The 57,671-nt window shown below is 48.3% G+C and carries 48 protein-coding genes (1 of these 48 running past the window's edge); 30 read left to right on the forward strand and 18 right to left on the reverse strand.

Annotation, left to right across the window (positions count from 1 at the left end; all coding sequences use genetic code 11):
* Window positions 1-178: 178 nt before the first annotated feature.
* A complete protein-coding gene (locus VIS94_00035) occupies window positions 179-1,117 on the forward strand; it encodes a transposase (protein HEY9159460.1) in 939 nt (312 codons plus the stop codon).
* A 5-nt stretch (window positions 1,118-1,122) separates the two neighbouring features.
* Here VIS94_00035 and VIS94_00040 read toward each other — a convergent pair whose 3' ends face one another.
* From VIS94_00040 to VIS94_00060, 5 genes are all read right to left on the reverse strand, one after another.
* Window positions 1,123-2,001, reverse strand: coding sequence for an alpha/beta hydrolase (locus tag VIS94_00040; protein ID HEY9159461.1), 879 nt, complete (start codon window positions 1,999-2,001; stop codon window positions 1,123-1,125).
* 29 nt (window positions 2,002-2,030) lie between these two features.
* On the reverse strand, window positions 2,031-2,321 hold the full coding sequence (locus VIS94_00045; GenBank protein ID HEY9159462.1) for a PG0541 family transporter-associated protein: 291 nt from the start codon (window positions 2,319-2,321) through the stop codon (window positions 2,031-2,033).
* Window positions 2,318-5,434, reverse strand: a complete 3,117-nt coding sequence (locus tag VIS94_00050; protein HEY9159463.1) for an efflux RND transporter permease subunit — start codon at window positions 5,432-5,434, stop codon at window positions 2,318-2,320. Before VIS94_00050 ends, VIS94_00045 begins: the two co-directional genes overlap by 4 nt.
* A 26-nt stretch (window positions 5,435-5,460) precedes the next feature.
* On the reverse strand, window positions 5,461-6,543 hold the full coding sequence (locus VIS94_00055) for an efflux RND transporter periplasmic adaptor subunit (GenBank protein HEY9159464.1): 1,083 nt from the start codon (window positions 6,541-6,543) through the stop codon (window positions 5,461-5,463).
* Window positions 6,544-6,611: 68 nt separating this feature from the next.
* A complete protein-coding gene (locus VIS94_00060; GenBank protein HEY9159465.1) occupies window positions 6,612-7,895 on the reverse strand; it encodes a TolC family protein in 1,284 nt (427 codons plus the stop codon).
* A gap of 249 nt (window positions 7,896-8,144) precedes the next feature.
* Here VIS94_00060 and VIS94_00065 point away from each other — a divergent pair, with 249 nt between their 5' ends.
* Window positions 8,145-8,579 carry a type IV pilin protein gene (locus VIS94_00065; protein HEY9159466.1) on the forward strand — a complete coding sequence of 145 codons (435 nt, stop codon included), beginning with the start codon at window positions 8,145-8,147 and terminating at the stop codon, window positions 8,577-8,579.
* A 360-nt stretch (window positions 8,580-8,939) separates the two neighbouring features.
* Here the strand turns inward: VIS94_00065 and VIS94_00070 are convergent, their stop codons facing one another.
* From VIS94_00070 to iorA, 9 genes are all read right to left on the reverse strand, one after another.
* Window positions 8,940-12,911, reverse strand: a complete 3,972-nt coding sequence (locus VIS94_00070) for a hypothetical protein (GenBank protein ID HEY9159467.1) — start codon at window positions 12,909-12,911, stop codon at window positions 8,940-8,942.
* 29 nt (window positions 12,912-12,940) lie between these two features.
* Window positions 12,941-13,417 (reverse strand): hypothetical protein, encoded by a 477-nt coding sequence (locus VIS94_00075; protein ID HEY9159468.1) that lies wholly within the window; start codon window positions 13,415-13,417, stop codon window positions 12,941-12,943.
* Complete coding sequence (locus tag VIS94_00080; protein ID HEY9159469.1) at window positions 13,414-13,842, reverse strand: type II secretion system protein; 429 nt, start codon at window positions 13,840-13,842, stop codon at window positions 13,414-13,416. The genes VIS94_00075 and VIS94_00080 overlap by 4 nt, the downstream gene beginning before the upstream one ends.
* Window positions 13,839-14,636 carry a prepilin-type N-terminal cleavage/methylation domain-containing protein gene (locus VIS94_00085; GenBank protein HEY9159470.1) on the reverse strand — a complete coding sequence of 266 codons (798 nt, stop codon included), beginning with the start codon at window positions 14,634-14,636 and terminating at the stop codon, window positions 13,839-13,841. The genes VIS94_00080 and VIS94_00085 overlap by 4 nt, the downstream gene beginning before the upstream one ends.
* A gap of 35 nt (window positions 14,637-14,671) precedes the next feature.
* On the reverse strand, window positions 14,672-15,187 hold the full coding sequence (locus tag VIS94_00090; protein ID HEY9159471.1) for a GspH/FimT family pseudopilin: 516 nt from the start codon (window positions 15,185-15,187) through the stop codon (window positions 14,672-14,674).
* Between the two features lie 251 nt (window positions 15,188-15,438).
* Window positions 15,439-15,870 (reverse strand): ACT domain-containing protein, encoded by a 432-nt coding sequence (locus tag VIS94_00095; GenBank protein HEY9159472.1) that lies wholly within the window; start codon window positions 15,868-15,870, stop codon window positions 15,439-15,441.
* 18 nt (window positions 15,871-15,888) lie between these two features.
* Entirely contained in the window at window positions 15,889-17,190 is a 1,302-nt protein-coding gene (locus VIS94_00100) for a phenylacetate--CoA ligase (GenBank protein ID HEY9159473.1), read from the reverse strand.
* Window positions 17,191-17,241: 51 nt separating this feature from the next.
* Window positions 17,242-17,802, reverse strand: a complete 561-nt coding sequence (locus VIS94_00105) for an indolepyruvate oxidoreductase subunit beta (protein ID HEY9159474.1) — start codon at window positions 17,800-17,802, stop codon at window positions 17,242-17,244.
* Window positions 17,799-19,526 carry an indolepyruvate ferredoxin oxidoreductase subunit alpha gene (gene iorA, locus VIS94_00110; GenBank protein HEY9159475.1) on the reverse strand — a complete coding sequence of 576 codons (1,728 nt, stop codon included), beginning with the start codon at window positions 19,524-19,526 and terminating at the stop codon, window positions 17,799-17,801. Before iorA ends, VIS94_00105 begins: the two co-directional genes overlap by 4 nt.
* Window positions 19,527-19,677: 151 nt before the next feature.
* Here iorA and VIS94_00115 point away from each other — a divergent pair, with 151 nt between their 5' ends.
* The 22 genes from VIS94_00115 (at window position 19,678) to rodA (ending at window position 45,894) form a co-directional block, all read left to right on the forward strand.
* Entirely contained in the window at window positions 19,678-20,484 is an 807-nt protein-coding gene (locus VIS94_00115) for an enoyl-CoA hydratase/isomerase family protein (GenBank protein HEY9159476.1), read from the forward strand.
* Complete coding sequence (locus VIS94_00120; protein HEY9159477.1) at window positions 20,485-21,942, forward strand: CoA-binding protein; 1,458 nt, start codon at window positions 20,485-20,487, stop codon at window positions 21,940-21,942.
* A complete protein-coding gene (locus tag VIS94_00125; protein HEY9159478.1) occupies window positions 21,932-22,840 on the forward strand; it encodes a radical SAM protein in 909 nt (302 codons plus the stop codon). Before VIS94_00120 ends, VIS94_00125 begins: the two co-directional genes overlap by 11 nt.
* A 272-nt stretch (window positions 22,841-23,112) precedes the next feature.
* Entirely contained in the window at window positions 23,113-23,547 is a 435-nt protein-coding gene (locus VIS94_00130; protein HEY9159479.1) for an SCP2 sterol-binding domain-containing protein, read from the forward strand.
* A gap of 17 nt (window positions 23,548-23,564) precedes the next feature.
* A complete protein-coding gene (locus tag VIS94_00135; GenBank protein HEY9159480.1) occupies window positions 23,565-25,832 on the forward strand; it encodes a Gfo/Idh/MocA family oxidoreductase in 2,268 nt (755 codons plus the stop codon).
* 69 nt (window positions 25,833-25,901) lie between these two features.
* The gene (locus VIS94_00140) at window positions 25,902-27,035 is read left to right on the forward strand and encodes a glycoside hydrolase family 172 protein (protein HEY9159481.1); all 1,134 of its coding nucleotides are present in this window, start codon (window positions 25,902-25,904) and stop codon (window positions 27,033-27,035) included.
* Between the two features lie 10 nt (window positions 27,036-27,045).
* Window positions 27,046-29,622 (forward strand): pyruvate formate lyase family protein, encoded by a 2,577-nt coding sequence (locus VIS94_00145; GenBank protein HEY9159482.1) that lies wholly within the window; start codon window positions 27,046-27,048, stop codon window positions 29,620-29,622.
* A 1-nt stretch (window position 29,623) separates the two neighbouring features.
* Window positions 29,624-30,325, forward strand: coding sequence for a hypothetical protein (locus tag VIS94_00150; protein HEY9159483.1), 702 nt, complete (start codon window positions 29,624-29,626; stop codon window positions 30,323-30,325).
* 144 nt (window positions 30,326-30,469) lie between these two features.
* Entirely contained in the window at window positions 30,470-31,027 is a 558-nt protein-coding gene (locus VIS94_00155; protein ID HEY9159484.1) for a PadR family transcriptional regulator, read from the forward strand.
* Between the two features lie 156 nt (window positions 31,028-31,183).
* On the forward strand, window positions 31,184-32,179 hold the full coding sequence (locus tag VIS94_00160) for an NAD-dependent epimerase/dehydratase family protein (GenBank protein ID HEY9159485.1): 996 nt from the start codon (window positions 31,184-31,186) through the stop codon (window positions 32,177-32,179).
* A 19-nt stretch (window positions 32,180-32,198) separates the two neighbouring features.
* Window positions 32,199-33,020: an SDR family NAD(P)-dependent oxidoreductase gene (locus tag VIS94_00165; GenBank protein ID HEY9159486.1), complete on the forward strand. Its 822-nt coding sequence runs from the start codon at window positions 32,199-32,201 to the stop codon at window positions 33,018-33,020.
* Between the two features lie 37 nt (window positions 33,021-33,057).
* Window positions 33,058-35,436, forward strand: coding sequence for a formate C-acetyltransferase/glycerol dehydratase family glycyl radical enzyme (locus VIS94_00170; protein HEY9159487.1), 2,379 nt, complete (start codon window positions 33,058-33,060; stop codon window positions 35,434-35,436).
* A gap of 18 nt (window positions 35,437-35,454) precedes the next feature.
* The gene (locus VIS94_00175) at window positions 35,455-36,390 is read left to right on the forward strand and encodes a CoA-transferase (protein ID HEY9159488.1); all 936 of its coding nucleotides are present in this window, start codon (window positions 35,455-35,457) and stop codon (window positions 36,388-36,390) included.
* Window positions 36,391-36,401: 11 nt separating this feature from the next.
* The gene (locus VIS94_00180; protein ID HEY9159489.1) at window positions 36,402-37,202 is read left to right on the forward strand and encodes a CoA-transferase; all 801 of its coding nucleotides are present in this window, start codon (window positions 36,402-36,404) and stop codon (window positions 37,200-37,202) included.
* A gap of 172 nt (window positions 37,203-37,374) precedes the next feature.
* The gene (locus tag VIS94_00185) at window positions 37,375-38,742 is read left to right on the forward strand and encodes an MmgE/PrpD family protein (GenBank protein HEY9159490.1); all 1,368 of its coding nucleotides are present in this window, start codon (window positions 37,375-37,377) and stop codon (window positions 38,740-38,742) included.
* A 19-nt stretch (window positions 38,743-38,761) separates the two neighbouring features.
* Window positions 38,762-39,928 carry an acyl-CoA dehydrogenase family protein gene (locus VIS94_00190; protein ID HEY9159491.1) on the forward strand — a complete coding sequence of 389 codons (1,167 nt, stop codon included), beginning with the start codon at window positions 38,762-38,764 and terminating at the stop codon, window positions 39,926-39,928.
* A gap of 181 nt (window positions 39,929-40,109) precedes the next feature.
* Window positions 40,110-40,547, forward strand: a complete 438-nt coding sequence (locus tag VIS94_00195) for a hypothetical protein (GenBank protein ID HEY9159492.1) — start codon at window positions 40,110-40,112, stop codon at window positions 40,545-40,547.
* 164 nt (window positions 40,548-40,711) lie between these two features.
* Window positions 40,712-41,749, forward strand: coding sequence for a rod shape-determining protein (locus tag VIS94_00200; GenBank protein HEY9159493.1), 1,038 nt, complete (start codon window positions 40,712-40,714; stop codon window positions 41,747-41,749).
* Window positions 41,749-42,564 (forward strand): rod shape-determining protein MreC, encoded by an 816-nt coding sequence (gene mreC / locus VIS94_00205; GenBank protein HEY9159494.1) that lies wholly within the window; start codon window positions 41,749-41,751, stop codon window positions 42,562-42,564. The genes VIS94_00200 and mreC overlap by 1 nt, the downstream gene beginning before the upstream one ends.
* Window positions 42,536-43,018, forward strand: a complete 483-nt coding sequence (locus tag VIS94_00210) for a hypothetical protein (GenBank protein HEY9159495.1) — start codon at window positions 42,536-42,538, stop codon at window positions 43,016-43,018. Before mreC ends, VIS94_00210 begins: the two co-directional genes overlap by 29 nt.
* Window positions 43,008-44,822: a penicillin-binding protein 2 gene (gene mrdA / locus VIS94_00215; GenBank protein ID HEY9159496.1), complete on the forward strand. Its 1,815-nt coding sequence runs from the start codon at window positions 43,008-43,010 to the stop codon at window positions 44,820-44,822. The genes VIS94_00210 and mrdA overlap by 11 nt, the downstream gene beginning before the upstream one ends.
* Window positions 44,800-45,894 carry a rod shape-determining protein RodA gene (gene rodA / locus VIS94_00220; GenBank protein ID HEY9159497.1) on the forward strand — a complete coding sequence of 365 codons (1,095 nt, stop codon included), beginning with the start codon at window positions 44,800-44,802 and terminating at the stop codon, window positions 45,892-45,894. Before mrdA ends, rodA begins: the two co-directional genes overlap by 23 nt.
* 9 nt (window positions 45,895-45,903) lie before the next feature.
* Here the strand turns inward: rodA and VIS94_00225 are convergent, their stop codons facing one another.
* From VIS94_00225 to VIS94_00240, 4 genes are read right to left on the reverse strand one after another with little or no spacing between them, the layout of a single operon-like run.
* A complete protein-coding gene (locus tag VIS94_00225; protein ID HEY9159498.1) occupies window positions 45,904-48,975 on the reverse strand; it encodes an efflux RND transporter permease subunit in 3,072 nt (1,023 codons plus the stop codon).
* A 13-nt stretch (window positions 48,976-48,988) separates the two neighbouring features.
* Window positions 48,989-50,116, reverse strand: a complete 1,128-nt coding sequence (locus tag VIS94_00230; protein HEY9159499.1) for an efflux RND transporter periplasmic adaptor subunit — start codon at window positions 50,114-50,116, stop codon at window positions 48,989-48,991.
* Window positions 50,113-51,645 carry an efflux transporter outer membrane subunit gene (locus VIS94_00235; protein ID HEY9159500.1) on the reverse strand — a complete coding sequence of 511 codons (1,533 nt, stop codon included), beginning with the start codon at window positions 51,643-51,645 and terminating at the stop codon, window positions 50,113-50,115. The genes VIS94_00230 and VIS94_00235 overlap by 4 nt, the downstream gene beginning before the upstream one ends.
* Before the next feature lie 15 nt (window positions 51,646-51,660).
* Entirely contained in the window at window positions 51,661-52,287 is a 627-nt protein-coding gene (locus tag VIS94_00240) for a TetR/AcrR family transcriptional regulator (protein HEY9159501.1), read from the reverse strand.
* Between the two features lie 329 nt (window positions 52,288-52,616).
* Between VIS94_00240 and VIS94_00245 the strand changes: the two genes are divergently transcribed.
* The 6 genes in view from VIS94_00245 to VIS94_00270 are tightly spaced (at most 46 nt apart) and all read left to right on the forward strand, a layout consistent with a single transcriptional unit that may run on beyond the window.
* Complete coding sequence (locus VIS94_00245; GenBank protein HEY9159502.1) at window positions 52,617-53,315, forward strand: TetR/AcrR family transcriptional regulator; 699 nt, start codon at window positions 52,617-52,619, stop codon at window positions 53,313-53,315.
* 46 nt (window positions 53,316-53,361) lie between these two features.
* Window positions 53,362-54,594, forward strand: a complete 1,233-nt coding sequence (locus VIS94_00250; GenBank protein HEY9159503.1) for an acyl-CoA dehydrogenase family protein — start codon at window positions 53,362-53,364, stop codon at window positions 54,592-54,594.
* Window positions 54,595-54,596: 2 nt separating this feature from the next.
* Entirely contained in the window at window positions 54,597-55,871 is a 1,275-nt protein-coding gene (locus VIS94_00255; protein ID HEY9159504.1) for an acyl-CoA dehydrogenase family protein, read from the forward strand.
* 25 nt (window positions 55,872-55,896) lie between these two features.
* Window positions 55,897-56,304: a hypothetical protein gene (locus VIS94_00260; GenBank protein ID HEY9159505.1), complete on the forward strand. Its 408-nt coding sequence runs from the start codon at window positions 55,897-55,899 to the stop codon at window positions 56,302-56,304.
* Window positions 56,301-56,918, forward strand: coding sequence for a hypothetical protein (locus tag VIS94_00265; GenBank protein HEY9159506.1), 618 nt, complete (start codon window positions 56,301-56,303; stop codon window positions 56,916-56,918). Before VIS94_00260 ends, VIS94_00265 begins: the two co-directional genes overlap by 4 nt.
* A 38-nt stretch (window positions 56,919-56,956) precedes the next feature.
* Window positions 56,957-57,671, forward strand: the 5' portion of a protein-coding gene (locus VIS94_00270; protein ID HEY9159507.1) for a hypothetical protein. It continues 584 nt past the right edge of the window; the window shows 715 of its 1,299 coding nt (coding positions 1-715); it begins with the start codon at window positions 56,957-56,959; its stop codon lies beyond the right edge, outside the window.

Genomic DNA, 57,671 nt, shown 5'->3' on the forward strand with positions numbered 1-57,671 from the left:
GGGCATTCCGCAAAAAGATAATCCGATGTTTTATCCCCTGGTAATTTTATCCCCAGGTAAATGAAAGGCAAACCTTATGGCTTCTGCTTGCCCCCCATTCCCAAAAACAGCCAATACCTATTTGGGCAACAGGCCGTTTAAGCTTGACATTTCCGTTGATTGGCTTTAGGATTTCAACATGGGCAGACCGCTGAGAATCGAATATCCCGGAGCACTGTATCATATCGTCAGCCGGGGCAACGAAAGGTCGGACATATTCAGGGATGACGCCGACAGGCTCATGTTTCTGGACATTCTCAAAGATTATCATGAAAGGTTCGGCATCCTGATTCATTGCTATGTGCTGATGGACAACCATTATCATCTTGTCGTTGAAACGCCTCAGGCTAATCTTTTAAAGGTAATGCACGGACTCAACAGCGGATACACGGGGTATTTCAACAGGAAATACAACCGGTCGGGACACCTCTTTCAGGGCAGGTACAAGGCTATCGTCATTGACAAGGAGAGCTATCTTATCGAATTATCCAGATATATCCACCTCAATCCTGTCAGGGCCGGGATGGTCGAACATCCAGAACAGTATGCCTGGAGCAGCTATAAGGGGTACCTGCTGAAGAGAAATTCATCGGACTGGGTGGATTATTCCTGGATTCTGGGGGCGTTAGGGAACAGTAATCAGCGCAGGCTTTACAAGGAATATGTATCCAGTGAAACACCGGAAAGCCAGATGCGTAAACTTTACGGACGTATCATACTTGGTTCCGATGAATTCATATCAAGCCTGAAAAAGGTGTTGCCTAAAGACAGCGGCGAAGGGATATTGAAGAAGAGGCTTCTAAATTCCGATTCCGACCCGCATACGATTCTTAAGATAACCGCCGAAGAGTTCGGCATGACACCTGACGAGTTGAAGACGAAAGGCGTTCACAGGGATACTGCGATATATCTTGTGAGGAGATATTCCGGGCTGGGCAACAGGGGAACCGGGGAACTGTTCGGCGGCATGCATTACACGGCGGTGAGCAGGCTGTGCACCAGTTTTTCAAAAGAACAGGAGAAGGACAGGAAGCTCAAAAGCCGGGTCGAGAATATTTTGTCAAGGTTAAAGGCCTGACACGGTCACACGGCTACCATGGCCTCTTCTATTACTTTTATCATTTCATCTGTCCTTACCTGCACGATCATATGCCCCGTATTTTTAAGAAGAGACAGCTTCGAGCCCGGGATATTCTTATGAGCATAAATCGAATGCGAAACAGGCACCAGGGTGTCATCCTCGCCATGAATCAGGAAGATTTTCTTTCTGACCGCCTGGTATTTCGATGCGATCTCACCCATGTCCTTAAGCGGCGTAATTATTTCATGAGAAAAGGATTTCAGGACCTTCACCTGACTCCACATTGAAATCTCGCTCTTTATATATTCTTCTGACAGATCCTTTTCGTTGGGATGAGCAGCATCCAGAATGCCTTTTCTTAACATGTCCGTGGCGCCGGACTTTATAAAAAGCCATATCAGCATCGTTCCTATAATCGGAGTTCTCAGCAGATAAAACAGCTTCTCCGGATTCCAGTCATGAGAATTTGTTACAGGACATGCTGCAACAATCGCCCTCACATTTGCCGGATTTTTCACGGCAAGGCCCATTGCGATGCAGCCACCGAACGATTCGCCCACTACCAGAGGATTTGAAAGGCCTAGTTCATCAATCAAAGAAATAACGAAACCGGCATTTTCATAAACGCTGTGGGTCAGGTTACGGCCGGAACTGAACCCCTGGCCGGGACGGTCAAAAAAAATGAGCCTGTATTTCAGGCTGAGCGGTTCCATGACCGGGTCCCATTCCTCAATCGAACCGGGCGAACCGTGGATGAACAGGATGTCGGGACCACTGCCTGTCTGGTAATATCGAACTCTTTGACCTGCAACCTGGATGAACTGTCCTTTGTATCCGTCCGGAACTGATGCAATTGCAGTTTTATTGATGCTTTGATTCATATCCCCTGAAGTTCTGTTGTCTTTGCCTGTCAGACCACCTCGGTCAAAGGCATCACGAATCCCCTTATTCCCGCCCGCACATGAATTTTTTTCAGTTCGCCAAGCACATTGATTATCGAGTTTGCATCCTCGTCACTGCTTGCGATAAGAAGCATATTGTTGTCTCCCGGCCATGTATGGGTGTTCAGTTTAGGCTCTGTCTCGGTACCCTCTCCGCATACCTTCTGAAGTTTCGTATATCCGCTGATACCATGTTCCTTCAGTTTGAACATGATATCATAATCGGCTGCGGCGGAATAGACGACCATGATCATTTTCATAAGGCCCCTCCCTGTTGTGTCCCGGGTTTCTTTTTCTTCTTATTCAAGAGTTTCTGTTTCCATTCATCGAAAAGGTCATAGGTTGCAGGCACAACGGCCAGTGTCAGGAAAAGCGAGGTAAGAAGCCCGCCGATAACAGCCACTCCCATGGGCGACCTTGATTCGGAACCCTCGCCCACTCCCAGTGCAACAGGAAGCATGCCGAATATCATCGCAAACGTGGTCATGAGAATAGGCCTCAGCCTCACAGGCCCTGCCGTCATTATCGCATCTCTCCTCGTCATACCGCGTTCGCGCAGCGTATTGGTATAGTCGATGAGGAGTATCGCGTTTTTCTTGACCAGTCCCATCAAGAGGATCAGTCCTATAAGGCTCATGATGCTTATGGTCTGTCTGAAAAGAAGGAGCGCCCCGAATGCGCCGATGAATGATAGCGGCAGCGACAATAACACAGTCACGGGGTGCAGGAAGCTTTCGAACTGCGCTGCTAGCACCATATAGGCTAGTATTATACCCAGCATAAGTGCGAACAACAGGAACCTGAATGACTCTCCCATAGTTTCAGCCATGCCCTTGTATTGAGCGGTCATGCCCGGCTGAAAGATTCTTGCCGAAATGGCATTCAGGTCTTTGATCGCATCCGCCAGGGGTTTGCCCTGTTCAAGATTGGCAAAAATCATCATGGAACGCTGGCGGTCAACACGCATGATGCTGCTCGGGCCGCCTGCCTGGGAAATAGACGCAATACTGGAGAGTTCAACGAGTTTGCCGTCTTTAGCCCTGATATAGATATTATTGAGGTCCTGCGGGTCATTCCTATCGCCGGGATAAAGGCGCATCCTCACGTCATAACGCCTACCTCTCTCATCGTCCTTGTATTTCGTGACGTCGACATCACCGCTTATAAGAAGATTCACTACTTCGGCAATCGAGGAAACGCTCACACCCAGGTCCGCCGCCCTGTCCCGGTCGATATACACGCTGAGCTCGGGTTTTCCTGCCTCGACAGAAGAATCGACGTCAACCACACCGGGCACTTTGGAAAGTTCAGCGACAACCTGTTTGGTAGTCGTCTTGAGCGTCGCCAGGTCGCCTCCGCTTATTACATACTGGATGGGAACATTCCTTATGCCGCCCCCAAGGAATGAGACGTCCTCGGCCGTTCCCTTGAGGCCCGCAAACCCCTTCATCTGCTGCCTCAGGTCTTTCATAATCTCCATCTGGCTTCTTTTTCGTTCCACCTTCGGTATGAGCCTTACAAAGATAACGGCCTTGTTTATCTGTCCTGCACCGCCCTGTCCCATGCCCTGGACAAAGAATGTCGTCTTTACCTCACGCTCCTTTCTGACCAGGTTGTCAATGCGGGTAAAAAGTTCGTTGGCCTTTGCCAGGGAATAATCGACAGGGGCCTCCAACCTTATGACAAACTGGGATTGGTCCTCCTGCGGCACGAATTCCTTTCCTATAAATCTGGTGATGAACATGCTCAAGGCAAAAAGTATTATTGCGGATACTATTGCAGCGCCCCTGTGGTCTATCGAAAACTTCAATACGGGTTTGTAGGCTTCTTCAACCTTCTTATAGCCCCTTTCAAAAATATCACCGGCAGCCCTCAGGAATGCAGGACCGCCCTTTTCGGTTTTCGGTTTTAAGAATATGGATGAAAGCATCGGAGTCAGAGTAAGAGATACGAACAGTGAGACTGCAACCGAAAAGACCACGACCAGGGCGAACTGCATGAAAAACCTGCCGATTATCCCTTTCATGAAAGCAACGGGAAGGAATATCACGATGATCGCAAGTGTTGTCGCCATGACGGCAAGTCCTATTTCCGAGGTCGCGAAAGAGGCGGCCTCTTTCGGGGCCATGCCTTCCTCGATATGGCGGTAAATGTTCTCGATGACGATGATGGCATCATCTATGAGAATTCCAACCGAAAGCGTCAGCCCCAGCATGGTCATGTTGTTGAACGTAAACCCGAACGCCCTGATAAGCGCGAACGTCGAGATTAGCGAGACAGGGAGCGCCAGGGCGCTGATAAGCGTGGTGCGGATATTTCTCAGGAATACAAATACCGCAATGACCGCAAGTATGCTGCCAAGGATCAGGTGCTTCTGCACCTCGTTTATCGACTGTTTTATGTAGGTGGACTGGTCGAATGCTATGTTGAGCGCAAGCCCGGGCGGCAGTTCCCTGTTGATAGCTTCGATATTCTTTTTTACCCTGTCGATCACCTCAACGGTATTGGTGCCGGACTGTTTCTGGATTCCTATGCCGACTGAAGGAACGCCGTTGAATCGTGCAATGGTCCTTCTGTCTTCCGCCCCGTCTTCAGCCCTTCCAATATCCCTTATCCTGACAGGCGCATTCTTATAATATGCGATAATGAGATCATTGAAGTCGCTCACATGCCTGAGCGTGCCTTTTACCTTTACGGAATATTCCTTTGTATCTCCTTCGATCCTTCCACCGGGCAGCTCCATATTTTCCCTGCCCAGCACCGCTGCAACATCGGAAGCGGATACCTGATACGCCCTCATCTTGCTTGAGTCGAGCCATATCCTGACCTGCCGTTTCTGAAGACCTCCCAGGCTCAATGCACCGACGCCCTCTATCCTCTGAAGCTTGTCTTTCAGGATTTCATCCACATATGTGGAAAGTTCACGTATCGAACGGTTGCCTGTAACGTTAATCCACAGGACCGGATTGGCATCGGGGTCGACTTTTCTTATTACAGGGTCGGTCACGTCAGTGGGCAGCTTGTATTTAACGGCAGAGACCTGCTCCCTGATATCCTGAACGGCAAGATCGATATCCTTCTCAAGCACGAACTCGACGATTATGTTCGACACGCCTTCATAGCTGGTCGAAGTGATGGTTTTGACACCGTTGATCGTATTTATGGCCTCTTCGATCTTGTCGGTCACGTCCATGTCCATAATTTCAGGACTTGCACCGGTGAGCCTCGTGGTTATGCTTACTATCGGAAAATCTATTTTCGGGAAGAGATCGACGCCGATTCTCGGATAACTTACGAGCCCGAGTACAACCAGGGCAAGGATAACCATGGTTGCAAAAACAGGCTTCTTAATAGATGTATCAGAAATCCACATGATTCAGCCTTTCATTGTTGATGATGCTACTTGAGAACATTTATTTTAATCCCGTCAGCTAGGTTGTTCTGTCCGACAACGATAAGCTTTTCCCCGCCTGAAAGACCTTCGGTCACCTCGATGAGATCGCCATATGTGTCGCCTGTCTTGACAAGTTTTTCCCTGGCTGCAGTCCCTTCCTGGATGAATACCTTCGACTTGCTTTCGTCATAAACAATCGCAGTTGTAGGCACAAGCAAGGCTTCCTTCTCACTTTCGGTATATATTTTCACTTTTGTAAAATAACCGGATTTCAAAGCCGAGTCGCCGTTCGGAACCAGTGCCTCGACAGTAAGCATCCTCGACCTGTCATCGAGCGCCGGATATATCGTATTAACCTTCCCTGCAAATTCCCGGTTTTTATAGGCATCTATCGAGAATGAGACCTCCTGTCCTTTTCTGATTCTTGAAACATCTTTTTCAGTTATCGAGAATTCCAGTTTCAACGGATCAATTATTATCAAAGTCCCTATCGGCACAGAGGCCCTTGCAAAATCACCGGGTGCCACTTTCTTTTCTTTTACCGCAGCGTTTATCGGTGACTTTATACGGGTTTTTCTCAACCTCTCTCTTGCAAGATCAAGAGTGGCCCTTGCCTTGTCAAGATCATTTTCTGCAATAACAAGCCTCGTTGAGACATCGTCGAACTGCTGTCTTGTAACCAGTTCCTCCTTGAAAAGTGCAACCTTTCTGTCATATTCCATCTTCGTGTTTGCAAGCGAGGCCTGGGCCTGTTTGAGGGCTGCTTCTGCACGCTGAAGGTCCAGCTTGAAATCGGTATCAGCTATCTCGGCCAGCAGATCTCCTTTTTTGACATAGTCCCCTTCATAAAAGTATACGTTCCTTATTATTCCGTCCACCTCGGGACTGATAAGCGTCGAATCGAAGGGTTTCAGTGTGCCTACGGCCTCGATATAAGGTTTAACTTTCTTTTTGATAACCTCGCCAATTCTTACATTTATAACCTTTTCGGCCTGGGGCTTTTCCTTCTTCGCGCAAGCCGGAAAAATTATGATTGCCGCAATTACAATTATTGCCGCGGGCATAAACCGGTTTTTTGTTGTTTGCATCAAATGTATCCCCTTTCAATTAACTGATAAGATATCTTCATGTTTACTCGGTCATCATAAAAAGCAGATCAGTTTGAGTCCCTCAGAAGCGTCCCTGTTGACCTCTTAAGCCTGAGCTGGGCTATCTGAAGCGCATACAGTTCATTTGCAAGTTTTCTTTCCGAGGTCAGCAGAAGTGTGTTTGCGTCGAGCACGTCGATACTGCTTGCGAGTCCCATTTCAAATTGCCTGGTTATGGAAAAGAAATTGTTCCTTGCAAAAGAGACCTGGTCTGTCAGGAATACTATCACCTGCTTCTGAGTGTTTACTTCAAGCCATGCGGTTTCCACTTCTACTGATACATTTTTTTTAAGGTCCTCGTAAAGCAGCTCCGCCTGACGGTATTTGGCTTTGGCTTCATCGACATCCGCTTTCCTGTATCCGCCAACGAAAAGGGGGAAATTGAAACCAGCGGCAACTGACGCGGTTTCCGGCACCTTGTTTATGTCGCCCGGGCTCTGATCCGTCCTCTGGTAGAGAGCAGACAAAGTAATGTTAGGGAAATATGAGCCTATTGCATATGATTTCTGCTGCAAGGCCAGTTTTTTCATATATTCGAGGCTCTTCAAATCAGAACGGTTCTCATACGCAGAATCTTTCAAGACCTGAAGCCCTTCAAGCTCCTTATCCTGCACCGGCTGGTCTTTGATTTTGAAATCTGTCTCAATTCCCGTAAGCCTCACAAGGACCGCCCTTATAAGGTTTACAGCGTTTTCGGCATTGACCATATCGGATTGAGCCCCGGAAAGCTCTCCCTGTGCCCTTAAAAGGACAGTCTTTGTAATCTCGCCTACCTTCAGGCGCTTTTCAGCCATGTCTTTATATTTGTTTAGCCTTTCAAGATTCGCCCTCGCGATTTCCACCTGTTTTTCCGCCTTCAGCGTATCGAAATAAGCCCTGGCCACCTGTAGGAGAAATTCCTCCTTGGTGTTGTCAAGGTCCAAAGAACTTTTCTTTATCCCGGTGTCGGCCATAGAAAGCGCTGTAAACTCACGCAGACCTAGCGAAAGGGTCTCGTCCGCCCTGATACCCCACTGGCCCGCCGAATCCGGCTGGGTAAGGTAGCCGTAATCGTCATACTGCCTTTTGCTGTACTCGACATATGTGCCGTAGCCGACAATTCTCGGCATCAGGACGGAGAGGGACTTTGATTTTCCGATCCTTGCGATATTGAGATTTTCCATGGAATATTGAATCTTTTCGGAATTCTGAAGCGCGGCATTGAAAACATCCTGCAAGGAGTATTCCGCAGAAAACAGGCTGATGGGTATAATACAGACGACTATTGATATTAAAGCTGTTTTCATTTTCATATTTGTTTGCCTCGGTTTTACATTTTAATATTATTTCAGCCCCGGATTTTCACGTAATCCAACAGCACATAAATTTTATTGTCAACAAATGATTTATAAAATTAATTTAATAATACTGAAAAGAATAATTAGTATCTTAAACCCGTTACCAGATGTATATATAAAAACATAAGGCAGAGCGCCATTAAATATTTAGATATTAAGACTAATAACGTCTATGCCGAAAAGATAGGTTAGGGAGGACCTGATATGGATAAGAAAGGATTCACACTGATGGAACTCATGGTAACCGTGGCAATTATTGGAATACTTGCAGCGATCGCCATCCCTTCATACACATCGTATATGCAGAGGGGAAGAATGGCAGCAGCATATTCGGATATTCAGATTATCTCCCTGCTGGAGGAAAAGGCCTATGCTCAAAATGGACAGTACACAACCTACGCAGGTCTTGTAAACACCTTCGGGCTGAAGGTAGCCGATGTTCAGAAATATTATAACCTTGACATCAATCTTTTCACAAATACTTCAACAAATGACAGGTTTGTCATATATGCGGAACCCAAAAACAATTATATAAAGAGAAGACCCTGCATGAGGTCCGACGGTCTTCAGGGATATTCCACAGTTACTGAAGCTTCATGGGGTGATTGTGCCACAGCCGAAGAGTGGACCGGCAGGTAAAGGGTAAAACATCTTTCTCTCTACAATCCTTCTTGAAATTCCTGCCTAATCTGGTTTTCTGACATTACACACACTTCGGCCAAAGCCAGATGTCTTGTCTCTCAACTTTCTCACCGCACCTGAATTACCGTTTTTTTGAAAACGAGATCCCTCCTATAAAGCGTTAGGAATGGGTGTAATGACAAAAACCTATATCGGGCAGGAGTATTAATAGTTTAAATGATGACAGGGAAGGTTGTTTTTTTAAAGTCTTTACCAATCATGTTTATGCAGATATCTGCATTTGATCAGCCAGGAACATAAAAGGCCTTCTCAATCTTATTATATTAATCAGAACATATTGAGAAGGCCTTATTATTTTTAATGATACATCCAGAAGGTTTTAGTGCCCCTGGTCCATTTCTTAATATCGTTCAGTCTCACCCTGATAATACCTTTTGAAGTTGCGACAAGCAGAATCGGCCCCTCTTTTGTGGCAATCAACGTTGGCTGTGATGACATTCCGACACCTGTTGCAACGACGCGGTCCTTTTTAATAAAGGGGTTTTCCGCCGTACCGTATCTGTTGGCTATATGCAGTACCTGTGTATCATAACTGTAGACAGGGTTGCCGTTTCTGTAGTCCACCGCATAAACAAGGGTTTTTCCCAGTTCACTCGGCTTGCATTTGTCCTGTGTGCACCACGGGTCGTCACAATGACCGTTGCAGCTGAACGTACAAGGTTTGTCATATATATTCTTTGGAGGGATATAGGTGGTGAAGTACATGATCCCGTCAAAAACAATGGGCTGGGATATCGCCTTTTCGCCGTATTCAATGACGCCGTCACCATTCCAGTCCATTAATTCTATGAACCAGTTCAGGCTTGAAGTATAAGCAAACGTAAAGTACGTTGCTGCACTTGAATAACCATTAGTGACACGGGTGAAATTCTTGTCATAGCGGGGATAGGTTGCAGCATTTGAGCAGTCGTTATAATCGTAGTATAAATATCTCATCCCGAAAATCCTGTCGTAAGTCTGTGTGCCGCTTACCGCCTCTGCAGCCTTGGGATGCTCCCTGTCGCCGGTACCCATAAAGATATAATCGATCGGTGCATATTTGGTTACATTCGAACCGGTGGCAGTACATGTATATGAACCGGAATTGCTCACCAATACGGCATCCGGGGCGCTGAAAAATTTCAATATCATTCCTTTGCCGTAGCCTGATGTGTTTCTGCCGTAAAAAATCCATCTCTTCTGCCAGTCATTGTTCCCGGAATCATCAGAAATGACCTTGGTAGACGTGTCATATGTCCATTTCCAGAAGTTATAAATGTTCCCGTACGTGTCACCTGCATAGATGGTATCAACATTGCCGTCCCCTGTCCTGTCGAAAGCGATTAAATCGACAATCGAGCCCGTAATCGGGAAAGAGGCATCATTGATGATTGACATGACGACAGAGCCGTCGATCGCGCTAATGGCATAAATACCTCTTCCTTTTGTTACTGTTTTTGTGGCGCTGTTCGGCTGGCTGGGGTCGTTCGCATCTTCGGCCATGGAATCATAGCCACCTCCAACAAGGAGTACTGGTTTCGATACACCATTGCTCCATATTTTGCAGTATATCGGTTCGGTCCATGACTGACCGATATCGCTGTTATAGCTGGCATTTGAAGGGAACATCCACATATATTTTGGATTTGAATAACTGCAATCACCGCTGCCATTATAAGTTCCGTCAGCATTAACATTTCCTATCTTAAGCGTAACATAATTGGCGCCTCCCCTCCTGAATCCGAAGGTAAGAAATCTCTCGGTCCCGACATCATAAATCTTTGGGCTGCCGTCAACAAAATACAGCGGGTATTTGTCATCCCTTATCTCTCTAAGTTTAGACAGATATTCACCGGGGATGAACGAATATAACTCTGAAATAGTATTCGTCGAATCATTATCGTAAAAACAATGCAACTGCCCGGAGTTGTCTCCGACAAATATGACATAGTTGCCATTGACTTCCATTATAGCAGGCTTTGAGTGAATGATGTCGCCCAGGAAAGATGTACGTGTAGTATCCTTGACTCCGCCTATCGTATTTCCTGTAACGAATGAAAGTAATGAATATCTTTCAGCGTCTGTCGAAACGCCGAGCATGTCATTGGTTACGGAAGAATCTGTAATATTTATCAGACTTTGACCACTAGTGTAATTTAACAAGGTCTTGACAACCCTCTGACTGTTCGTTGCCTGAGTGTTTACAAATTCGCCCGCTCCCCCTCTTTCTATATCGTTTCCATCCGCCGAAGATGACCAGTATGATCTGGCGCTGTCCTTTATCATGTTTGAATATACATTTCCCTGTGCATCGGAGCATGACACATCGGATGATGAATAACTGCATACATCCTCCCCAGTCAGCGGGTTTCTATAACAGCATGTAGCATAAATCGGATTAACGGCAGTGCTGCCTGCCTGAAGTAAATTGCCTACGGTATCCAGTTTATATTTTTTAAGGTTGCCAATCCAGGGTACACCGGATGCGGTCTTGAACTGGCCGAGATAGATGTTGTCGCCAGCATATATACCGTTTAATTTGCTGACCGGCACGACAGGCGACACATATTCGGCGCTGTTTTTCATGATTGTTGATAATATTTCAGTCAGGGCGGCGTCAAAATCAACTGAGTTGGTTATCGAATAATAATCGCCTGTGCCGCCGTTTCTTGCTATCTTTGACATGAGCGTTTTTCCAGCCGAATTGGCATCGGAAAAACCCATTACATACGTTATGACGTTCTGTTTAGGATAATCCGGACTGTTGAAGTATGTCGTTTTGTCGCCTCTCGAGCATGCGACTCCACCATCCGCTTCAGTGCCCCTTATGTCATTGTTATAGAGAAAAGCAGCGACATCTCCTGCATCCCCCATAACTCCACCTGTTTTTATAGGCAGGCACTGCTGCGCGCCACTGGTCCAGACATCCATGAACCCCACATGGCCGTCAGGCCGCCACTGGTTGCCGGTAAAAAGATTGTAGCTGGCTATATCCTGCACATAATCGCACGCGGAATTGGTGCATGTCCAGTCATTCCCGTTCCATGCCTTATATGCCTTGAATACGCCGTTATCGGTTATCTGGAACGGGTTGCCGGCTGTTATCAGGATAATATAATTTTTCTGGCATCTCCAGTTGATGGGAGATTTATATTTTCTGTTCGTCATATCTGAAAATATCTGACCCAGATAATTGTTTACAGCAGTAGTACCTGCAGCCTCAACATATGAAGGAGTAGTATATACCCTGTTTATATATCCGCTTATATTCTGCCTGTGCGACCATGAATACTGCCCGGCAAAATAAAGTCCTGCCTCGGCAAGCGCTTCAGCCATGGGGATACCCTTTGATATGCTTGTTTCCAGTCTGAAATTTGTATCTTCACTGAGTACGCGCTGAAGATCATCATAGGCGGAAGGGTCTTTACAGTTAGGCTGATTTGTATAGGTCATTCCAACCCAGGCTTCAATTCTTGCGCCCAGATAATTCCTTTCACACTGCTGTCCTCCAACAACCACACCGTTTTGCGCCTTATAACAGGATGTATCCGTTACGTAATTACAGGTAAACCAGCTGCATGTCTGATGAAAGCGGACCGTTGAAAATTGCATCAATCCAACTCTCAACCTCTGATTGCTTGCAACAGTAGGATTTGTAACTGTTTTATCGATGCCGATGTCGTTTACTATCTGAGAAATCCTGTTCTTAGCATAGTCCAGTCTTGTTATGCAATTCTTGCCTGCATTCGGATTGCAGGCTTTGAAATTGAGATATCTGCCTGTGGCCACCATGCGATAGCCGCACATGCACTGCCAGTAATCACATTCAAGCCTGCAATGCGTTATCAAATGTGTGCCAAGGCATATTGTATGTTCTCCATATATGCTGGTGACATTATCATCCCAGGGGTTATAGTAACCGATTGTTGTCAGCGCTTGGACGACTTGAGGCCCGCAACTGCTTTGAAGATTGCTCAGACTGTTTGTTAAAAGCTGCCATTTGCTGGACAGCGTAGGCCTGTAATAAACATAATCATTAACATAATCGCATGTATTGTTGCATGAAGCAGTGGAACAATAATCCCCGGTTGGACTGTATGTGCCGACATCGCATACATACTTGCCCATATCAGCGGAATTATCCAGGATGATAAGAACGTTAGGGGCCATGGCCGTATTGTTTACGAACATGCCCGTATCACCCAAGGGATCCATTGCATAGAATTTTGATGGCAGAGCCAAAGCCCCAATCATCAAGGTTATTATTATCAATCGTTTTTTAAGCATCATCTTATCCCCCTGTTACCTTATCGACCTTTCTAATCTGCTTTTGGAAGTACGAACTGTACTCCAACTTCTATTTCTCTAAAGCTTTTTTTGTCAGACAGTTTTGCATTAAAAACCAAATTATCCATGCCTACGTCGTTACCAGGCGAAAATTTAGCCTGAGTTGCCAAGTTATTGCTTTCTCTCTTTACAACTTCCAGTTTCACATTATCCCTGATATGGCCTCTGTTCGGAATCTGATAATCGGGCAGCATACTGCTGTCTACCGTTTTAAACTCATCCTTAACATACTTCGTCGTGGAAGAATTTATTATACTGTCAGGGTCTTCAAGAAACCATGTAGCCACTGAATCCAAGGCATAGAAAGAATTGGTATAGTCCTTTTCATTAAACATGACCCTTAAACCTATTGTCGATGTCCTGGCAACATATATCCCGGCAGATATCATCAGGACAAGGATAATAAGAATGACCATCAGAACGACAGAACCTCTGTTGTCGTTTATCATCCCGAATTCCTCCCCTTGATGAAGGTTGTAGCATAGTACCGTGTAGTGCCTTTGTCATCCCACCATATCTTGACCTCTACTCTCTTTGAATCGGAACCAGATATAGGATAAACAGTCCATGACCTGTAAAAAAATACGTTTGAACCTGAGGCAACTCCTACATCAGCCGGATGCACACGTTCTCCGAAAATATCATCATTATATTCACCTGTATCTGGCTTATATAGCGGGGCCATTTTCAGATTTTCAACAGTGCTTTTTCCCCAGGATATTGCGTTAAGCAGGTCTTCGGCATGATCATTACCCTGCACTGTAATCTTCAAAAGCTTCATACCTCCCAGCATTGCTACAGAAAAAATAAGCAGCACCACAAGGATTTCTATTACAGTAAAACCTCTCATAAACATTGAGTTCTTGTTTTTCATTTACGGTTCCTCAATAATATCCATCTTTCAATGGATAATGTTCTGGGTTTCCCTGTATCAGGATCATTTCTCGAGGTTTCTACATCTATGTTAAGTACTACCAGGTCCACTCTGCTCGCTATTGTGGAACTTGCTAATGTATATTGACTTGTACGTGAAGAATATGAGGTCGGATTATTGTTGACAGTCCCTTCAGTGAAATAAGTGGTATCTGCAAGCTTCTGATTCATTTTGCATTCGTAGAGAGCGCCGTTGCAGCCATAATCCGGAGGGAGAACATTTGGGCAGTAAGTCGCGTGATACGGTTCATAATAGGTTACATAAAATCTTTTAACATTATCCAGAATGGAATAAGCAGCTCTCGGAAGCTGTTGAGGGTTGGAGGTATAATCGTAATTCAATCTTTGTATGCATTTCTTTGACCTGTTCCAGCGGTAGAGGACTCTTTCATCAGTTCCGGAATACACCCCGTTCTTATCCAGATCCGCCTGAACCCAGATTGAACTTTCTCCTGAATATGTATTTAATATTGCTGAGGTAGAAAAAATGCTGGGTGCCGCAGTAGACGGATTGCAGGCGGCATTCATGATATCTTTTTCCATCATATCGGCTGCTGCATTGAGGTCAGCCTCCAGCTTGCTCACCTCATGCTGAAAGGCGCCGTTGCTGTTTACGCCGCCATAATAGACGAAAACGACAGATGTTACGATCAGACCAAGCGCCATGGCAACCATCATTTCGATCATCGTGAGACCCTTGATGTCGTGACAGCATCTTTTACATGTTAAAATCATTTTATCTTCCTTATTTATTCTAAAACCTTTTGTTGTCAGCTTATCGTGACACTGCCTCCAAACGTGAAAGTAAAGGTTTTTTTATAGCCGGATTTGCTTTGTAATATCAGCGTCTGAGTTTCATCGCCCGGCAGGAACGACCCCCTTGACGTGTACTGCCATGTGGTCAAGCCTGTATAGGCTGGATAATCAGGCATATACAGCCTCATTGTGCTTGGCACTGTTTTTGTCGCCAGAAAGGTAGTCGTACTAGAATTGTATTCCGAATAGGTACCAAGTCTAACTGTATAGTTACTTTTTCCGTAGCTGTAACTGATTCCGTCGCTGTTAAAAACAATGCCTACACATACGTCATGATTATTCTTGATGGCCTCGGAGCGGGCGAGCTGGAATACGGAATAGATTTTTCTCGCCTCTGCATTGAGCTTGGCCCTTGCCATCCACTCGCTCATGCCCGGTGCCGCCATGGCAGCGCCTATGGCTACTATTGCGAGCACTATGATAAGCTCGATTAAAGTTACACCTTTAATATCGGCAAATATTCTTTTCATCCTTATCCTTATATCGGCACATTATACTATTAAATTAACTAAGATTTTTCATTATATTGTTAAATAATTAATAATGACTAATTCTGATTTGTCCAGAGGATTTTTAATGCAGGCACAAAGCTTACAAAATAACTTGAATTTCAGATGTTTATAATTATTAATCCAAGGCACAAAGGCAAACCAGTTAAACTATCAGGTTCAAAAATTTATGCCTTTGCGCCCTGGTCCGGTTCTGAGCTTTGTGTCTGTCCTTACAGCGAATATACCTTTTCGCCTGACAGCACGTTAAAGCCTGCGCCGGTAAGTATTTCAATGGCACGGTCGGTATTGTCGAACCTGAATATGATGACAGCGTTCTTCCCGCTGCTCTGGATGAATGCATACATATATTCCACGTTGATGCTTTCCTTTGACAGGGCTTCCAGGATGCCGTTGAGACCTCCCGGTGTATCCGGGACTTCGAGGGCCACGACCGTTGTCCGGCCTACACTTAGACCTGCGGCCTTAAGCTTTTCCTTCGCTTTTTCGACATCATTCACTATAAGCCTCAATATCCCGAAATCGGTCGTATCGGCGAGCGAAAGCGCTCTTATATTGATATTATTATCTTTTAATATTCTGGTCACCTCGGAAAGACCGCCCGGTTTGTTTTCAAGAAATATCGATATCTGTTCAACTTTCATTTTTTTCTCCTTTTTTCATTATATATTACGTTTGTCGGTAACCCTTTGGGCCTTGCCTTCAAACCTCTGAAGTGTCTTCGGCTCGACAAGCTTTATCTTTGCAGTTACGCCGAGCAGGTCTTTAATATCCTTTCCAAGCCGCTTCTGAAGACCTTGCATAACCTTTATCTCATCGGAGACAATCTTCTCGCTTACTTCCACCTGAACCTCGAGCGTGTCAAGCGAGCCTTCCCTGTCTACTATGAGCTGATAATGAGGCTCGAGCCCTTCTATATCGAGCAGCACGCTTTCTATCTGTGAAGGATAAACGTTCACGCCCCTTATTATGAGCATATCGTCGCTGCGGCCCGTGACCCTTTCCATCCTTACGAATGTCCTGCCGCATTTGCATATTTCAGGATAAAGCACGGATATATCCTTGGTGCGGTACCTGATGAGCGGGAACGCCTCTTTTGTAATCGTCGTGAATACAAGCTCGCCTTTTTCACCGTACGGGAGCTGTTCGCCGGTTTCCGGATTGATGACCTCTACAATGAAATTGTCTTCGAATATGTGCATGCCATTTTTAGCTTCCAGACATTCCATGGAAACGCCCGGGCCTATGATCTCGGAAAGGCCGTAAATATTGAGCGCCTCGATCCCGAGCTTGGTTTCGATTTCCTGCCTCATCCTTTCGCTCCAGGGCTCTGCGCCCAGGATTCCTGTCTTCAACTTCAGAGACTTCATATCGATTCCCATTTCCTCTCCGGCTTCTGCCAGGAACAATGCATACGAAGGCGTACAGCAGATGGCTGTGGGCTCGAAGTCCTGAAGGATCATTATCTGTTTTTTGGTGTTTCCGCCGGACATGGGAATAACGCTTGCACCGAGTCTTTCAGCCCCGTAATGTGCGCCAAGACCACCGGTGAACAGCCCGTAGCCGTAGGCGTTGTGTATGATGTCGTGGTTGGTGAGACCGGCTGCGGCAAAGCATCTGGCCATAAGTTCCGCCCACATGTCGATATCGCGCTTAGTGTATCCGACGACTGTGGGTTTGCCTGTCGTGCCGGATGAGGCGTGTATTCTGACCACATTGCTCATAGGTACGGTAAAGAGGCCGAACGGATAGTTGTCGCGCAAATCTTTCTTTATCGTAAAAGGAAGCCTTTTGAGGTCATCGAGGCTCTTGATCTGTTCCGGCCTGACCTTCAGGTCGTCGAACGCCTTCCTGTAAAAGGGCACGGTATGATAGACCCTGTCCGCAACCTGGCGCAGCCTTTTTACCTGCAGCGCCTCCAGCGCCTCTCTCGGCAGTGTTTCAAACTCGTAATTGAAAATCATCATATCCTCCTAAAGCTTTTCATTATATTTCTTTAAAAACATATTCGCCCGTTAAAGTGACCTTCCCTTCATGAAACCGTCAATATTAATCTTTCTTATCTTTTCGGCCACCATGTCGTTTAATGTATCGATCCAGACATTTTCAGGAACATCCAGATACCTTGATAGCACGCCCATGAGTACTATGTTCACACCCCTGGGATTGCCTATTTCCCTTGCTGCAGCGCTTCCTTCTACAACAGCTACATTTTTTGTTATTTCCTTTATAAGGGGCAGAACATCAGGATATGCGTCTTTTCCCGCTGTTACCGAAGGCGGAGAGAGCCTGAACTTATTTATGATAACCTTTGAATCCCTGTTGAGATATGGCAGATAACGGGCCGATTCGAGCTCTTCGAATGAGATCAGTATATCGCATTCACCGTAAGGAACGATGGGCGAAAAAACCTTTTTCGAGAACCTGACATGCGACATTACGCTCCCGCCCCTCTGGGCCATGCCGTGTATCTCGGATTTTTTCACATCCATGCCTGCCCTCATCATGACTTCAGATAGTATATCAGATGCAAGGATTATCCCCTGCCCGCCGACTCCTGTCATAAGAACATTCATCGGGCACCTCCTATCGCACCTGCAGCGCAGACATCAGCGCATATCCCGCAGCCTACACACAGGGAATTTATTTTTACAGAATCTTCCTTAGCCTCGATTGCCGGACACCCGAGCGAGATGCACACCTTGCAGTTCGTGCATTTCTCAGCATCCACAGAAAGGGCTTTTCCCGGAACCGCCTTTGATTTCAGAAGCACGCAGGGCGCCTTCGATATGATCACGGACGGCCCGTCATAGTCGAGTGCCTCTTTGACCTTTTTGCGGGCGTTCTTAATGTCATATGGATTTATTGTCTCGACCCATTTTATTCCCAGGGCCTTTACGACCTGTTCAAGATTCACATCGATGGTTTTTTCCATGCCGAGCGTCATACCCGTTCCAGGATGATTCTGCGCACCGGTCATTGCCGTAGTGCTGTTGTCAAGAATGACGATAAGGGCAGTACCGTTGTTGTAGGCAAGGTTGAGCAGCCCTGTAAGGCCTGAATGATAAAAAGTGGAATCCCCGATCACGGCGGTTATTTTTTCATTCTTAGCCCCGAACACCTTTGACATGCCGTGCGCATGGCTTATTCCCGCACCCATGCACTGGCATGTATCAATTGCATCGAGCGGCGGAAGGAAGCCCAGGGTATAGCAGCCGATATCGCCCGCAATGAACGCCTTGTTGCGTCTTATCGCCCACAGCATGCCGCGGTGAGGACACCCCGGACACATGCTTGGCGGTCTTCCGGGAAGGCTTGCAGGAGCGGGGCACTTTTTCTTTTTTCCTGTTATTGCCTGTCTTATGATGTCAGGGCTCAGTTCGCCGCACATGGGGATTTTATCTTTTCCCCTGCAGGTTATGCCCATGGCCTTTATCTGCTCTTCAAAGAACGGGTCAAGCTCTTCGATAACCCACAACTCGTCCACTTTAGCGGCGAATTTCTTTATCTTCTTATCCGGCAGAGGGTAAGACATACCGAGTTTCAGGAAGGACGCCTCCGGCATGGCCTCTTTCGCATACTGGTACGCAATGCCTGAAGCTATTATCCCTATCGACCTGTCGCCCTTTTCTTCGAAATTAAGGGGGGATTTATTTGAGAATTCTCTCAATCTGATGATTCTCTCTTCAATGACTGGGTGGCGAACCCTTGCGTTGGCAGGAAGCATGACCCATTCCCTGGGATGTCTTTCAAGCGTCGGGGCTTTTACTTTAACCGGGTCTCCGGTTTCAACAACACCCATCGAATGGGAAATGCGCGTTGTAGTGCGAAGCATTACAGGAGTTTCGAACTCTTCGCTTATTCTCATGGCTTCAATCATAAAGTCTTTGGCTTCCTGAGATGATGACGGTTCAAGCATAGGGATTTTGGCGAATCTGGCGTACTGGCGGTTATCCTGCTCGTTCTGCGAAGAAAACAGCTCCGGGTCGTCCGCGCTTACGAGCACCAGCCCGCCTCTTACAAGCGTATATGGAAGCGTCATAAGGGGATCGGCCGCAACATTCACCCCTACATGTTTCATGACAGCCATGGTTCTGGCCCCGGCATATGATGCACCTGTGGCGGCTTCAAGGGCGACCTTCTCGTTCGGGGCCCATTCGGACAGAATGCTTTTGTATTCCTTTGCCAGTGTCTCAAGGATTTCCGTGCTGGGTGTGCCGGGATATGCGGAAGCGAATTTGACACCTGCCTCGTATGCCCCTCTTGCGATTGCCTCGTTACCGGATAAGACCTTTTTCATGTTCACCTCTGATTTGTTTCCCTAATGATTTCAAGCACCGGGAAATATCATTTATAATATGTCCCGAAAGAGTCAAGCGCTTTATGCAATGTTGACAAAATCTCTTTTCAACCGTAACTACCTGTTAATCCATACAGTAAGGAGGAATAAAATGGGTCTTATATACGAAAAAGCCGGACATATAGCCAAACTTGGACTTAACAGGCCGGAACAGAAAAATGCACTCGATCCGGGAATACTGCTCGAACTCCATAATGCTTATAAGGATATAAATGCAGATGCGAACATAAGGGTTGCCGTAATATATTCCGCTCTGCCTGACATATTCTGTTCCGGCATGGACCTGAAGACCGCCATCCCCGTACTCACGCGCATGCGGGAGCCTGAAAACGATGCCGAAAAATGGCTTTATGAAGGGTTCGGCGGCGGAGCAGGCGAGGCAATGCTCAAGTTCAGCTTCATCATGAAGCCGGTAATCATTGCAGTAAACGGCTACTGCCTTACCGGCGGATTTGAAATGGCAATGGGCGCTGATATACGCATCGCATCGTATGACGCGATCTTTCAGATGCGCGAATCCAGCCTCGGCATTATGCCCATAGGCGGCGGAAACGTATTCCTGCCAAGAATAGTGGGCCCGAACCGGGCGCTTGAAATCCTTCTGACCGCAGGCAATTACGATGCACAGACCCTTTACGAATGGGGCTTTTTGAACAGGGTCGTCAAAAAGGCCGAACTTATGAGCACTGCCATGGCCATGGCCGAAAAGATTGCGAATAACGGTCCGCTTGCATGTCAGGGCATTATAAAATTTGCCCGCGAGATGAGGGAAATGGAATTGAGGCGCGCTTTTGACCGCGAAGTTGAAATAGGCCTGCCAATTTTCGGCAGTGAAGATGCACGCGAAGGAGTTAGGGCACAGAAGGAAAAGCGCAAGGCCAACTTCCCGGGAAAATAAATGGACAGAACTGCAAAAGCCCTGTTCGAACCCGGCTCGATTGCATTCATAGGCGCATCGAAAGATGTCTTCAAATGGGGCTTCAATATACTCCACCATATAATAAGATGCGGCTATACCGGCCGCCTTTATCCTGTAAACCCCCAGGGTGGAGACTGGTTTGGCAGAAAGGTCTATAAAAATATCCAAGATATAGATGACAGGATCGACCTTGCGGTCATCGTCGTCAAGGATACTCTGGTCAAGGAAACTCTGAAAAAATGCATTGATAAAATGATACCGGCGGCCATCATCATTACAGCCGGTTTTTCAGAGACAGGCAGCAAGGGTGCCGCCCTTGAAAAAGAAGTGCTGGAAATTGCGCGCTCGGGCGGTATAAGGGTTGTCGGGCCCAACACGATGGGTATTTTCAGCGCCTGGCCCTCGTGCATGCAGTCGCTTATGACATCCATGCCCATTAAAAAAGGTAATGTCGGATTGATCACCCAGAGCGGAAACCTTGGAACATCAATAGCGTATCGTTTCATAAGGCGCGATATCGGGCTATCACGCCTTGTCAGTTCGGGCAACGAGGCCGACCTCACAATGGAAGACTATCTGGAGATGCTCGAAAACGACGATAAAACAAAAATCATATGCCTTTACGTGGAAGGCGTAAGGGACGGCAGACGGTTTTTCACCTCAGCCCGAAGGATATCCGGAAAGAAGCCCATCATACTGCTCAAAGGCGGCAGAACAGCACAGGGAGCAAAGGCGGCCATGTCCCACACCGGGGCCATCGCAAGCGATGACGGCTTATTCTCATCCATGTGCAGGCAGACCGGCATCATACAAGTGGAGACAATGGACGAGATGGCAGATGTGGCCGGAATGCTGGTTTCGCAGCCCCTGCCCAGGGGAAACCGGGTGGGTATCATTACAATGGGAGGCGGTTGGGGCGTAATTGCTACCGACATGTGCTCCTTTAACAGGCTTGTCATATCTCCTCTTGATGATGCGATAATTGAGAAACTCGACAAAGTACTGCCCCCTTTCTGGAGCAGGGCTAACCCGGTCGATCTGGTGGCGCCCGGCAAGGTCAGCGTCATTACAGATTCCGTTAGGCTTCTCGCGGAATGCGGAGGGATCGACTCGGTTATCGTGATGGGACTAGGTTATATGATACTAAGGGCCGAAAGGCTTCTTACGTCCGATGTGGTGCCAAGGCCGGAAATAGAGAAACATGCAAACATACTCATCAAAGAAGAGCACAGACTCTTTGATCTCCTGTGCGACTTGATAGGCAGCGAAGGCATACCCATTATCCCGGTCATAGACCTCATGGCCTTTGACGCACCGAAAACCGAAAACATAATCGCCATGCTGGATTCAAAAGGCGTAATGGCATACCCGTCACCTGAGAGGGCTATATATGCACTGGCAAAGGTGACAGATTACGTTTCGCGCATTGAAGATTGATGCCGCCCCGGCCCTTGCCTCATTCTTCCTGAAGACGAAAATCTTCCGGCAGAAGATTCCTCTGATCGCGAGTTTCAAACTCACATACAACTGCAATCTCAAATGCGCGCCCTGCCCTTTTCATTCAAAGTCAGGACTGCCCGGAACTCACATCTCATGGGATGATGCGGTCAAGGCAATTCAAAATCTAAAAAAAACGGGCTGTCTTTTCGTCATATTCGAAGGCGGTGAACCCCTTATATGGAGAGATGGAGTTCATAACTTCAATGATCTGGCCCTTTTTGCGAAGAATCATTTCATATCGGTTGGCGTTACCACCAACGGCACCATTCCCCTTGATGTGCAAACCGACATGCTCTGGGTGAGCATTGACGGACTGAAAGAAACCCATGACAGGCTCAGGGACAATTCCTTTGACACGGCAATTTCAAACATCAGGCGCAGCACCCATAAAAAGCTTCTGGTTCATTACACATTTAACAGACTTAACTATAAGGAATTCGAGGAGTTGTCCCGATTTATTGTAAAATTTCCTAATGTAAAAGGGATCACAGTCCAGTTTTTTTATCCCTACGGCCAGGGTGAAGCTGACCTGAGCCTGAGTCATGATGAACGCAGGTCCTCAGTTGAAACAGTCATCCGGCTCAAAAAGGAAGGTATCCCGATTCTGAATTCATCGCGAACGCTCATCGGCATGATCGATAATACATGGAAATGCCATGACTGGCTGCTCGCAAATGTCACACCCGATGGAAATATTATCAAGGGATGTTATGTAAAAGGGCGAGGATCCATTGATTGCAGGGTCTGCGGGTTCACTCCCGTTGCCGAGGCATCAGGGGCTTATAATTTTTTTCCACAATCTTTATTTTCCGGGTTAAGTATTTTTATAAAGTGACGATAAAGAATTCATGCATCCAAGAAACAAAAAAATGCATCAAAAGAATTAGAAACAGAAACAAACGTCTTTGTAACCTCCTCTTAAGGGATGGCGCCTCCTTTGCCCAAATCGCCATCCCATTTTTTTTGTTTTCAGCAGCCATTCTTTTTCTATAACTTAAGTATAATACTATTTTTTTAATTTATTATTGAAAAAAGACTTACTTTAAATTATAAAATTGGTCAGACCAATATTAGATATCCGAGTTGCCAGTCAGGAGGATATTATTTATGCAGTGGATGATCGAAAGCAATATTCCTTTGGATGAAACATTAAAGGATGCGGTACTTGACAAAATCGAGGAAGGCACATTTTCAATTGATGACCTGCCCGACTTTTTCGCGGTCTTTACACAACTCTGCAATTGCACCGAAGACATCCAGGACGAGGTCGAAGGCTTCAACAGAAAGTTCCAGTACAGGATCGACGGTAAGCCCTATGCCTGGATGAAGGTTGAAAACCTTAAATTCTCAATGGGCTCCGGTGAAATTGATTCTCCGGATATAACGCTGGACATGAGTTCATCCCTTGCCGTCGGAATATTCTCGGGCGCAGTGGACCCCACCGCCGCATACATGAACGGAGAACTCAAGGTTGACGGAATAATAAACGACGCCCTGGCCTTCAGAACCATCCTGGACATAGTTCAGGATGAACTCGAATAATCTTTAAGGAGCCGGTTATGAATCACGTCAGATGCGGAGTCATAGGAGGGGGCGGCGCCTGGAGCTTCCACAGCAATGCCTGCGCCGGATCCGAACTCATAAAATTCACGGCCATATACGACGTAAACATCAAGCAGGCCCGCAAGATGGCCAGGCGTTATCGCGCAAACGAAATGACAGCCTACGCCAATCTGGATGAGTTCCTCAAAAGTGATATAGATGCCGTACTTGTTCTCGTGCCGCACATGTATCACGAAGGTATTGTCGCTAAATGTGCCGCTGCCGGCAAACATATCCTCTGTGAAAAACCAATGGCCACGACTATCGAGGGCTGCGACATGATGATAGAAGCGGCGAAAAAGGCCGGAGTCAAGCTTATGATCGCCGAAAACCACCGCTTTCTGCCGGCGCACAGATACATTCATGACGCGGTTCAGCAGGGTCTCATCGGAGATGTTCTTCTCGTAAGGGCCTATGAAGGCGTAAACGAGATACCGGGCCTCAGCATGCCCGACTTCTGGAAGGGCGATCCTGTAAAGGCGGGCGGCGGTTCGTTCATAGATATGGCTGCTCACAAGTTTGCAGCAATCGAATGGATACTGAACGACAGGGTCGAATCCGTCACTGCGATGCTTGCAAAACAGGCGATTAATCTGCCGGAAAAGGCCGAAGACAATGCTCTGTCTATGGTGAGGTTTGCAGGCGGCCCCATAGCAGATATCACGGTAAGCTTCACGCAAATTACACCGCCGTTCAACAGCCTGGAAATTTACGGCACAAAAGGCACCATACTCGAAAACCACATGTGGGATAAGCCTGTAAGGATATTCTCTCACCACGAGGCAATGGGTGAAAACAAACAGAAATGGTTCGAACCCGACATTGAGCACGAGCCTTTTCCCAGATATTACACCATATCGGTCAAATACGAGGACGAGCATTTCGCCAGATGTATCCTTGAAGACAGGGAGCCCGAGTTCACGCCCGAGGATGCAAAGAGCGCGATTACCGGTGTGCTGATGGGATACCTCTCGGCTCATACGGGAAAGGCCGCCACCAGAAATGAACTGCATACGCTTGCAAAGGAGAAAGGCACCCTATCGCTTCTTGAAGACCTCAACCTGCATATTCCCATAAACAGAAACCTGCCGGAGGTGAAACGCATGAAATCCCTCGGATTCAACAAAAAAAGGGCTGCCGGGATAATGGAGAAGTACGATCTCGACCTCTTCATAGCCACGTCACCAGTCAACGTATACTATCTTACAGGGCTGCCCGTGCTGCATGCCGAGTCCAACCCCATCCTTTTCGCGCTCAATAACCAGTACCCCAGCATCGCCATGATGAAGCGCGAAGGTGACGTGATGCTTCTCAACTGGGGACTCTTCAGGAGTGTTGACGATATCTGCTGGGTGGCCGAGCACAGGGACATAAGTTCCCGGAAGGATGTCAGACGCGAGATATGGTCGAAGATAAAGAAATGGGGTCTCGTCGGCAAGCGTATCGGTGTCGAGTCGGTTGCACCCAAGTACATAACCGATCATATTGCATACAAGAACCCTGATTCGGAAATCGTCTCTGCCGACGGTGTAATGTTGGATCTGAGAATAATCAAGACCGAAGAGGAAATAGCCTGCATAGAAAAGGCGACCCTTGTTACCGAGAAGGCGATCACGGCCTGCATTGATGCCGCTGAAGTAGGCATGACGGACAACGATTTCCTCAAGATAGCACGCAGGGTGTTCGTTGACGAGGGTCTCGTCGGCTGGGACCATCTCACCATGAGCATAGGCGATTCCGATCCCGAACTCCCCGGCACCGGCAGGGTGGTTAAAAACGGCGACATAGTCCGCTTCGACTTCGGGGGAATTTACAAAGGCTATGTGGCTGACGTGAACCGTCATGTAGTCATAGGCGGTGTTCCGGATGAAGCCGCCGGACTTGTTGAGAGGCTTATCCTTCTGCAGGAATATTTCGAAAAGCGCGTAAAACCCGGGGTCAGCATAAAAGAGCTTAACGATGAGGCCATAGCCTATTACAAAACCATCAAGCCTGACGGGATGACGTTCGCAGTCGGGCACACCATAGGCCTTGAATGCGAAGAAACTCACCTTTTCGGTACCATGGGATTTCTTGACAGGACATATGAAAAGGGTATGGTCTTCGAAATAGAGGCATGGGAGAATTTCGGAAACACCCTCATAGGAGTAGAAGACTGCTACGAGGTTACCGGAGACGGGATAAGGAGAATGACAACGCTTGATAAGCGTATGGTCTCAAAGTAATCCGGCCTACGGAAGGCACCTTGCCTCAAAGAAACGTTATTGAACAGTTGAGATACAAGGAGAGGCTCAATGTCAGGCGGATATGACATGACTTCGACATTAAACCTTCTTCCTCTTGCGAAGAATTTCAAAAGGAAGCGCTTCAGCAGCTTCGACCGTACCGGAGGCAATCGGGACTGGATAGTCATAAATCCGGGACAATGCACGACAATAGCCGACACTTCCGAAACAGGCTGCATCCGCCACATCTGGTGCACCATCGGCAGGGACAGCATCTCGAACAAGTACGACCGGGCATTTCTGCGCAGGATAATCATACGCATGTTCTGGGACGGGTCGGACAGACCTGCTGTGGAGGCGCCCATAGGCGACTTCTTCGGCATGGGCCACGGCATATGCAGAAACTTCGTCTCCGCCCCTCTTCAGATGAGCCCGGAAAACGGCAGGGGGTTCAACTGCTTCTTTCCCATGCCCTTTTCAAATGGGGCCAGGATAGAAGTGGAAAACCAGTGCACACATGAAATATCCCTTTATTATTATATAGACTGGGACTGCCATGACAGTCTCGATGAAAATGCGCTCAGATTTCATGCATCATGGAACCGTGAGCTGACAAAAGGAATATCTGATAAAGGCGTAGGCGGCATGGAGTTCCAGATGGATGGCGTCAATCTCTCCGATAGAGACAATTACCTCATCCTTGAGGCCGAAGGCACAGGCCATTATGTGGGTTGCAACATCAATATTCACAACCGCCGCGGCTCGTGGTTCTGGGACTGGCCAGGCGAAGGCGATGACATGATAGTTGTCGATAACGAGCCCTTCCCTCCCGCAATCCACGGCACAGGCACCGAAGACTATGTGAACATGGCCTTCTGCCCGACGCAATATTACTGTGCGCCGTACCACGGGCTGATCATGGGCGGCGGGCCAAACTGGGGAGGAAAGATAACATACTACCGCTACCACGTCCTCGACCCCGTACCGTTTACGAAATCCATCCGGGTTTCCATTGAACACGGGCATGCGAACCGGAGGTCTGACGACTGGTCAAGCACTGCCTACTGGTATCAGAAGGGTACAGGCAATATCAAAAGGGTACCAGACGTTACCAAGAGGCTGCCTCTCAAAAACCAGTATTCAGCGAAAAGGCTTTTCGGAGCCCTTATCATGTGGCCTATCTACCGGCTCTTCTTTTCATGAGGGAGAATTCATGCGGGATGAAACGATCAGTCCACGCAACAAGCGATTGAAGGATATGATCCTCGATGCCCCGTACGAGATATGCATCGAAAGGGCTCGGTACTACACAGAATCTTACAGAATGACCGAGGGGCTGCATCCGGCTATCCGGGCGGCAATGGCCTTCGAGCACACCCTCAAGAATATGAGCATATATATCCTCGATGATGAACAGATCGTCGGCAACCGAACATCAAAGCTTATCGCTGCCGCCATACCTGTCGAGAGAGGCGATATCAATACCGTGCTCGAACTCGATCTCGACCTGCTCAGAAAAAGGGAAAGCCAGCCATATGTTATTTCAGATGATGAGGTCAGGGAACTGAGAGAGATCATCCTTCCCTACTGGAAAGGAAAGACTATCAGGGTCGAAAGAAGGCGCAAAATGAAGGCTGCGGGCCTTATTTTCATCCCTTCGCTCAGGCCTTCGACACTGAAAGCTCTATATAAGAGCCTCGATTTCAGAAAGATGAGAAAAATTATCGGGCTCCCCGGAAGGAGTCTATCCGAGATTTCGGATACCCTCGTACGGATTCTGCCCCGGAAGATTGCGGATTTTAAGGTTCCGTTTTTTAATCCCGTATATGCCGTCAAGGGTCTGCGGGAGGTTCTGCTCAACAATCCTGCCTATGTCATGAATTCCTTCGATGTTCAGGGTCACTTGATACCTGGCCATAAAAACGTTCTCAGAGAAGGCTTCTCAGGTATCCGCAAAAGGGCTGAAAAGCGGCTTTCTGATTCCGAATTCAAGGGTGACAAAGAAGGCGCTAATTTTCTTAAGGCCGTAATAATCTGTTGTGATGCAATGAGGGACTTTGCACTGCGCTATTCGGTTGAGGCGGAAAGGCTCGCTGAAAACGCAAATGAAGAAAGGAGAAGAGAGCTGCTCTCTATCGCAGAGAGATGCCGCCATGTCCCTTACCATCCGCCGCGGGACTTCAGGGAAGCATTACAAGCCTTCTGGCTCACTCATATAGCAGCCATAATAAGCTATGGCATGCCCGCCATACTTTCCACAGGCCGCCTTGATTCACATTTCGCATCCTTTTATGAAGAGGACCTTAAAAAAGGAGCTATTACAAAAGAGCAGGCGACAGAACTAATGGAAGAGCTGCTTATAAAACTAGCATGCAATCTGATATTGCTGCCTTACGGCGGCAAAGCTACGGGAAACGAACTGGGCTCCGACAACTGCACGCCGACCATAGGCGGGTTGAATCCTGACGGGACCGACGGTACAACGGAAATGACTTATGTCGTTCTAAATGCAGCCGCCAACGTCAAATCAATGGGCAACAGCTTCTCCATAAGGGTGAGCGAAAAATCACCGCCTGAATACTGGCAGAGAATCATCGACATGTACAGGAACACGTCAGGACCTGCCCTGTTCAATGACGAGGTTGTAATCGAGGCGCTTACCCAAACAGGCATGAGAATTGAGGATGCCAGGGATTACGCAATCGTGGGCTGCGTAGAACCTACAGGCGACGGAAACACGTTCGGCTGCACCTCTGGCAATGACATATCGCTTGTTGCCGCGCTTGAGATGGCCCTCTTAAACGGCAGGCTCAGGATCATGGGCAAAAGGATCGGACCCGCCACAGGCGATCCTGTATGTTTCAGGACTTTCGATGACTTTTTTGAAGCCTATAAAAAACAGATGTCATTCATGATCTCGGTCATATCCAGGGCAGTAAACATCAAGGATGAATCGTACCGCAGTTCTCTTCCCTCGCCTTTCATATCGTGCACGCTGACCGGCTGTATTGAAAATGCCAGAGACATGACGTCAGGCGGCGCAAAATATACCTATTCATCAGTGAGCGGACGCGGCCTCGGCACGGCCGCGGATTCGCTCGCTGCAATAAAGCATTTTGTCTTCGACGAAAAGGTCTTTTCAATGGATGAGCTCGTCTCGATGCTTGACGTCAACTTCAGGGGTTTCGAAAAGGAACGGGCAATGCTTAAAAACAGAGGGCCGAGATTCGGTGCCGACATTGATGACGCCGATTTTATTGCTGCTGAGATAAGCTCATATTTCTGCACTGAAGTGGGAAAACAGAAAAACATCTTCGGCACAATGTTCAGGCCGGGCTTCTTTTCTTACGGTATGCACGTCCTGGACGGTCTTTTCCTGGGTGCTACACCTGACGGGCGGCTTTCAGGCGAACCTGTCAGCAACAGCTTTTCGCCTTCCAACGGCTCTGAAACGAAAGGCCCGACCGCGGTCATGAAATCCGCCTCGAAAATGAACCATACCCTTATTTCAAACGGCAATGCGCTCAACGTCAAATTCCTTCCGTCGATGATCACAGGCAGAGAGCGTGCCGACAGGATGATCTCATTGTTCAAAGGCTATTTCAGACTTGGCGGCATGGAGATCTCCCCCAACTTCATCTCCAGCGAAATGCTGAGAGAAGCACAGATGAGACCTGAGATGTACCGGGACCTTGTCGTGAGAGTTTCGGGCTATTCAGCATTCTTTACCGATCTCGGCAGGCCGCTTCAGGACGAGATAATAAGCCGCACGGAATTCGGCGGGCTTTAGCATGAAGAGAATCTTGTTTTTTCCCTTATTACTCCTGTTTCTGTCTTGTCCGGTATTGACTTACTCAGCGGACCTTGACCCGCAGAAGGGCGACACCGGATGGATACTGAAATCGAATGGAAAGGACTACAAGACCTATTACAGAAAAAGAGAAGGCTCCTCCACTCAGGAAGTCCTTCTTGTAGGGATGACGGACAGAAGACCGGAAAAGGTAATCGCCGCAATAACGGACTACGGACATTTTCCCGAATTCATGCCTTATGTGAAATACACCAGGCTCGTCCATTCGGAACGCAAATCCGAGGATGTCTTGATCAATTATGTTTTTACATACCTTGATGTACCCATACCTTTTGTTTCATCAAGGTTCTATAACCTGAGATATACCGACGTTTACAATTATAAGGGCATACCCGGCATGTTCAGGTCAGACTGGGTGCTCGAAAAAGGTCCTTACAGGAAACTACCGACCGACCCTGACATCAGGGATTTCCTGAGCGATCCCGAAAGTGCAGTCGAGACGACGTTCAATCAGGGCTATTTCCTGATCGAGCCCGTGGACGAACTTCTCAGGACGCGAATCACATATTATGTCTGGACAAATCCCGGCGGCAGCCTCCCGCCATCGGCAGTAAATATTGCAAACACGGTGGCCCTGCCCGGGCTGCTTGAGGCGATTACGAAAAGGGCATCAAAATATTGATCAAAGACATCAGTATTTCTTCGAACCTCATCCTTTCAGTCGAAGAGCAATCAGATAAATTTTTAATTTTTTAGATATTGACTTTGTATATTTTATTTCTATATAGATTCTATATAGCTAAGACTATTTAAAATCGGAGGGTTGATGTCGCTGAATTATGCAGTTCTGGGTCTTCTCCAATACCGTGACATGCACGGATACCGCATCAAGGAACATCTTGAAAATAATTTCGGTCATATGTGGTCGGTCAACTTCGGCCAGATTTATCCCATATTGAAAGACCTTGAGAAGAAGGGACTCATCAGGATGGCCAAAGTATCATCTGCAAGCAATCAGGGACCTCAACGCAAACTTTATTCAATAACTGAAAAAGGCCGCGAGGAATTTTTAAAATGGCTCAAGGAGCCCGCTGACAAATCAATGCTTCTGCGTGATCCTTTTCTTCTGAAATTCGCATTTTTCGGGTTCGGCGGGCCTGAAGATGCATTGAGAATAATCGACAATCAGATTGCATCCTATGAAGCTCAACTTGAAAGGCGTATGAGCAATTCCATAAGATGGGATAACCAGGGGCCGTACGTCAAGCTCCTGTCCAACCTCGGTGTCACATTTAATGAAATGTATCTCGAATGGCTGAAAGCGGCCAGAAAGCAGATCGAAGAAAACATATCAGATAAGGATTATTTTGCATTGGGTATTTGAAATCTCCCTGAAGCAAAAATCATTCGTGATGGTACATCTCATCAGGGAGCCACGGAAATACGGGAAGAACGTGCCCCAAACATAAGCCTCAACGAAAATGCAGCAGATGACGCTTTAAATGAATAGAGAGTCATAAAGCACGGAAGGAGGTTTAATATGGAGTTTTCCGGTATCACCCTTGTAACGGGAGCTGCGGGTTTCATGGGCAGCCACCTTGTTGAATACCTCGCTAAAAAGGGCGTCCGGGTCCGTGCCAGCGCAAGACCCAGGAAAGACCTTTCCTTTTTTGAGAATCTGGGCGTTGAATACGTCGCCGCAGACCTTACAAAACCAGAGACAATACCGCCACTGTTCAAGGGAGGTGTGGACCGTATTTTTCACCTTGGCGCCATCTGCAATTTCTCGACACCTTATGAAAAGCTTTATCCGACCAATGTGCTAGGTGTCGATCTTATTACGACGGAAGCGGCCAAGGCCGGCGTAAAATGCTATGTCCATGTCGGTTCCACAAGTGTTTACGGATATTACAAGGGTACCCCTTTCAGGGAAGACGGGCCGAGAGACCCTCAGGACAGTTACGGAAGGAGCAAGCGCGACGGTGAAGACGTAATCTGGCGCAAGATTAAAGAGGGCTTCCCCGCAATCATAACAAGACCCTGCACGGTTTACGGCCCCCGCTGCAATGACGGAGCGGGCAAGGCCTTTTCCAGACCCACATCGATCACGGCAATACCCGGAAGCGGCCGCCAGCTGCTTTCAAATATCAGAGCCGAAGATGTCGCAGCTGCAGTAGAACACCTTTCGCACATGGAAAGCGCCATAGGGCAAGCCTACAATATTGCGGAAGACACCTATCCCTCCATAGGCGAGGCGCTTACGCTCGCTGCTGAAACATTCGGCACGAAGCCCCCAAGCCTGCACCTGCCCCTGTGGCTGATAAAGGCGGTTGCCAGAATCGACGGTGCTGTTTCTGCAAAAAAAGGCAAAATCCCGGACCTTGAATATGATGCGGTCAAATACCTTTATTATGATTATGTCGTGGATAACTCAAAGCTCAAGGCAACGGGCTATAAGCTTATTTATCCGGATTTCAGACTGTCAATGGCTCAGATGAAGGAATGGTACCGGAATCAATCCGGATCCGCCAGATAAATTAACAAGGGAGGTTATAATGGGAAATGTTGTTGTAATAACAGGTCTTGCAGACGGAATGGGAAGGCATGTCGCAAAATTGCTTGCAGAAAAGGATTACACAATAGCCGGTTTTGATATGGACGCAAAAGGAATCGAATCTCTCAAGAAAGAACTCGGCGACAAGCACTACCTTATCACGCTCGATATCACCGACAGAGCAGGCATACTTGATTTCAGGGATGAGGTACTCAAAAGATACGGCATGGTCGATACGGTACTCTCAAATGTCGGCATCGGATTTTTCGGCCCGTTCGAAGAGGTAAGCCTTGAAAAGGCGCTTAAATGCCTCGAAATAAATGTGATAGGTGCAGCCGCAATCTTTCAGGCGTTCATTCCCTCGATGAGAAAGCGGGGATGCGGTAAACTTATTGCAATGTCTTCCCTTGTCGGACGCATACCCTTCCCCTTTGAATCCATTTACTCGGCAAGCAAATTTGCAGTGACCGGGATGGTGCTTTCACTGAAGCACGAAGTCGAACCTTTCGGCATTAGTGTAGGTCTTATAGAGCCCGCGCAGGTCTCCACCACGTTTGCCGCAAAGATCCATTTCCTTCCGCCTGAAGGTTCGCCTTACCGCGACCGGGTCAGGAGGTTCATCGATCGCGACAACGAATTGATTAAAACCGCCCCTACTCCTGAATTTGCTGCAAAAAAGATAGTAAAGGTCGTAACATCTGACAAGCCGAAGATATTCAACCAGATAGACGCCGGCAGCGGGTTCCTTCAGATGCTGAACCGTTTCCTGCCGGTAAATATCAGGGATAAGATACTGGTAAGCTACATGCATATAAAAGTTTGAAAAAACACTCTCACACAGATTTATTAAGGGGGACGACATGCGAAATACAAACGCGGCATTAAAACTTGAAGAAACGAGGGTCCAGAGGCTGAGAAACAGGATCATACTGGCGCCCCAGGAGGTCTGCATAGAACGGGCAAGGTATCTGACCGAATCCATGCGCAGAAACTGGGACCGCCACCCCCTTGAGCGCATCAGTCTTGCCCTTGAAAACATACTCAGGAATATCAGCGTCATCATAAGGGAAGATGAAATCATAGTGGGGTGCCGGACAAAGAAACTCAAAGGCGCACCTTTATTCCCCGAAAACAAGTCCCGCTGGATTGAAGGCGACCTTGACGCGTTCGACCAGAGACAGTTGCAGCGAGCCCTTATCACCGAAGCCGAAAAGAACGAAATGCGTGAGAGCATCCTTCCCTTCTGGAAGGGCAGATGCGTCGAAGATGTCATGGAAAGTGTCATGCCTGAAGACGTCATGGAAGACATGGACAAATATATCTTCACAATGATGCTCGAGATCAATTACGGGATAGGACACTTTACCATGAACCATGAAAAGGTCCTGGCAAAAGGGCTTAAAGGCATAATTGCAGAGGCCGCGGAAAAGTTTGATTCATTGAGCCTGGATGAAAGGAAATCGGAAAAAGGGATATTCTATGAGTCCATGATACGTTCGATGAAGGCGGCTATCCTTTTTGCCAACCGCTACAGCATACTGGCAAGGGAGATGTCCGCACAAGAGACCGACAAGGAGCGTGCTGAAGAACTACGGGAAATAGCCCGTGTATGCAGCCGGGTTCCGGAAAATCCTGCGCAGACATTCCATGAGGCCGTGCAAAGCGTATATTTCATCCATCTGATCGCGCAGATCGAATCAGGCGGCAACTCAATCTCTCTGGGACGCATCGACCAGATACTGTATCCTTATTACATGAAGGACAAAGAGGCCGGAAATATAACGGCCCAGCGTGCTCGGGAACTCCTGTCTCTGCTATTTATTAAGACCAACGAGATATGGAATGTACTGGAAGAGGCATTCATCCCCGGAGGTGAAGGCACTGAAGGCAAGACTACTCAGAACGTGACCGTGGGCGGTATGGGCATCGACGGAAATGACGCCACGAACGAACTCAGTATGATAGGTCTTGATGCATATGCAGACATCAGGACTGTTCAGCCGAATTTCGGGGTCAGGATATGCAGAAAAACACCGAAGCCGTTTTTCAAAAAAGCCATCGATTATGCCAGGGACGGTGTTCTCATGCATTTCTTCAATGACGAGGCCATTGTCGAGAACCTTGTCCTCGCGGGACATACCCTTGAAGACGCCCGAAATTATGGAGTAGTCGGGTGTCTTGAGCCGAGTGCGTCCGGCAAGAATTTCGGCTCCACCTTCGCTGTGCAGTTCAACGGTGTAAAATGCGTAGAACTAGCCCTTTCCAACGGTGTAGACAATATATTCGGTTATCAATCCGGGCCCGAGACAGGAGACCCGGCACAATTCAAAAGCTTCGACGATGTATGGAATGCATATGACACGCAGATGAACCATTTCATTAATCAGATGGTGAAAGGCATGGCCGTGCTTGACAAATCGATTGCCGAAAACGTGCCCTCTCCTTTTGCATCGGCCATGGTCGAAGGTCCGATGGACAAGGGGATCGACCTCACAAAGGGAGGCGCCGTCTATAACTCGACAGGCGTTCAGCTCATGGGTTTCGCCAATACGGCAGACAGCTTATATTCCATCAAAAAGGCTATATTCGAAGACAGGAAATATACCATCGGGCAGCTCTCGGAATGGCTTTCCACTGACTGGCAGGATGCCGAACCGAAGCGCAGCTATTTCCTGAAAAAGATCAAAAAATACGGCAACGACATCGACGAGGTGGATGAAATGGCGATCAGGGTTGCGAATCATTTCTGCGACACGCTCAAAAAATATAAGAATTACAGGGGCGGCTCCTTCTGGCCCGGGATATTCTCGGTCGGGTTCCATATAAGCTTCGGTGCATTCTCGGCTGCTTCACCTGATGGAAGACATGCAGGCGATGTGCTCGGCAACGGCATTACCCCTACAACCGGAAACGCCGTTTCTGGACCTACCGCCATGATGAATTCAGTGGCGAAACTCCCGCTTAAAAGAATATTCAACGGCGCGAACCTGAACATCCGTTTCCAGGGCAAAAAGATAGGCACCGAAAATCTGCTTTCTCTTGTGAGGACATATTTCAACAGGGGCGGAATGCAGGTCCAGTTCAACATGGTCGATTCCGCAACACTCAGAAAGGCGCAGAAGAACCCGGAAAAATATGCTGACCTGTTTGTCAGGGTAAGCGGCTATTCAGCTGAGTTTACGGGCCTTTCCGAAATCGCCCAGAACGAGATCATAAGCAGGACAGAATACGATCTTTAAATCAACCGGAGTAAAATTATGAGCAAGGTAATGACCATAAAGGACGCCGTCGAGAAAAATATAAATAACGGCGATTTTCTTTTCATAGGGGGCTACGTATGCAGGCCTCCTTTCTCTGCAGTCCATGAAATAATCCGGCAGCATAAAACAGATTTGACGATTGCCCGAAGCAACGCCGCCGATGACTTTGACATGCTGATAGGCGCCGGCTGCGTCAAGAGGTTCATATCGACGTTCATCTCGTTAGGGCTTTACGGGCTGGCCAGATGCTACAGGCGCTCGATAGAAAAAGGCATCCCGAACAAGATTGAACTCGAGGAATACACGAATCTCTCTCTTCCCATGATGTTCATGGCCGGAGCAATGGGCATGCCGTTCGTTCCTGTGAAGGACATGGTGGGAACCGATATGATGAAGATAAGATCTTTCATGGGCGAAAACAAATACAGGATGATAGATTCGCCTTTTGACGGAAAACCTGTCATGCTTGTCCCTGCGCTTAATCCCGATGTCGCGATAATCCATGTCCAGCAGGCCGATGAAAACGGCAACGCACAGATGTGGGGCATAGGCGGCGATTGCAAATGGGGGGCGAATGCGGCAAAAAAGGTCATAGTAACCTGTGAGAGGATTATCAGCCGTGAAACCATCGGCAAAGACCCGTCAAGGACAATAGTCCCCGCATTCAAGGTAGCAGCGGTCTGTGAGGAGCCGTTCGGCGCACACCCCGGTTATACGCCGGGATTCTATGACGTGGACTTCTCATTCGGCTATGTCTATCAGCAGGCAACAAACACCGTCGAAGGTTTTCAGTCATTCCTTGACGAATGGGTTTTTGGTGTCAAGGACAGAAACGAGTATATCCAGCATTATATCAACAGGTTCGGTTTCGCCCAGTATAAAAAGCTTCAGGCCAGATTCGATTACGGTTATCCCGTAAGTTATTCGTATTAGGAGAATGAATTATGAGTGAACATCCGAATGATTATATAAAGCCTGAACTCATGGCATGCTGTGGAGCACGTCATATCAGGGACAATGATGTGGTTATAGTCGGCACCGGATTTCCGACGATGGCCGCCAATATTGCAAAACACACGCATGCGCCCAATGCAACCATGATGCAGGAATCAGGTGTTTTTGATGCACGCCCGGCAAGGCCAGCGCTTTCAGTCGGCGACCCGTGTCTCAATCCCGGGGCTGCAATGGTTGGGGGGCTTATCGAAGTGATGGGCATGTTCCTCCAGGGCGGATGGGTTGACTGCGGATTTCTTTCAGGGGCACAGGTGGACAAGTTCGGCAACATCAATACCACGGTAATCGGCGACTATAATAAACCCAAAAGCAGGCTTCCCGGTTCAGGAGGAGCCAATCCGATAGGAGCGCTTGCGAAAAGGGTCCTTATCATTGCACTTCATGATAAAAGAAGCCTTGCCGAACGCGTTGATTTCATAACGACACCAGGCTATCTGGATGGTCCCGGGGCACGCGAGAAATGGGGGCTGCCTCCTGACACAGGTCCCGAGGTCATAGTCACGAACAAGGCCGTGATGCATTTCGATAAAGACACAAAAGAGGCGTACCTTACGAGCTGGCATCCGGACACAAACATCGACGAGGTTGTAAGCCTCACTCCATGGAAGCTCAAGGTGTCGGATGACGCACACGAAACCGAGCCGCCCACGGCTGAAGAGCTGAGGGTTCTTAGGGAGGTCCTCGATCCGTTTCGAATGATCAAGATATATGAAAAACGAGGCTACATCTGATGCGAATCTCTGGAACTTTGCATTTCATTGTCGCTCCTAGTCTCGTCATTGCAGCGTACGTCATGTACGCCTCATTCCTCGACTTCGTCGCTCCTCGAAATGCTTTGTTCCAAAGCTCCGCACATTTTAATAATAAAACAAGTCTTTAGCTGAATGTTTATGGGAGGGGAAAATGAATGAGACAAGGATTCTTGCTGATTTCTGTTATGAGCTCAAACTTAAGGATGTCCCTGAAGAAATCGTGCATAAGGCCAAGTTATGCCTTCTGGATTATGTCGCAAACATCTACGGCTCTCTTGAACTCGATGCCGTCAAATCGGTGGTAACGTATATGCGTTCGCTGGGATGCGACGGCCCTGCTTCAGCGCTCGGATGCGGGTTTAAAACATCCATACCCGGCGCCGCTTTCATCAACGGAACGACTGCGGAGGCCATAGAGGCGCAGGACGGCCTGAGGTTCGGGGGTAACCACCCCGTATGCGCGGTCATGCCAGCTGCATTCGCTCTCGGAGAGACGAACAATTCATCAGGCACCCAACTTCTGGAAGCAATCATCGTGGGTTACGAGGCGGCCGACCGTGCAGCAGCGTCCATGCACCCGTATCATACACTTTCGGGATTCCTACCCACGGGCACCTGCGGGACGTTCGGCGCGGCCGCTGCTGCGGCTAAGCTTTTGAAGCTCGATCAGGCAGGTATGCTAAATGCATTGGGCAATGCCGGTTACCTTCTTCCCATTTCCATGGCCGAACAGCTCATGGGGGGATATACGATAAAGATTGTACAGGGAGGACAGGCGGCCAGCGCAGGCATCACGGCGGCAGGACTAGCAGCACAAGGTATCACAGGATGCCCCGAGGTACTTGAAGGGTCGTCATTGAAAGGCGGTTTCACTCAGATAACATCCAAGGTCGACCCGAAACCGGAACGCATAACCGAAAGGCTCGGCGAACATTTCACCATTGAAGATCTTTACTTCAAACCGTTTACCGCCTGCCGCCATACGCACGGTGCCGCACAGGCTACACTCGGACTTTTGAGGGACAACAGGTTCTCCGCCGACGAAGTCGAAAGAGTTGACGTCTCCACATACGGCATGGCTGAAGTGGCGGTCGGCAAGGGCATGCCTGAAAACGGCACGATTGTGTCCGCCCAGTTCTCCATTCCCTATGTCGTTGCAGCCTGCCTGATCGACAATGAACTCGGTCCGCTGCAGCTCACGGAAAAGCGCATCACCGGTTCAGACGTGCTTGCACTGTCAAAAAAGGTATTTGTCAAGGCCGATGACGAGCTTAATAAAATCTATCCGGACAAGACCTCCAGCAGGGTAGAGATAACCCTTAAAAGCGGAGAAAAGTTATCGAAGCAGGTCGATATTCCCAAAGGGGATCCCAGAGACCCCATGGATCAAAACGACCTTGTTGAAAAGATCAGGAGGTTTGCAGGCAATCGATTCGAATCGAGGATAGACAAGGTCTCATCCATGATAATGGATATTGAGAATCTGAAAGACATAAAGGCCCTTGCAGAGGCCATATAATAAAAACAAGGAGTACATGATGGATTTCAACCTTAACGACGAACAGAGGATGCTCATTCAGACACTTCGAACAATGGGGGAACGCGAAAAATTCAGAGACCTTGCCAAGCACATAGATGCAACCGGCGAGTTTCCTTATCACCTGATGCCGAAATATGCAGAGATGGGGCTTCTAGGCATGACTCTGTCCACTGAATACGGAGGCGGCGGACAGCCTGGAATCAACGCAATTCTCGCCATAGAGGAACTGGCGAAATTCTCCCCCATGATAGCTGCGCCCGTATTCGAATCCAATGTAGGCCCTGTGAGGGTAATAGACATATTCGGTACTGAAGAGCAGAAGCGCTCCATCATTCCCGATGTATGCAGGGGAGAGAAGAGCGTTTCGGTATGCATGACCGAACCTGCGGTCGGTTCCGACCTGACCGCGCTGGGAACAACTGTCGTTGAAGACGGCGACGACTATATCCTGAATGGCCGCAAGACATTCATTACAGGAGGCGGACATGCCAGCCATTACATGGTGTACACCAGGTTCGGAGACGTAAAGGGATATAAGGGAATAGGAGGAATCATCGTCGAGAAAGGCATGCCGGGCTTCACATTCGGCAAGCAGGAAGAATTCATGGGCCTAAGGGGTATGCCTTCTTGCGACCTCATCTTCGAAGACGTAAGGGTGCCAAAGAAAAACGTCGTTATCGGCCAGGGCGACTTTACCAAACTCATGACCACATTCGATATAGAACGCTGCGGCAACTCCGCAATGTGCCTGGGCGTAGCCGCAGGCGCCCTGGAAGAGGCCAAAAACTATGCAATGCAGCGTAACGCCTTCGGACGTCCGATCTGCGAATTCCAGGCCATCCAGTTCATGACGGTCGATATGGCCATGAAGCTCGATGCGGCAAGGCTGCTTGTATATCGCGCAGCGTGCGGCGCTGGACAGGGTCTTCCTTCCGTTTACGAGGCCTCGATGGGCAAGTGCTTTGCCAACGAGATGGTTATAGAGGTGACGAACACGGCCATGCAGATTCTGGGAGGCTACGGATACAGCAAAGAATTCCCGGTCGAAAGGATGCTCAGGGACGGCCGGGCATGGTGCGTTGCAGGGGGTACGGTGCAGATGCTCCGCATCACATTGGCTTCTTTCCTTTACGGCAGACGCTTCGACCAGAGAAAAGGGAAATAAATAAGTGGTGAGTTAAGAGTGGTGAGAAACAAATCAAAAAAGATTTCCTTATTTATGCTGGATTCCAAATGACATGCAGAGCCGTAGTCATTTAGATTGAAGCGAGAAATCTTTTTTCTTGGCTTTTTCTCACCACTCACTGCCCACCACTCATAACCAATAATTTTTGGGGAGGATTTAAATGAGCCAGTATTATAAGGACATTGACGATCTTTACAGGATTTACGGGTACTTTCTGGACAGGATTCTGAGGGACGAGAAAATCGGCCCCAAGATGTCAAAGGCGGGTATCATAATCAAATTCATCTATACCGAGCCTGACGGAGAGATAACGATCGATCTGAAAAACCCGCCGAATAAGCCCGGCCTTTATGGAAGCTTCTATATGGGACCGTGCAGTCTGAAGGAGGATGTCTGGTCAAAGCAGACGGCGGATCATTCGCACCGTTTCTGGCACGGAATCGAAAACCCGATCGCATCGGTCGCAAAAGGAAAGGTAAGACAGGGCGGCAAGGTCACCGCAATGCTCAAACTGCTCCCGGTTGTAAGACCTGCATTCAAGATGTTCCCGGTAGCCCTTAAAGAGATGGGGCTCGAGCACCTTATTGTTACAAAATAAATAAAATCCCCCGGGAAATAATTTCCGGGGGCAACTCAATTATTTCTCACGGCTTGACAGCCGGAGCTTGAAGAAATCCTTGTCATTCCTCTTGTAAACGCCATGAGCTTTTGCTAAGAGGTTAAAACCTTTTATCGGGTATTTATTTTTTCAGGAGGCATTACATGCTAGTCCAGTGGTTTTTCGGGATGTTTTCAAACGACCTTGCCATTGACCTCGGAACGGCGAATACCCTGGTATTTGTCAAGGACAAAGGCATTGTTCTGAACGAACCGTCAGTCGTGGCAGTGAAGATGGAAGGCGGGGAAAATCGAGTTCTCGCAGTGGGCGTGGACGCAAAAAAAATGCTTGGAAGGACCCCGGAAAACATACAGGCGATAAGACCTTTGAAGGATGGTGTCATTGCAGATTTTGACGCTACGCAGGCCATGCTCCAGTACTTCATCAAGAAGGTTCACAACAACCGCAGGATGCTGGTTATGCCGCGCATAATCATATGCGTCCCTTCCGGTATAACCCAGGTCGAGAAAAGGGCAGTCAAGGAATCGGCGGAAGCGGCCGGTGCCAGAGAAGTGCATATAGTCTATGAACCAATGGCAGCCGCCATAGGAGCCGGCCTTCCGGTGTCGGAACCGACAAGCTCCATGATAGTCGATATCGGCGGAGGAACGACCGAGGTCGCCGTCATTTCGTTATCCGGAATTGTCTATGTAAACAGCGTCCGTGTTGCCGGAGACAAGATCGACCAGGCGATCATGCAGCATATAAAACGTGAATACAACCTCCTCATAGGCGAGCGCACTGCTGAAATAATAAAGATGATGATAGGCTCGGCCTATCCTGACGAAGACGAGCACACCATCGAAGTCAAGGGCCGCGACCTTGTCGACGGCATTCCCAAAATATTCACGATCAGCTCCGAAGAAATCAGAAAAGCCTGTACGGCTCCCGTAAGAACCATAATAGATGCGGTGAGAGTGGCGCTTGAACAGACGCCGCCCGAACTGGCCGCCGACATAGTAGACAGGGGCATAATGCTGACCGGCGGCGGCGCCCTTTTCAAGAACCTGGATAAGCTTATAAGGGAAGAGACCGGCCTTCCTGTAAGCGTTGCGGAAGACCCGCTTTCAACAGTTGCCAGGGGTGCTGGCAAACTCCTGGACGACCTTCACTTGTTAAGGAATGTGACCATCTCGAGTTGATGAAGGACCACGGGCGGATAGTAATCTATATTGCCACAGCCGTTATCGTAATTCTTCTCATATCGTCAGGACATGTAAGAAATACCCTGTACGGCCTTCCCGGAGTGAGGGAAGGTTTTTACTGGATTCAGGGTGCAGTCAAAGCCCCGTTTGTCTTTACATCCGGGATTTTCAATAATTATCTAAATCTTGTGGGTACGAAAAAGGAAAATGCGGCGCTTAAAAAAAAGATTGCCTTGATATCTGCTCAGGAAATGGTTTCACGTGATATCAGAAACGAGAATGACAGGCTGAGAAGGCTGCTTGACCTTAAGCAGGCATGGCCTTATGTGGAACTTAACGGGGCCGAGATTATAGCCCAGGACATATCACTCATGTACAAAACGGTTATCCTGGATAAAGGCTCAAAAAAAGGCTTTCATGTGGATATGCCGGTAATTGTTCCACAGGGACTGGTCGGCAGGGTAATTTCGGTTTCTGCCGACACGTCACAGGTTTTGCTCATAACCGATGTCAACAGCGCCGTACCGGCGATAGTTGAAAACAGCAGGATAAAAGGTATTATAAAAGGTCTTGGGAACGGCAAGCTTAGCTTCGATTATGTCAGAAGCGATGAAGAGATAAAGATCGGGGACAGGATAATTACATCGGGACTGCTGGAAATTTTCCCCAAAGGGCTGCTTATAGGCACCGTAAGGTCGATAAAGAGACTTGAATATAAAATGTTCGCAGAGATTATCGTCGAGCCCTTTGTAAGATTCGACACGACCGAGGAGGTATTCGGAGTTGGAAGGGTTCTGGAAAAAAAGCGCTAGCCTGACGCTCTTAGCAGTCATCTCGGTGATTTTCCAGATCATGGTATTCCCATGGATTTCATCAGATCTCAGGATAGACCTGCTGTTATGCCTTGTAATATCCCTGTGCATATTCTGCCGGTTCCACTACGGTCTGGTCTTCGTGCTTATCATGTCATATGTGCTGCAGGCATTCAGCGGCGCCAGGGCCGGATTTCTGCCGTTCTGTTACCTGGGTTCATTTATGCTGCTGGATATCATAAGAAACATCCTTTTTCTTGACAGCATAGCTGCACAGATGGTTCTTTCTTTTGTACTTTGCATATTTATCAACTTGAGCGCTGTTCTTTTTTCGGACATGCTGATCTCTGATGTCAGATGGATTCCAGTTATCACAGGTTCAATCCTGACGGCCTTCATCTGCCCATTTATCATAAAACTCAGCAGGCGTATTCTGGTGAACCATGAAAATTAGCTACTCAGGTTCATCTGTTGAAGAGGAGTTCAGGAAAAAATCGAGAATCCTGATTGTCGTTATCGGACTTCTCTTTGCAGCCATCCTTCTGGGACTGTTCAACATGCAGATACTTAAAAGAAGGCAATATGAGGAACAGGCGGCAAACAACAGGCTTCGATTTATGGAGATAAGGGCTCCGAGGGGCAGGATCATGGACAGAAACAGGGTAATCCTTGCCGACAACAGGCCGTCATACAGCATTGTCGTGATTCCCGAAGACATTACAGATATCAAAACAATTGCACCGAATCTTGCAAAACTTCTGGGCAGCGACCCTAAGGAAATCGAGGATAAGTTTACCAAGGCCCTCTCAAAACCATTCGAGGCAGCCTATATTGCCAGAGATATCCCTTTTGAAAAAATGGCCAGAGTGGAAATGGAGCTTGTCAACCTCCCCGGTATATCGATAGAGGCCGAGAGCGAGCGTGACTATGTATACAGCGATCTGCTTTCACATACTCTAGGTTACCTCGGAGAGATATCCGACAAAGAGCTGAAAGACCCGGATAAGGCGAATTACAGAAAAGGCGATCTTGTCGGCAGGTCTGGCGTTGAAGCAGCATGTGAGAAAGATTTAAGAGGAATCAAAGGACAGATAGCCTTCGAGGTTGACGCAAAGGGCAGAAAGTTGAGGATTGTAAGAGAACGCCCCCCTCAAAAGGGAAAGGACATCGTCCTCACAATAGATTCAAGACTTCAGGCCAAGGCCCGGGATGCACTCGGAGACAAGACCGGTGCCGTTGTCGTTATGGTCCCGTCAACCGGAGAAATTCTTGCGATGGCAAGTTCTCCAAGCTTCGACCCTGCAATATTTCTTACCCCGATGACCTCGGCCATGTGGAAGGAAGTGGTTGACAATCCGAAACACCCCCTTGAAAACAGGGCATTAAGGGGACAGTATGCACCGGGCTCGATATTCAAGGTTCTCATCTCCTTTGCAGGTCTGAAAGAAGGGGTGATAAAACCGGAGCAGACAGTTTTTTGCAGCGGAAAATTCAGTCTGGGAAACAGGGATTTCATGTGCTGGAAAAAGACAGGGCACGGCAATGTAAACTTTCTGAAAGGCCTGGGCGAATCATGTGACATATATTTTTATACCAAAGGCCTTGAACTCGGGATCGACAGGATCGCCCGGTATGCAATCGACATGGGATTCGGCAGAAAGACTGGGATAGAATTGAATGATACGACCGGAATTATCCCTTCAAGGGAATGGAAAATGAAACGGTTTCACAAGGGATGGCTCCACGGGGAGACCGTTAACGCCTCGATAGGTCAGGGTTATGTCATGGTCACGCCGATCCAGGTCGCAAAGGTCATGAGCGCCGTCGTAAACGGCGGCAGGGTTATGGTGCCGCACATACTTACCTCCACACCCCAGAAAGTCGAGATGCTTCTGAACCTTCCGGATTCACAGCTCAATATAATCAAAAACGCACTCAAGCATGTCGTGGAGGGTGACAGGGGCACAGCGAAGGTACTTCAGGACCCCATGTTTTCAATAGGAGGAAAAACGGGTTCGGCTCAGGTGGCAAAGGTAATCAGGTCAAAGAGAGGAGATGAATCGGACATACCATATAAGATGAGAGACCATGCATGGTTCTTCGGAGTCTCCCCTGTGAATACACCGGAAATTGTTGTCGTCGCCATAGTGGAGCACGGAGGGCACGGCGGAAGTGTCGCCGCTCCGATTGTAGGAGAGATAATAAAGGAATATTACTTCCTGAAGGGATACAAAAGTGGGCAGGGTCTCGGATCTTAAGGAAAATATAGACTGGGGGCTGCTTGCTATCCTGGCCGCACTGCTTATCTGCGGACTGGTTACACTGTTCAGCGCAACTCATCTCACACACGACACAACATTCATCAGGCAACTTATCTGGACCGGTGGCGGACTGACAGCCATGGTACTGATAATGCTGTTCATAGACTATCGCTGGCTTCTTAAACTTGCCTGGCCATTATACATAATCATCGTGATACTGCTTGTTGCAGTGTTCGGTGCGGGCAAAGAGGTTATGGGAGCCAGACGATGGATACCTCTGGGCTTCTTCAACATGCAGCCTTCGGAACTTGCAAAGATCATGGTTATAATATGGGTCAGCTACTGGGGATCAAAAAAAGACAGCACTGTCGATTATGATTTCAGAGACCTCATCCCCCCCCTTCTTGTTCTCATTTTGCCCATCATGCTCATACTCCTTGAACCTGATCTAGGGACCGCCTGCCTCACCGGTCTCATCTGTGCAGGCATGTTTCTGATGCTTGGCATAAGAAAATCCACACTTATCAAAACAGGTGCCGTATTGATCTGCATAATGCCCCTTTCATGGTTTCTACTGAAGGAGTATCAGCGGCAGAGAATCCTCACCTTTCTCGACCCTGAACTGGACCCTCTAGGCAAAGGCTATCATGCGATACAATCCAAGATCGCTGTCGGTTCGGGCGGGTTATACGGCAAAGGTTTTCTTCACGGAACACAGACACAGCTTAAATTCCTGCCCGAGCATCACACCGATTTCATTTTCTCCGTAATCGCAGAAGAATGGGGTTTTGCAGGCTGCACCCTCATCATTGTCCTTTATTTCCTTCTTGCCGCTCAGATAATAACAACCGGCCTCAAGACAAAAGACCGGTTCGGCGCTTTGCTCTGTTTCGGAATAGCGCTTTTTATAAGCCTTCATGCCTTCATAAACATCGCCATGACCATGGGCATGTTCCCTGTCGTAGGAGTTCCCCTTCCCTTCATAAGCTATGGCGGTTCATTCATGTTCATCAACCTGTGCTGCATCGGCATCGTTCTGAGCGTCTCATGGAGAAAATCGATGTTCTGAACCTTTCATTCAGGCTGCGGTAACATCCCCCCTGTTTTTAACCTGTCTGGCATGATCGGTCGCAAGCACAAGATACATGGACGGCACCACGAAAAGGGTGAACAGTGTCCCAACTGAAAGCCCCGTCGCAATAACAAGCCCCATGTTATACCGGCTTTCAGCACCCGCTCCATCCGCAAGCAGCAGTGGTATGACTCCCAGCACCATGGCCGCCGTTGTCATGAGGATAGGCCTCAAGCGAATTCCGGCAGCCATTTCTATGGCTTCTCGCTTCGAATGGCCCTGCTTTTGAAGGTTGTTGGCAAATTCGACAATTAATATGCCGTGTTTGCTGATCAGGCCTATCAGAGTGACAAGTCCGACTTCGGTATAGATGTTGAGGCTTGCACCGCCCACTCCGAGGTTGATGAAAATCATGGCCCCGCATATGGACATGGGCACGGTGATGAGTATGATGACGGGATCTCTGAAACTCTCGAACTGTGCGGAAAGCGCAAGGAAAATGATTATGAGCGCAAAAAAGAACGTGACTGCCAGCGCGCTGGATTCCTGAACGAACTGCCTGCAGGGACCGGAATAGTCAACGGCATAGGACTGAGGCAGAAGTTTGTCTGATAGGCCCTTGAGATATTTAAGTGCTTCGCCCTGTGTCACGCCTGGAAGAGTAACTCCTGAAATTGTAGCGGCATTCTGCTGCTGGAAGTGATTTAGCGCCTCGGGAACGGTATTTGTCTCAAGGCTGACAACTGTCGAGAGAGGGACGCTTCCGCCTTTGCCGGTTTCTATATAGTAGTTGTTCAGCTGGTCCGAGTTGAGGCGGTATCTCTGCTGGATTTGCGGTATGACCTTGTATGAACGGCCTTCCATGGAAAAATAGTTTACATATCCGCCGCCAAGCAATGCCGAAAGCGCATATCCGATATCCTTCATGGAGAGCCCCAGCTGGGAGGCCATATCCCTGTCGATGATAACACTGGTCTGGGGAAGGTCGTATTTAAGGTCATTATCGAGGAACATGAACATTCCGCTTGCCTGGGCCTCTTTCATGAAATTGTTTGAAATTTCTTCGAGACGTTCAAACGGATCGGTTGTCTTTATCACGAACTGTATCGGCATTCCCCTGCTGCCTGGGAGTGCGGGGGGAATAAATGCAACCGCCTTCACTCCCGCTATCTTATCAAGTTCATTCTGAATTACGGGTAGAAGCTGCATTGATGTCTTATTTCTTTCATCCCAGGGTTTGAGCACCATGCCCGTAAAAGACATTCCGGGCATATCCGCCTGAAACAACCTGTCAAATTCATCATGTTTCTGAAGGTCCTTGAATATCGCCTCAGCATAAAGAGTTCTCTGGTTTATAGTGGCGTCCGGTGAAGGTGTTGAAATAGCCATGAAGAAGCCCTGGTCTTCCGTGGGTGCAAGTTCCGACTTTGATGTCATGACAAGGAAATACAGGCTCCCGATAATGATAACTGCGAACACAAGAACGACCGGTATGTAATTTAGTGATGAGTTCAGAAGGTGTTCATACTTTTTTCTGAGCGACTCGAACTTCGAATCCAGATAACGGACAAACCTGTCCTGAATGCCGTTTCTAGTGGCGTCGTGGGGCTTGAGCATCCTTGAACACATCATGGGAGACAGCGTAAGAGCGATAATGCCGGATATGGTGACCGCACCTACAAGCGTGAATGCGAATTCCGTGAAAAGCGCTCCTGTAAGGCCGCCCATGAAACCAACCGGTATGTAAACCGCAATGAGAACGACCGTCATGACGATGATGGGGTTTGCAAGTTCCCGAGCAGCCTGTATCGCTGCATCGAAGGGTTTCATGCCCTGTTCCAGGTGTCTGTCGACATTTTCGACAATGATGATTGCATCGTCCACAACAAGACCGATTCCCAGGACAAGTGCGAGGAGGGTCAGTAGATTTATCGAGAATCCGAGGATAAGCATCAGGGTGAAAGCGCCAATAAGTGAAAGAGGAATCGTGACAGTCGGTATCAGGACCGTCCTGAACGATCCCAGGAACAGGAACACGACAATGGTCACAATGATCAGGGCCTCGATCAGTGACTTGATAACCTCGTTTATGGAACTGTTAATGTATACAGTAGCATCATATGCAATCTGAGCCTTAAGCCCTTCGGGAAGCTGGGTCTGTATATCGGGAAAGACCTTTTTGACCCTTCCGATGACCTGGAGAAGATTGGCCGTAGGAGCAATCTTTATTCCCAGGAAAACACCCTTCTCTCCGTTCAGGGTCACGGCCGATTCATAATCCTCTGCTCCAAGGGTAACCTTGCCGACATCCGAAAGCCTGACCACCGCCCCGTTCTGCTCCTTGACGATCATGTTCCTGAATTCTTCAAGAGATTTGAGATTAGTCGTGGCCGTAAGATCAACCTGGACCATTAGACCCTTGGTCTGTCCTATGGCTGAAAGATAGTCATTGGCGCCAAGGACATTCCACACATCGGTGGGGGTGAGAGAGTATGCTGCGAGCTTCTCGGGATCAAGCCAGATTCTCATCGCAAAAGATTTGCCTCCCATGATCTCGACTGTTTGAACGCCTTCGACAGCCTGCAGCTGAGGCTGAACGACCCTTATCAGATAGTCGGTTATCTTGTTGAGCGGCATGGTCTTGCTGGAAAAGGTGATTATCATGGAATCGATCGTTTCACCGACGGCGATCTCGATTACAGGGCGCTGTGCGTCCTGTGGAAGCTGGTTCATGACCGCATTGACCTTGGTATTGATCTCGGTAAGGACTTTTCCCGAATCGGAATTGAGCCTTAAATTCGCAGTTATTACGCTTGTGCTCTGTCTGCTTTCTGATGTCATGTAGTCTATACCGTTCGCCTGGGCAATGGAGTTTTCAAGCGGTGTGGTGATGAAACCGGCCACAAGTTCGGGATCAGCCCCGGTGTAAACAGTCGTTACCGTCACCACAGCATTTTCGGTTCTGGGAAACTGCAGTACGGGCAGCATGTTTATTGAGCGCAGACCGAGTACAAGAATAAAAAGACTTATGACTATAGCCAGAACAGGGCGGCGTATGAATATGTCTGTAAATTTCATCAGAGTCTGCCCGTTATTCGTCAACCGGCTCCGGAGATGCCTGGTTCGAAATCGTTACGGCGTTGTTGATCTCCACCGGAGTGTTGTTTTTCAGCTTGTTCTGCCCAGATGTAACCACCGTATCTCCTTTTTTTACACCATCAAGTATCGCCACCTGATCGCCTCTCTTATCGCCTGCATCTATAAAGCTTTGTTTTACCATCAGCTGCGGGTTGCCATTAGCATCCTTGCCCTGAATGACTATATAAACATAATCTCCATAGGGGTTATATGTTATCGCGGTCTGTGGAATCGTGATCAGATTCTGTTTCGTTCCGATCTCCACGCTTGCAGTAGCGAACATTCCGGGCAGAAGCTTCTTCTCCGGATTTCTGATTCTCGCCCTTACCGGAACATTCCTTGTACTTTCATCCACCTTCGGGTTTATTGATGAGACCTCACCTGCAAATGTTTCTTCAGGGAATGCGTCCACCTTCACGCTTATTTTCTGTCCGACCTTGAGTTTGCTTATGCTTTTCTGAGGAAGAAAAAAGTCTATGAATATAGGGTCAAGGGCCTGGAGCGTTACAACCTTCTGCCCGGGACTTATATATTGACCAAGATTGATTGCCCTGATGCCAAGCCTGCCGTCGAAAGGTGCCCTCAGAAATTTCTTTTCAACCATGGCCTTCTGCTCTGCGACCTGAGACTGCGCGCTTTTCAGGCTGGCCGTATCCGCATCGATAGTAGCCTGACTCACGGCCTGGACCTTGAACTGCTCCCTGTCCCGTGTAAGTGTCTTTCTTGCAAGGTCTTCCATGGCCTTTAAAGATTCAAGTCTTGCAATATCCGCATCCGCATTCAATTCGACAAGCAGTTCTCCTTTTTTCACGTCCCGTCCCGATTTGAAATATATCTCTTTTACAATGCCGTTAACTTCAGGGGCGATATCGGCCCCGAGCACTGCAGTAAGCGTTCCGACTGCAATGAAATGGGGCTGCCATTCCATGAAATCCGCCTTATAGGTTGACACGGTCTGCTTCTGCTGCCCCTGGCCGGCCATGTATTTTTTGATCATTCTGGACTTGAATGCCTGATAGCCGAATATCCCGCCGAAAAGGACGGCAAGACATATTATCATAATGATCATGCGTTTTTTCATTTCTGTTTCTCCTTGTATTTAACTTCTTCCTTTGCCTTTGAATTGTCATGATTATTTACTCCGGTGCTGTCAGGCCCGGAGTTTTCGCGATTCCACCAGCCGCCTCCAAGAGACTGGAAAAGCGCGGCTGTATCAGCATACCTTCTGGCCTGCGCTTCGATCATGCTCATCTGTGCCTTGTTGTACCCGATTTGAGATATAAGAAGGCTTATGTAGTTCACGGCACCGAGCTCGAACTGCTTTATTGTCAGGTCAAGGTTCTGTCTGGCTGCAAGTTCGGATTCCTGGTAATTTTTAAGCACCCTTGCATCCGTTTCCAGAGCCCTCAATGTATCCGCCACGTTTGAAAAAGCATTCAACACTGTCTGTTTGTAAAGTGATGACGCCTGATCATAGGCTGCAATCGCGCTTCTTCTTTGGGCAGTAAGCTGTCCTGCATGAAAGAGTGGCTGAAGCAGGTTTGCGCCCAGATTCCAGACCGTGCTCTGTCCTGCGAACAGAAGATCTGTCCCTATTGCCTGAGTGCCGTATCCCGCCCCGATTGTAATCTGCGGATAGAGGTTGGCGGTAGCAACACCCACACCTGCGCATGCCTGATGGAGCAATGCTTCGGAAGCCTGGATGTCAGGCCGCTGCCTTACGAGAGATGAAGGGATCGAAACGGGCAGATCCACGGGCAACGTCAGCGACTCCAGAGTGAATGACGGGAGCTTGTTGTCTGTCGGAAACTGTCCGGTCAACACCGACAGGGCATGTCTTGTTACGCTGAGTTCCTTCTCAAGCTCCGGGAGGCTAGCCTTTGTTGCCGACAGTTCGCTCTGCTGCAACAAAACGGAAGCCTTTAGTCCTGCGCCTAAAATAAACTGGCTGTTTACCACATCAAGCTGCTTCTGTTCTGCGGCAATCATCTCTTTTGTAGATTCTATCTGAGCCCTCAGCATGGCCTCGCGAATGGCTGTGGTTACTATGTTCGAGGTAAGCGTGAGATAGGCTGCCTCATACTGATAACGCTGATAGTCGACTTTTGCCTGATAGGCTTCTATCTGCCGGCGGTTTGCGCCGAACAGGTCCAGCGTATATGTAACACCGACAGATGCATTGTAGAGCGTATACAGGCTTGCCTGTCCCATCCCGGTATTTCCCGAAGTCTGCTGGCGGTTTATGCCGAGCGTTCCGTCTATACCCGGATACAGGAGCCCCCCCTTTATCGCTTTCAGGTCCTCCTGTGCACCTTTCAATGCATATTCGGCTGCAGCCAGTGTGGGGTTGTCCCTGACGGCCCTTTCGATAAGGCCGTTCAGCTCATCCGAGTGAAACAGTGTCCACCACTGTGCGGGCAGGTCCTGAGCAAACCTGAAATTCTGAACCTGTCCCCCGGTTACCGGGGCACTCTCGGTTTTCTCAGGCACTTTCAAATCGGAATAAGCCGGCGGCAGTTCTGTGCCGGGTGATTTGAAATCCGGTCCCACTGCACAGCCTGAAGCAGAAACAAGAAGAAGAAACATCAAACAACCCAGAATTTTTTTCATTATTTCATTCTCGCTTTATTCTTTATGTGAATTTTCATCTTTTGGTTCAAGTCCTCTCATAAGTGTTTGTATTACCCCTTTCAGTTCCATCTCAGCCTCATGCCTGTCAGGGTCGAGCCCGAGAAACCAGTCATTCATGCCGGAACGCAAGCTGTATGCAACCAATATCCTGGCGGCCATATCAGGGTTGATATCCCTGTTAACACGGCCCAGACGCTGTTCAGCCGATAGATATATGGCAATGCCCTCAATTTCTTTTTTCGGTCCTATATCCTTGAGTTTTATTATTTCACGCATGCGTTCACGAATGCCATTGTCTGCAAAGGCCGAACTCGCCAGGGGCGCAATGCTGTACTGGACTTTGTATGTAATAATCATCATGTTTTCGAGATTTTCGGCAACCGTATTCAACCCGATACTTGCCGGCAGCTTTTCGACGGCATCCCGAATATCATTAATATGCTGCTCGATAACCTCATGAATAAGTTCCGCCTTGTCTTTGAAATAATGGTAAATCAGTCCTTCTGCAACACCGGCCTCACGCGCTATCATGCGCGTTGTAAGCCTGGCCACTCCGTTTGATTCAAGGAGTTGCTCGGTAACATTAATAAGTTTCTGTTTGGTTGTAATCAATTTCTCCATACAACAGCCCTAAATATATTATTGAGCGATTGCTCAATATAATTAATCAATCGCTCAATCGAAGTCAACAATTTATTTTATTTTCAAAGTCTTTCGGCAGATAGCCTAAATAAATTAAATATTTAAAATTTATTTTTATCATAAAAAAATGGATATTATTCAAATCAATACTATTCAGACTTATTTTCGTTCTTGACATACAGTATGCCAGACATAATAATATACAATAATGAAGTTTCATTATTTTATATTGCAGTCTTTCATGAGCCGCATCTGAGACAGAGTCATTATCTTCAAAATAATTGAATTTCAGCGTTAAAGGAGATTCCGTGCCCAAGATCTCGGATGCAAGAAGGCAGGAGACACTCGATAAGATCGAACGGTCGGCATCTGAGCTTTTCAGCAAACAGGGATTTCACAACACCCAGGTCATGGACATAGTAAAGGCCGTGGGCATTTCGGCGGGCACCTTCTATTTATACTTCAAGGACAAGCGCGATCTTTTCAAAAAGATAACCGGCGGCAGTTTCAGAAATTTGCGAGACTATCTTATAGACCTCAGGCGTCCTGTAAACATATGGGAACGCTCCGAACGGGAACTGAAACTCAAGGAAACATATACGGCTCTATTCGATTACGTGGATTCCAATCCTGAACTCATTCTCATGCTTCTCAGGGGAAGCTATGGTGTAGATGAAGATTTTGACGCCAGTTCATGGTTTTCCTTCAACAGCTGGGCGCATGACCTTGCCGAGGATGTGCAGAACTGGCTTGACCTGGGCATCATATCGGGAATCGATCCCATGATATTCGGTCATGCGGTAGTCGGTATGGCCATGCAGGTCATACACAGCTATATCGTGGAAAAACAGTTTACGCGGGAAAAGGCCATAGATGCAATAATCCGCATGAACATGTCCATGTTCGACACCTACATGACCAGTGCGGGCAGAGACCTTCTCCGAAAGTCCGGTCCGCATGCCGCGGTAGTTGATACCGAAAAGAGTTCCCCTTCCAGCGTGAAATGAAGACGAAAATATAAAAATGGTATTTTAAAAATATCAGGGAGGTTGCATGAAAAAAAATCTTGACGGGCTCTTTCTCTTCCCTCAGCAATGGGTGGACGTCGAGGCCAGGCGTTTTGCCGCTACCGCCCGGCAATGGGCGGACAAAGAGATTATTTCCAGGCGGCTCGATTATCAGAAGGACTATGATACCCTTTTCACACTCATGCGCAAAAAACTCATGGACGATATAGGCTTTGAACGCCTGGTGCTTCCTGAGGAAAACGGGGGATACGGCTGGAACAGCCCTGCAAGCGCTCCCGGCATTCTTACTGTATTCACCGAGATAGGCCGTGCTGATGCGGCAATCGGATTCACCGCCGCAGTTAAATATGCGATATTCGCCGTAATATCCATGAAACCCAATATCGACAAGGACCTGTGCGACAAACTGGCACCGCTCTACTGCGGGGATACACTCAAGAACATTGCCCTCATACTTCCATCGGCCGGATCAGCAGGAACGGATACACCTCTTTTTCACGGCCGGTCAATCGGGGCTTCACTGAGACCTTCGGGAGACGGATTCATTCTTAACGGTTCAGCACTCCGTCCTGTCGGGCCAGGCTATGATGCCGATCTCTTCGGGATTGTGGCAGCGGATACAGGCGGCAAAACATGCCTGGCATTCATTCCTGCCGATTTGAAGGGTGTAATAAAAGATCATCCGATAAAGACCACCGGTCTCAACGGATTTAAAAATACCGACGTAACCTTCAAAGATGTCAGGATACCCGGGAGCTTGGTTGTCATGCGTAATAGCGCAATAAACGAACTTTACTGTTGGCTTAACCTCCTCCTTGGGGGCACAAGCCTGGGGGCTACTATGAACTTCTTTGAAATCCTCTCGGACTGGTCCGAAAACAGGACGATAAAGGGAAGTTCGATCATGAAGGATAATCCGTTGTGCGCGTCAGTCCTTGCGGCCGTCGCGGATGAAATAGCCTGTGTCCGTCTCAATGCATACAGCCTGGCCCATATCATGGCCAGCTCGGAAGACATCGGCGGACCTGATGTATATACCTTTGCACAAATGCTTGGCTCACGCATACAGCAGTCCTGCATGAACGCTATAAACAGGGGTATGGAACTCATGGGTTCCGCCGGGTATTCCAAAGAATGGCATGTTGAAAAACACTGGCGTGACATAAAGACCATCCAGTCATATCTGTGCGGCACCGGATCGGATGTGCCGGTCAAGATGGATATCGCCCGTTTCTTCTTTGACTTGAAGGAGGTCTGATTATGCGGCACTTTGATGAATTTTCGGTTTCACTGGAACATGTATCGCCGATGGAGAAGCACCTTCGCCGTATCGTGCGAAACTGGGCTGAAAAAGAGGTCATGCCCAACCGCCGCAGATATGACGAAGACTGGAAGGAACATACTATCATCGAACCTGCATTCGACAAGCTCATGGCGGGTCTGGGCATGCAGAAGGCGCTGTTTCCCGAAGAGCTTGGCGGCTGGGGGATAGGACACTCGGATTATGTCTTCCGCATCTGTTATGCATTGAGCGAAGAGATCGGGCGTGCCGACACTGCCATTGCAGTAGCCTTCCTTGTGACCCTCTGGCCCCTTACAACCATTCTTGTCGAGCCTCATGTCAACATGCGTCTGGCCCGTGAACTTGCACCCATATTCTGCAATGCGAAAAAGGCCGTCTTCTCCGCTCTCACAATGACCGAACCGCAGGGTGGCGCAGACATAGAAAACATGGGCCTGCTTGGCGGCAGGACGCTTCGCACCACCGCACGTCTTGAAGGCGACGAATGGGTGATAAACGGCCACAAGCTCTGGCCCACAAACTCCGGGGGCGTCTCAAAGCTCTTCGGGGTTCCATGCACTACAAAACCCGGCTCCAGCGACAAAAACGACTTTGCGATCATATTCGTACCGACCGACCTCCCCGGAGTGAGCGAGGGAAACCCCTATGAAAAGGCCGGCATGGCTGCGGACAAGAACAGCGACATCTGGTTCGACAATGTCCGCGTCCCGTCATGGTACCGTGCACACGGCCCGGGCCTTGACGCCCAGACCTTTGCCGAAATCATCCCCTGGGGACAGATAGCCAGCATCGGATTCATGACCGGGGCCATGCTCAACCTGTACGAAAGGCTCTATGAATTTGTCTCGACCCGCACTTACAATAACCGCCCCCTGAAAGAGAATGACGCCATCGCCGGGGTCATAGGCCGCATTGCCGGCGACATAGATATATGCCGCATCCTGGGGTATGAAACCGCCTGCATCGGAGACCGCAGAAACAAGGCCTATGGCAGGCCGATACACGACGAGGAGGTAATTGCAAAAGTACGCAACATAAAGGACTTCGTCTCTGACAGGACGGTCGAAAACTTCGGCCGCGCAATGGATGTGCTGGGCGTCTACGGTGCCGATAGGGACTGGGATATTGAGAAGCACTGGCGCGATGTCAAGATCATCCAGCTCTGGATGGGCGGCAAACAACTCTGCCAGATGGAAGCGGCCCGCTATTATTTCAACTGCGAAACCCTGTGATTAAATGCGGCATGTGGAGGTAATCATGTCAGAAGAAAAAAGCCGGTTTGCGGCAGGCAGTATATTATCAGAGTTATTGAAGAAGCCTGGATTCAAGGATGATGTAAGGGATGCGCTCAAAAGCATCGACCCGGATGCAGGGCGCGAACTGGTGAGAACCTTTTTATGGCAGGATCTGGAATTCAGCCTGGGTCTGATGGGAGGCCTGCCGGCCATAGCCAATACCTTTATCCGGGCTATTGATGAACTCCTTATCGAGATAAATGAAAAATATCCCATGGAACTCCTTAAAGGCTTTGCAGATTCGCTCATTAAAGATACCGACACCGAATCCCTCGGGCGGGCACTCAGGAATGCCCGCCCCTATATTGACGCCCTGGGGCCCATTTTTAAAAAGGCCTGGCAGGACGCACGAGATGGAGAGAGAACATGAGCGGAATAATCAAAGAACTTATCAAGAGTCCGTTTATCAAGGGCATGATCAGGAGAAGGCTTAAGGAAATCACGCCAGAAGAGGCCCGCTCCCTTGTCAGAACGATCCTATGGCAGGACATCGAGGTCGTTTTCGGTGTAATGGGCGCCCTGCCCTCCTGTATCAATGCCGCAGCAGCAGCCATGGGCACACTTGCTCATGAGCTTAAGGCAAAGGTCTCGCCTGAAATGTCAAAAGGATTTGCCATGAGCATCATTCAAGACATCGATACAGCCATCATCAAAGACAGCACACATGCATTGGCAGAACTTTCGGGCAGCATAATAGAAGCATCGCCCGAACTCAAAAATTTCATAATCGATAAGTTGCCGGGGATAATCGCCACAGGCATAAATTCAACTGCATCCGGAATAAACAAGCTCTGCAAAGAAGACCCGGCATTGATTGGCAGCTTTGTCAATTCATTGGCCGGCAGTCTTGACAAGCAGGCTCTGAACGAGGCCACTCTCAATATCACTGAAGCCTTCCTCGACACGGGGCCCGGTCTTGCCGGCTGGACACTGAAGCTCATCAAGCGCCGTGCTTCAAAGCGTTTCAAGCGTACGGGCAAGTAAATTTATTGAAGAATAAAATTAAAGGGGGTCTTCCTGCAATGAACAGAAGCAATTATCAAGACCAGATCAATGAGATTACAGGCCGCATCGGCGCCGGAATTCTGCATGCGGGATGCACGGCTCGCATTTTCGCCGCTGTGGCCGGAAATATCATCAATAGCTGGTCAGGTGCGAGTGCAATAAAAAAGAAGGTGACATCACCTCTTACATACCTGATCGCAAAGATCCAGAAAAACAATAAGCATGTAATATCCGCTCATAAAGCATCCATACCGGCGGATGCCGCCAGACTCATCACCCTCTTTGCAATAATGTTCAACAATACTCATCCGAAAGGTCAGACCGTTGAAAATTCCAATGATGGCGCAGCTATAAAGGCCTTTATCGAAAACCTAGACTTCGGAGAGATCATGGAGATGGCCGAGAAATCTGACCCGTGCATCCTTAAAGCCATTCGGTCCTTCAATGATGAGATATGGAAATATCCCGCCAAGGTCGGATCTCTTATAGCGACTGTTATTGCGTTAATGAACACTACGTTAAAGGCTTTCCGTGAACTGCTCCTTCCTATCGAGCAAACCATCGGACCGGACCTTCTGGCAGACATGCTGCTTTCGGTTATCCGGGGGCTTGACGGTTCACAGACTGCAAAACTCGTAAATACCGCAGGAGAGGTCATCAGAAGGCTGCATACAGGGAGCCTTCTCCTGGGCAAAGGCGGCAAGCCCCTGTTGCAGCACTATCTGACAGACC

The sequence above is a fragment of the Desulfomonilia bacterium genome (assembly GCA_036567785.1).
Classification (GTDB): domain Bacteria; phylum Desulfobacterota; class Desulfomonilia; order UBA1062; family UBA1062; genus DATCTV01.

Bases quoted from the DNA above. Each gene is read 5' to 3' on its own strand.
- VIS94_00225 (HEY9159498.1), bottom strand. From the start codon at position 48,975: ATGAAATTTACAGACATATTCATACGCCGCCCTGTTCTGGCTATAGTC.
- iorA (HEY9159475.1), bottom strand. From the start codon at position 19,526: ATGAAAAAGGTCTTATCCGGTAACGAGGCAATCGCAAGAGGGGCATAC.
- VIS94_00050 (HEY9159463.1), bottom strand. From the start codon at position 5,434: ATGTGGATTTCTGATACATCTATTAAGAAGCCTGTTTTTGCAACCATG.
- VIS94_00195 (HEY9159492.1), top strand. From the start codon at position 40,110: ATGAGCCAGTATTATAAGGACATTGACGATCTTTACAGGATTTACGGG.
- VIS94_00115 (HEY9159476.1), top strand. From the start codon at position 19,678: ATGGGTCTTATATACGAAAAAGCCGGACATATAGCCAAACTTGGACTT.
- VIS94_00055 (HEY9159464.1), bottom strand. From the start codon at position 6,543: ATGCAAACAACAAAAAACCGGTTTATGCCCGCGGCAATAATTGTAATT.
- VIS94_00130 (HEY9159479.1), top strand. From the start codon at position 23,113: ATGCAGTGGATGATCGAAAGCAATATTCCTTTGGATGAAACATTAAAG.
- VIS94_00105 (HEY9159474.1), bottom strand. From the start codon at position 17,802: ATGAATGTTCTTATGACAGGAGTCGGCGGGCAGGGGATAATCCTTGCA.
- VIS94_00180 (HEY9159489.1), top strand. From the start codon at position 36,402: ATGAGTGAACATCCGAATGATTATATAAAGCCTGAACTCATGGCATGC.
- VIS94_00265 (HEY9159506.1), top strand. From the start codon at position 56,301: ATGAGCGGAATAATCAAAGAACTTATCAAGAGTCCGTTTATCAAGGGC.
- VIS94_00040 (HEY9159461.1), bottom strand. From the start codon at position 2,001: ATGAATCAAAGCATCAATAAAACTGCAATTGCATCAGTTCCGGACGGA.
- VIS94_00135 (HEY9159480.1), top strand. From the start codon at position 23,565: ATGAATCACGTCAGATGCGGAGTCATAGGAGGGGGCGGCGCCTGGAGC.
- VIS94_00175 (HEY9159488.1), top strand. From the start codon at position 35,455: ATGAGCAAGGTAATGACCATAAAGGACGCCGTCGAGAAAAATATAAAT.
- VIS94_00185 (HEY9159490.1), top strand. From the start codon at position 37,375: ATGAATGAGACAAGGATTCTTGCTGATTTCTGTTATGAGCTCAAACTT.
- VIS94_00160 (HEY9159485.1), top strand. From the start codon at position 31,184: ATGGAGTTTTCCGGTATCACCCTTGTAACGGGAGCTGCGGGTTTCATG.
- mrdA (HEY9159496.1), top strand. From the start codon at position 43,008: ATGAAAATTAGCTACTCAGGTTCATCTGTTGAAGAGGAGTTCAGGAAA.
- VIS94_00170 (HEY9159487.1), top strand. From the start codon at position 33,058: ATGCGAAATACAAACGCGGCATTAAAACTTGAAGAAACGAGGGTCCAG.
- VIS94_00145 (HEY9159482.1), top strand. From the start codon at position 27,046: ATGCGGGATGAAACGATCAGTCCACGCAACAAGCGATTGAAGGATATG.
- VIS94_00150 (HEY9159483.1), top strand. From the start codon at position 29,624: ATGAAGAGAATCTTGTTTTTTCCCTTATTACTCCTGTTTCTGTCTTGT.
- VIS94_00255 (HEY9159504.1), top strand. From the start codon at position 54,597: ATGCGGCACTTTGATGAATTTTCGGTTTCACTGGAACATGTATCGCCG.
- VIS94_00165 (HEY9159486.1), top strand. From the start codon at position 32,199: ATGGGAAATGTTGTTGTAATAACAGGTCTTGCAGACGGAATGGGAAGG.
- VIS94_00190 (HEY9159491.1), top strand. From the start codon at position 38,762: ATGGATTTCAACCTTAACGACGAACAGAGGATGCTCATTCAGACACTT.
- VIS94_00140 (HEY9159481.1), top strand. From the start codon at position 25,902: ATGTCAGGCGGATATGACATGACTTCGACATTAAACCTTCTTCCTCTT.
- VIS94_00240 (HEY9159501.1), bottom strand. From the start codon at position 52,287: ATGGAGAAATTGATTACAACCAAACAGAAACTTATTAATGTTACCGAG.
- VIS94_00045 (HEY9159462.1), bottom strand. From the start codon at position 2,321: ATGAAAATGATCATGGTCGTCTATTCCGCCGCAGCCGATTATGATATC.
- VIS94_00230 (HEY9159499.1), bottom strand. From the start codon at position 50,116: ATGAAAAAACGCATGATCATTATGATAATATGTCTTGCCGTCCTTTTC.
- VIS94_00120 (HEY9159477.1), top strand. From the start codon at position 20,485: ATGGACAGAACTGCAAAAGCCCTGTTCGAACCCGGCTCGATTGCATTC.
- VIS94_00060 (HEY9159465.1), bottom strand. From the start codon at position 7,895: ATGAAAATGAAAACAGCTTTAATATCAATAGTCGTCTGTATTATACCC.
- VIS94_00200 (HEY9159493.1), top strand. From the start codon at position 40,712: ATGCTAGTCCAGTGGTTTTTCGGGATGTTTTCAAACGACCTTGCCATT.
- VIS94_00065 (HEY9159466.1), top strand. From the start codon at position 8,145: ATGGATAAGAAAGGATTCACACTGATGGAACTCATGGTAACCGTGGCA.
- VIS94_00250 (HEY9159503.1), top strand. From the start codon at position 53,362: ATGAAAAAAAATCTTGACGGGCTCTTTCTCTTCCCTCAGCAATGGGTG.
- VIS94_00155 (HEY9159484.1), top strand. From the start codon at position 30,470: ATGTCGCTGAATTATGCAGTTCTGGGTCTTCTCCAATACCGTGACATG.
- VIS94_00080 (HEY9159469.1), bottom strand. From the start codon at position 13,842: ATGAAAAACAAGAACTCAATGTTTATGAGAGGTTTTACTGTAATAGAA.
- mreC (HEY9159494.1), top strand. From the start codon at position 41,749: ATGAAGGACCACGGGCGGATAGTAATCTATATTGCCACAGCCGTTATC.
- VIS94_00260 (HEY9159505.1), top strand. From the start codon at position 55,897: ATGTCAGAAGAAAAAAGCCGGTTTGCGGCAGGCAGTATATTATCAGAG.
- VIS94_00070 (HEY9159467.1), bottom strand. From the start codon at position 12,911: ATGATGCTTAAAAAACGATTGATAATAATAACCTTGATGATTGGGGCT.
- VIS94_00075 (HEY9159468.1), bottom strand. From the start codon at position 13,417: ATGATAAACGACAACAGAGGTTCTGTCGTTCTGATGGTCATTCTTATT.
- VIS94_00100 (HEY9159473.1), bottom strand. From the start codon at position 17,190: ATGATTTTCAATTACGAGTTTGAAACACTGCCGAGAGAGGCGCTGGAG.
- VIS94_00095 (HEY9159472.1), bottom strand. From the start codon at position 15,870: ATGAAAGTTGAACAGATATCGATATTTCTTGAAAACAAACCGGGCGGT.
- VIS94_00235 (HEY9159500.1), bottom strand. From the start codon at position 51,645: ATGAAAAAAATTCTGGGTTGTTTGATGTTTCTTCTTCTTGTTTCTGCT.
- VIS94_00085 (HEY9159470.1), bottom strand. From the start codon at position 14,636: ATGATTTTAACATGTAAAAGATGCTGTCACGACATCAAGGGTCTCACG.
- VIS94_00035 (HEY9159460.1), top strand. From the start codon at position 179: ATGGGCAGACCGCTGAGAATCGAATATCCCGGAGCACTGTATCATATC.
- VIS94_00090 (HEY9159471.1), bottom strand. From the start codon at position 15,187: ATGAAAAGAATATTTGCCGATATTAAAGGTGTAACTTTAATCGAGCTT.